Raw genomic sequence first — 56093 nt, forward strand, 5'->3', positions numbered from 1 at the left:
CGCACGAAACTCCTTTTGGGCCGGGGTGATTTCTGCAGTCGGCGCCGCGTGACCCGCATGGCTTCCATGCGCTTGCGGTTCCGCCGCGACGGCTACCGCGGACAGGGACAGGAGGCCGACAGCGGCCGAAAACTACGAGGGCGCTCGTGCGAGGTCTCCTACCTCGATCCTATGCAGTTCGTCCAGAACTGCCGCGACGCCGGCCGTGGTGCCCAGCAAGTCCAGCGGACGGGCGCCTAACACCGGACTGGAAGCAGCCAACCATCGCCAAGCCGCGTTCGCATCCTCGAAGACAGCGACGGCGCGTGTAGCCACCAGCTGGCCGGCCGCCGCCGATTCGGCCACCGCCTGAAACCGGGTAGCTTCGTCGGCCGCGCGTGAAGCGCGTAAGCGGTCGCGCTCGTGGATGGCCTCGCGTTTCAAGTACAGCCCGCCCCCCAACGCAACCGCCAGCAGCAGGGAAAGAATGATGTAGTCAGTCATTGCGTTGCGTTCCGACTTCTGTCCAATGGTGCCAGCGAACCTATGCCCGAATCGATATCGGCATAGACGTTGTTGCTCCCGGCTTCGATAATCATCGAAGCCGGAGGATAGCCGATCATCAAGGCCTGAAAACCGTAACCTTGTAATACAATTTGTAATACAAAGCCGAGGGAATCAGCGGTACCTCTTCGGCTCTGGGAGGCAAGCCCCAACGCGCCGGTGACCCCCCCCGCATAGAAGCAGGCCTGCAGCCTCTGACGGTGCCTAACGTACGCCCCTCACGTGTCGCCACAGCTCCCAGCTGGACATCTTTGTAATACATTTTGTAATACAAACCGAGGGAAGTAGCGGTAGCTCCACCGGTCCCGGCGCATAGGTGTACGTCTTTACTGATCGCCTACTGCGCGTCCGAGCGCGGCAACATCATAACGCCGTGACGACCCCACACTGATTACACCCGATAACTTGGGCTAATCGCTTATGGCACGGTCAGTGCCCCCTGCCACAGATGCTTACTGATGGGCAGGCCCCGTGCTCGCGCGGCAAAATAATTGACCTAAGGTCAATTATTTGGATGCCAGCTAGGCCCACTTTAACCTGAGCCGAAAAATACATTCGAACTTTTTAATTGGTTTGAACCAACCCAATAAAAGCTTTTAAATCAATAACTTGCAAGACGTTGACGTGAGGGGTAGAGTCGAAGACAAGGCATGACTTGGGAGCGGTATCGTGGCGCAGCAAGATGCGTTGAAAACAGATTACCTCCGCGCTTTTGGTGCGGTGTTGTCTGCAGCTCAGACCGCTCAGGTGCTGGGTTACCGGAGCACCGCGGCGCTAGCCAAAGCACGTTCTCGTGGCCAACTGCCGATAAAAATGTTCGCGCTGCCGCATCGACGCGGCCTATTCGCGAATACGGTAGATATCGCAGCCTGGATGACCTCCCAGCAGTCCAGCGTCGAAGGATAACCGCGCCCTCTTCACGGAGAGTCATTGCATGACCAGCTGAGATAAGCACTCCGAACTACGGAAATGAAAATGCCCCCGTTAGCGCGGGGGCATTTGCCTCTCGTCGGAGCGAGCGGCGGTGGAGCACTTGATGCGTAAGTAGGCTCCCGCATTTCTCCCATGAAGTCAAGCCGTCCGAGGTGGATGGCTGGGCAGGTGCGTCCTTTTTCAAGGTAATTCTTCCCTTGAATACGCTCCCTGTCTTGCCTTGCCTCACGGCGTTGCACACCAGCAGGTGTGTTTGGAGATTCAGGAGCCATCATGTCCCTCGTTTCCTACCTTTCAAGGGCGACTCTCGCGCCCTTGGTGTTGCCGCTACCCACTGACATCACCACTTCGCTGCACAGGCCTGGACCACGGCCGATCGTGGAATGCCAATTCGAACGACGCGAGTTCGAAGGCTGCGACGTTCATGGCTTCCTTTCGCTCAAAGAAGCACGTCACGTTGAGGTAGATGGCATCACCTCTATCGCGGTCGCGCGCTCACTGGAATGCAATCACAAAGTCGCCGCGTACACGGTATGTCCCGTGTCGGTGCCACAGGGGGTGGCTCATGCCGAGTAACCCGCTGCCCTTTGAGCCGCGCGTGCTGACCAAGTCGGAACGCCGCCGCGGCGACTTGTATGTGTTCAACTCCCCGAAGCTGGGTCGTCGCGTGGAGCTCATCGAGTGCGTGCGCATGGCCGTAGCACTACGCTTCGAGTTCAATCCGCTCACCTTGGCCTACGTCGAACGACCGCGCACCCTGGATGTGCAGGGCGATCCGGTGGAACTGGACTTCTGGACCCGCGAGCCGCGGGGCCGCGAGCGCTTCTGGTTGGTCGTGGCGATCGACGACACCTTGAGCCCGCGCTCTCCCCGGCGTGAGTACCGGCGTGCGCGCGCGCTGATGGAAGCGGCGCAGCTCGCGCAGCTGTCGTTGGAGTTCTGCTACGAGGAAGACCTCCAGAAGGACGCCGCTTCGCTGGGGACCTGGTATCGCCTCCTGCCGTACGCGCAAACCGCCCTGACCTTGCCCAACCGCGAGGCCTTGCGCACTCAGGTGATGGCGCAATTCGACACGCTCACGCGGGCGAGCTTCGACCAGATTGAGAGCGCGCTGCGGGGCTTCCATGCCGCGGATGTGCGCGCGATCACCGTTGACCTTGTGTGCACCGGCCAACTGGCACTGGTCGATTCGGCGCATCTGACGCGCTTTAGCGTGCTCGAACGGAGAAGCGCCCATGGCCAAGCATGATCTTACCGCGATCGTCGGTGTTGACTTACGCACGTGGCCGCGGCCTCCGGTGGACGGTATCAAAGAGGAATATCAGGCGTCCTACTTGTCACGTTGCAATGCATTGCAGGCGGTGGCCGGCGGCATGTCATTCCGGGCGGCCGCGGCCCGCTATGGCGTCGATCCGCGCACCGTCGCGAACGATGCGGAAAAAGCGCCGCAGCTGCATACCGACAAGAAACCGTTGGGCTTTCGAGCTTGTATTCCGTTCCGGCATCGTTTGTCCAAGCCGCTGTCCGACGAGGCGGTTCCGGTGGCGCCGCCGACCAAGGGCGTGGCCTACTCGTTCTCGCGCCTGCTCGACGCCTATTCGGACTTGAAGGATCTCGTGTTGGCCTACAACGGGCCGTTGCCATCCGGCAAGGCGAAGACGCGCGCCTTCGATCGGCACTTCGGCAGCTTCAAGGCGAAGGCCCGCACGCTGTTGGACAAGGGCACGTATCCACTGTGTGAACCCGACGAAGGACGCCGCGCGCTGCACAACTATCACAAGCGCGTGCGCAAGCAGCGTCGCGAGGCCGGCGGCGCTGAAGTTGACGCGACGCCGCCGACGACCAAGCGTTTCAATCAGCTGTTCACCCTCGCACCCTTGGACCGGTGCGAGTTCGATGCGCACAAGCAGGACGTCGACTGGGTGCTCGACATTCCGCATCCCGACGGCCAGCTTGTGCAGCGACGCATCACCAAGGTCACTTTGCTCGCACTGGTGTGTGCCGCCAGTCGCTACCTGCTCTCTCACCTGCTGGTACTAGGCGAATACAACCAGTTCCATGTCTTGCGGCTGTTTAGTAACGCGCTCAAACCATGGTCGCCAAGAGAGCTCATCGTCCCGAACATGCACTACGCCGAAGGGGCAGTGCTCGGCTTGCCTTTCGACGAGCACGACTGCTGTGGCCGTCCGATCGTGTCAGCAGGTGACAACGCGATGTCGCACCTGGCGAAGTTGCCCGTCGACAATCTGGTGGATCACTTCCGGGGGGTGTTCAACTTCGGTCGCGCACACGTTCCTGAGGGCCGGCCGATCATTGAAGCCTTCTTCCGCCGCTTGGAGCAAGGCGCGCTGCGAGGTATCGCTGGCGGCTTCCACCCGCAATCGCGAGCCAACGAAAAGAAGGTCCCCACCTCGTACCTGCGTTCGGAAGATCATCCGCTGCATTGGGAAGGCATGTTGGACTTGATGGACGTGATCGCATCCGGTCACAACGTAACCCCGCACAGCGGCCTGCACAATCGCTTGCCAAAGACGGTTCTGCACACGCACCTAGCTTCTGGCTGGACCTGGCAGGCGACTGAAGCGGCGCGCGATGCTCTTCGTGTGGCGACGATTCGTCTCAACGTCCGCATCCGCGGCGATGAAGCTGCACGTCGCCAACCCTTCGTCCAATACAAGGATGCGATCTATCGCAGCCAGCGGCTAAATGGACAGTGGGGTCGAATTGGCGAATCCTTCCCAGCCGAGGTGAGCATCGAGGACCTGCGGCACTTGGTCTTGCTCGACCCGACGGACCACACGCCTTGGTCAAGGCTGGCAGCATTGCCCCCATGGCAGCAAAGTCCCCATGACTTGCATCTGCGCCAGTTAATCAATAACGCGCGCCACCGCGGTCTGATCGAGATTGCCGGTGCCAGCGACGCGGTCAAGGCGTACCACGCCTTCGCCCACGAAGAGGCGCTCAAGGCCCGTACGGTCGCCGACCAATTCGCCCGTCTGCAGATCCAGCACGGCGTCGCGGTCAACGCCAACGGGAACGCTGGACCTGCCGACCCGCCGCCCGTCGTGCAACCGCGCGCGGGCAAAGCCTCTTTCGCTCTGCACAAGGACTGATGCCCATGAATGCGATTATCGACTTCCTGTTGCACCCGTTACTGCAGCTGTTTCGTCCACTGATCGCCACCCACTCGATCGAACGCGTCGCTGATGCGATCAACGCAGCTATCGACATGGGCTATCGGGGCTTGGGTGTGTTTGGCTTTGCTCGCTTCGGCAAGACCGAATCGATCACTTACCTCATCGATCATCCCTTCTGGCTCGCACAGCGCCCGGCAGCGATGTTGCGCGTGGATGCTCCCGACACGCACAAGCGCACAGACAGCAGCTTCTTCCGGAGCCTGCTGACACTGCTGGGCGTGCGTGTTCCCTCGCGAGCCAACCCGGACGAACTTTGCACGCAGCTGATGGGGCGCCTCATCGAAGTGGCTCAGAACTCAAGAACTCATTTGATCATCCTGTTTCTGGACGAAGCCCAGCGCCTGCTGCCGGCCGACTACGAGCACCTGGTCACGCTCGACAACCGCATGACGCGGGCTGGCTATTACTTCTTCGTAGTACTCTTCCACCAGCGAGACATCACCGGGTTCAGCAATGAAGTGCTGCCCAGCAACGATCATCCGCCGCACGTAACTGGCCGCTTCCTAGTGCGCAAGCACGAATTCACTGGTCTGGTCGGTGTGGATGAGGTTGCCTACGCTCTCACACGCTACGACGAAGGGACCGAGTGGCCGCCGGGCACCGGTATCAGCTATACGCAGCACTTCGCCCCGGATGCGTTCGCCAATGGCTTTCGTCTGGCCAATTACGCGCAGCGTTTGTGGGATTGCGCTAGCCACCTGCGCGCCGAAGCGAGGCTGCCGACCGAGTGGACTTGGCCCATGAAGAGCTTCGAAGCCACGGTCGTGTACCTCCTGACGGCAACCATTCCCTGCACACCGAGCTTCGAGTCCTTCGATGACGAGCAGCTCATCGCTGCGCTGAGGGCCGCCGGCCTGGTTGAACTGGAGAAGTCGCGCCACACCTACCAGCCGCAGGGGTGCCGATGAACACCGCGACGGTCCTGCCGATGCTTGACCCGCGCTTAGTCGGGGAGCATTGGGAAAACTACGAAGGCACTTCCAGCTTCGGCGTGTTCTGGCGCGCCACCCGACTCAATCATCTGCACCGACGCGACCTACGCAGCTTCCTTCACTTAAGCCTGCGCGCCGGCGATGATGCCTTCGCCCGGCTGACGCGCGGCATCCCCCAGCAGGCCGCGTTGCGTTTCAGCTTTCCAGAATCGGAGTTCATCGAGAAGAGCTATTGGCGGCCGGAAGAGTGGTGGCCATTCGGGGGACCGATGCCCTTCGAGCAGATGTCGTGGCGGCTGCGGGTGTGCCCTGTCTGTGCTCGCTCTTGCTACCATTGCCTGCTATTCCAGATGCCCGGCGTGGTTTGCTGCCCGTGGCACGGCGTGGCGTTGATCGATACCTGTCTCAAGTGCGAGAGACCCTTGGCGGTGGATATTCAGCGCGACCTGCCGGTGGGCCGGTGTCGTTGCGGACACGATTTGGTCCACTACGTGGCCAGCGTCGAGGGCGAGGCATCGGTGCGGGGACACAAACACACTGCGATCGAAGACTATCTGCGACGCGCGGCATCGAGTCGTGGCCGCACCTGGCTGATCGCTCCTGAAGAGTTCGACGATCGAGCGTGGACCGCCTTGCACTGGTTCGGCAATGGCGCTCCGAAGACCGGGGCCTTGTTGTCGGAACGGGTTGGGCTGGATCACAGCGTGCGGTTCACCTCGGGTCGAGTGGGACCTAAAAGTGGACTGGAAAGCGCTCAGCCGAGCTTGGCCGCCCTGCCGTTAGAGTGGTTTGTCGCTTTTCAGCGCATCGGCTCACAGCTACTCGCAATGGTGCCTCGCGAGCACCTGCCCACGTTGGTAGGGCCAGCCAGCGACATGCGGCGGGCTTTCGGCCAACTGCCCGCCTTCCCGGGCAGCCGCGAGATGTACTTGTCCACAGAGGTCCTGGATCGATCCGTGCTGAGGTGCGCAGGCCTGCTCGCGGCGATCGTGGCGAACTCCGCGGGGCGTCGCACCTTCGTCCAGCCCGGTCTCAGGCAGCGTATCTGGGACAACACCCACGGGCTTCGCTTGGTGGATGCGCTGGTACGCCGGATCTTGACGCGGGGCTACGCCGACGGGTTGCGGGTAGCCCTCGGGCGCCATGTCCCGGCGCTGTATGACGCTCAACATAACCGGCCGGTTCGGCGCCTGCCTTGGGTATTGTTGGACCTCCCGGAGGGCGAGCTGCCGTCCGCTCGAATTGGCTGGACGCGCCAGCGCGGAACCTTCTAAGCGGCCAGGGGCCGGCGCCCGGGTAGGAACAATCCCCTGATCAGCGAGGGTGCTGCATACTTTCCTGCCGGGTGCCGTTCCTGAGGCAGAGATTTCTGGGGCCGAGGCGCATGCGGCATGGATTTATGCGCCGGGAGGCGCACATACTTGACCTTGATGGGAGCTACCTTCCTAGGGTTTTCAGTTAGTTAGAATTTGCACCCTTCTGTGCGGCAGACAGTCGCTTGAACCGGGCGCAGCCCATGCATCCCGTCGGCCGCCGATCACAAGCCGATCCACGTGCGCGGGCGCTCAAGCTAGGACTGGATTGCTCTCGGTGCTGTTCGACGGACCATCCACCGTCGTCAGGCTTACGTCGCCGCGCTCATGGGCACTGCCCAGATCCGTGGTGATGCGGGCGGCGTCTGCGTCGGGCGATACGCCCACGACGCAAGTCGCACGGTTGCGGCCACCCGACTTGGACAGGTACAGCGCCAGGTCGGCGACGTGCATCGCATCATCCCAGCTTCCGCCGGGCAGAAGCGGATACACCGCGGCCCCGACGGAGACCGTCGCGCTGTGCCGCTGCCCACCGAGGTCGAACGGCACCGTACCAATCGCGTGCAGCACTCGCGATGCGAACGCCACCACGCCTTCCGCGTTCGCGCCCGGCAAGAGCACCGCGAACTCCTCGCCGCCCCAGCGCACCACAGTGTCGTGCGCACGGACCAACGCCGTCAGGCGCCGAGCAAGCTCGACGAGGAGTGCATCGCCCGCGGCATGGCCGTAGGTGTCGTTGACGCGCTTGAAAAAGTCGACATCCAGCATCACCACGCCGACCGGCAGCGCCTCTCCGTTCCGACCCGTATGGGGCGACGTCAGTAGCTGGAACTGGCGGCGATTCGCGACGCCGGTAAGTGGGTCATGCAAAGACTGCTCGGATAGCTCGGCGATGTCGCCATGCAGGCGGCGGTTCGCCGTGCCGAGACGCCGGATCCACTGCACGGCAGGCACGGCGGCCAAGGCAAGGACCAGCGCGAGTGCGGCCCACAGGCGCTGTTGCCATGTACGGACTGCAAGCTCAGCCTGCTTGGCCGCAATTTCGGCTTGCTTGATGCGGTTTGCCGCCGCGAGCCGCTCGATATCGCGTTGCCGACGCTGCGCGTCGTAGCGCTCCTGCATCTCCAGCAGGCTCTTGTCGCGTTCCTGGCTAGTCAGCTCGCGCTGGAGCGTCGCCACGCGTTCCAACGCCTCGAGTGCTTCCCGGTAGCGGCCGGCGAACTTGTAGACGCCCACCAGCTCGCCGGTGATGACGACAATGTCGTTGCGCGCCTCGAGCTGCTTGACCTTCTCGAGTGCCCCATCGAGCCGGCGCAGACCGCCATCGACGTCACCCAAGTGGGCTTGGGCAACGCCGGCGTTCGTCATCGCATACGCTTCGCTGCGCGAGTCGCCGGTGCTGCGGGCGAGGCGCTCGGCCTCTTCCGCGTAACCGAGTGCCCGGCGGAAGTTCTTTTGCTGGAGCCAATAGTCGGCGAGGTTGGCCAAACTGACCGCCTCGAACTCCTCCATGCCTGCCTCACCCCGCGAGAGGCGCAGCGCGTCCTCGAGCGCCATCTGCTCCAAGCCTGTCTCGCCGCTCGCGGCCTGTGCGACTGCCTCGTTGATGCGCAGTGACGCCATTGCGTACTTGAAGCCCATTTCGCGCGCGTCCTCATACGCGCGACGCATGATCGACTTCGCCCGACCGTAATCGGACAAAGCGGTGGTCATGGCCACCAGCTGAGATTGGGTCATCACACGGCCGGCTTCGTCACCGGCTCGGCGCGCGAGTTCGCCAGCCTGCAGGACTTCAGCGATGCCGGCGGCGAAGTTGCCCCGGATGTTATGCAGTCGTCCGCGCGTTGCGTGGATCCGGTACCCATCAGGAGTTTGACCTGCTCATGCGAGGGTGCGGCCAAGTTCTGGCCCGGGGGTACGCCGAGGGACTGCGGTCAACGCTCGCGGTCCACGTGCCAGAACTTTATGCCCGACGGCGTCTCGCCCCGCGCTTGCGCCAGCCTTGGGCCCTCGTGGGCCGAACGAACGGCCGGCTCGCCCGCATCCGCGTGGCTTGGGTGCCCCTGTCCTGCGCGAGTCGCGGCGAGGCGGCGCTGCTCGAGGCTGAGGACCATGCCAACCAGCGCCGCCAGAGGTCGAGGGGGCGGCGGCAGAAATAGGGCCACACGGGACTGCGTGGCCCGGACAGGCGCACCCGAAACAGTGGTGGGGTCAGATCGCTGGACCCACCACTCTGCATAGCCGGGAAAAGGGCACCCGCAAGAGTGCGGTGGCCAGCGCAGAAACATGTGTGCAGGGGCACACCGCGAGCCTGTAAAATCAATCAGTTATTTTGGGCATTCGAGAGTGCGCTGCCCAGCTGCTGCCAAAGCCGCCGCGCAGGCACTAGACTCGTGGCAGGACGTTGAATTCATGATCAGGGGATGCAATGACTGCCATCCGTTCGATTCCCGCCTCCAGTCTGCGCACGGGGATGTTCCTGCACAAAATCGGGGGGTCGTGGCTCAAGCACCCTTTCCTGCGCAACAAATTCCTGCTGACGGACCCCGAGGACGTGCGACGGATCATCGAGGCCGGCATCGATGAAGTCTGGATCGACGAATCGCGCGGCGACCCGCTGGAGATGCCGGAGTTGGTGGGCACGGACGAGGATGCCCGCGAGCCCTTCGTCGATACGCTGGCCGAGAGCCCCCAGTTGCGGGCGGCGGCCGATGCGCCGCGCGAGTCGCGCCGCATCGTGACCGGCCCGGTGCCGCTGGCGGCGGAGCTTGAGCGGGCGCGCTCCATTTGCCTGACGGGGAAAGCGCAGGTCCAGTCGATGTTCGAGGAATTGCGGCTGGGCAATTCCGTCAGGCAGAGCGATGTGCTGCCGCTGGTGGAAGAGATTGCGTCGTCGGTGTGGCGCAACCCCACGGCGCTGATCAGCGTGGCCAGGCTGAAGACGCACGACGATTACAGCTACCTGCATTCGGTGGCGGTTTCGGCATTGATGCTGGCGCTGGCCAAGCAAATGGGCCTGGACGAGTACCACACGCACTTGGCCGGCGTGGGGGGGCTGATGCACGATCTCGGCAAGGCGTTCATACCGCTGGATGTGCTGAACAAGCCGGGCAAGCTCACCGACGCCGAATTCACCATCATGAAGTCGCACCCGGCCGCCGGGGCGCAGGCCTTGCAGGACGGCGGCGCCGAGGCCGGGGTGGTCGATATCGCCCTGCACCACCATGAAAAAATGAACGGGTACGGCTACCCGCACGGCTTGAAGGATTTCGAAATCACCTTGCTGGCCAGAATGGGGGCGATCTGCGACGTGTACGACGCGGTGACCTCCATCCGCGCCTACAAGGCGGCCTGGGACCCCGCCATGGCGATGCGCGAGATGGCGCGCTGGGACGGACATTTCGACAAACAGGTCTTCAATGCGTTCGTGAAGTCCGTCGGCATCTACCCGGTGGGTGCGTTGGTTCGACTGTCGTCACAGCGGCTTGCCGTGGTCGCGGAACCGGGCGAGGAATCCCTGCTCAAGCCGAAGGTGCGGGTGTTCTACTCGCTGCGCACGAAGGAAAAAATCCTCGTGCAGACCATCGATCTGGCGGCTCCCGGCTGCAATGACAGCATCATCGGGCCGGAAGACCCCGAGGCGTGGGACCTGTCCAACCTCGAGGTGCTCTGGCTTTGAGCCCTTCCTCGCACGATGACAGGACCGGCGGCGAGCAGCCGTCAGGCACCGAAATCTTCCGTTTGGGGGCCAGCGGGCCCAGCCTGAGTTCGGTGTTGGCATCCGTGGATGGCGCGCACCGCAGACTGGCCCTGCTCCACGTCGATGTCGATGGCATCGGTGCGATCAATGCCACGCTGGGCGAAAGCATCGTCGAGCAGGCCTTGCGGGTGGTGGCGCGGCGGTTGTTGCAGGCCGTGCCGAACGATGCCTGGCTGTGGCGATTCGGCAGCGAGGAATTCGTCGCCGCAGTGGCCTACCGCGAGGGCGAGCCGGACGGCGAATCGCTGGCGGAGCACTTGCGCGAGGCCTTCGATGCCCCGGTGCAGGTGCCGCCCTTCGTGCTGGATGTCACCCTGTCGATCGGCATCGCGCTGTATCCGGAACATGCCCACGATGCGTCCGGATTGCTGGTGGCCGCCGAGCAGGCGATGCGCCGTGCCAAGCGCAGCGGCCCCGGGGGGCAGGCGGTGCACGCACCGGAACCGGTGGCGGACGCAGCCGCCGAGGCCGCGCGCGAGAACCTGGGCCACCGTTTCGTCGATGCGATCGCGCAGAGCGAATTCCGCCTCTATTACCAGCCGGTGGTCAGTGCGCAGGATGGCAGCATCGTGGCGTGCAGTTCGCTGTTGCGCTGGCACAACACGCAGGAGGGCGTATTGCGCGCCAACCGCATCCTGCCGGCGGTGGAGCGCGCCGGGCTGGCCGGGCCGGTGGGGTTGTGGACCATCGAAACCGCGATGCAGCAGGTGCATCGCTGGCGCGACATGGGCATCGACTACCTCACCGCATCGGTGCCGCTGGAGGGTGCGTTGCTGACGCGCATGGAGTGCCTCGACCTGGTGGGCGAGATGCTGCATCGCAATGACGTTCCCGGCGGCACGCTGGAGTTCGAGATTTCCGAAACCGTGCTGTCGCTGGACGCCCCGCATGTCGGCGAAAACCTCGCCGGCCTGCACGCACTGGGGGCCACCCTGACCCTGGCCGACTTCGGCATGCGCGGCCTGAGCCTGGCCGCGCTGGCACAGCACCCGTTGGACCGCATCAAGATCGACCGCAGCTTCCTGCGCAACATCACCAGCAACCCGCGCAGCGCGGCGCTGGTGCGCGGGATCATCGCCATGGGCCATCGCCTGGGCATGACCGTGGTGGCCAAGGGCGTGGAAACGGATGCCGAACTGGCGTTCCTGCGGCGCAGTCATTGCGATTTCTTCCAGGGCTACCTGTTCAGCCCGCCCCTGCCCGGCTCCGACATCGACGAGCTGCTGCGGCGTCGTTACCTGTTGACGCAGGTGTTCCAGGAGAGCGCCCAGCAGCAGCCCGCGCGCACCCTGTTGCTGCTGGACGACGAGGAGAACGTGCTGCGCTCGCTGGTACGCCTGTTGCGGCGCGACGGTTACCGCCTGCTGGCCGCCAGCAGCGTCAGCGAAGCGTTCGACCTGCTGGCCCGCAACGACGTGCAGGTGGTGTTGTCGGACCAGCGCATGCCGGACATGAACGGCACCGAGTTCCTCGGCCGCGTGCGCGACATGTACCCGGATACCGTGCGCCTGGCGCTGTCCGGCTATACCGACGTGAGCACGATCAGCGAGGCCATCAACCAGGGGGCCGCCTACCGGTTCCTGATCAAGCCGTGGGACGACGCCGAATTGCGCGGACACATCCGCGCCGCGTTCCGGCTGGCCGAACAGCGCCGTGGCGCCGTTGCGGCGGAGGCGTGATCAGCCGGCCCCGTCCGCGCCCGTGTCCGCCTCTTTGCCGGGCTGCCGGATGGGCAACACCACGCGGAAGGTACTGCCCTGCCCCACTCGGCTGGTGACGTCGATGCGGCCGTGGTGCTTGGCCACGATGCCGTAGGAAATCGCCAGGCCCAGCCCGGTACCGCGCCCGATCGGCTTGGTGGTGAAGAACGGGTCGAACAGGTACTGCATCGACTCCGGCGGGATGCCGCAGCCGCTGTCGGTGATGCTGATCCACACGTCCTGCTCGTCGCAGCCGCTGGCCAGGACAATCGTGCCGCGCTGCTCGATCGCCTGTCCGGCATTGAGCAGCAGGTTGAGGAAGACCTGGTTGATTTCGGACGGCAGGCATTCCACCTGCGGCAGGCTGGTGTAGTGCTTTTCCAGCCGCACCTTGTACTTGAGGTCGTTCCAGACGATGTTGAGGGTGGAATCCAGCCCTTGCAGCAAGTCGGCGGGCAGCATTTTCTGGTCGCGGCCGACCCGGGAGAAATCCTTGAGGTCCTGCACGATCTTGGTGACGCGCTCGATGCCCTCGCGCGATTCGCTGAGCAGGTTGGGCAGGTCGCCGATGATGTAGTCCACGTCCAGCCGCTGGCGGGCCTGCTGCACGTCCTCGCGATGGGCGGCAGGATCGTCCGAGAACAATGCCTCGTGGTATTTCTCGACCAGCGCCAGCAGTGCACTGCTGTAGTCCTGCAATGTGCCGAGATTGGAGCCGACATAGCCGATGGGGTTGTTGATCTCGTGCGCCACCCCGGCGGCCAGCTGGCCGATGGAGGCCATCTTTTCCGACTGCAGCAATTGTTCCTGGGTGCTGGCAAGCCGATCGACCGTGCGTTGCAGCTCCTCGTATTGCCGCTGACGCTCGCCGCGTTCGCTGATGTCCACCATCACCATGAAGCAGCGTGCGCTGTCGGGGGCACGCCCGCAGTGGATTTCCAGTGCCATGGCAGCCGTCGGCGACGGCCGCACGATGCCACGCCAGTGCCCGTGCAGCAGCAGATTGGCCCAGTCCGAGTCCGGCACCATCGCCACCAGCGCGGCGGGGTCCCCCGAATGCCCCAGCTTTTCAGCCAGCGCACACGCGGCGGCATTGGCACCGTGCACCTTGCGATCCGCGTCGAGGAAGAGAACGGGGAAATGGACGGTGCTGGCAGCCCAGATGGCGTCGGCACTCCAGAGCGGGGCCGGCGCGGTCGGACCGGGGCTCACCCGCAGCCCAGCCAGCGTGACTGCACCCGCGCCCCGGCGCTGTAGCCGGAGCCGGTGTAAACCGCGCCGGAATCGGTGCGGCCGAGGTGGCGCAGCGTCCACGCCACTTCCCGGCGGCGGCGTGCCAGCAATACCGCGTTGGCGCGATTCATTTCGTGCAATTCCTCCACCCTTGCCATGTCGTCCGGGCCGGCCACGCGCTCGGCGGCGGTCAGGGCGTCCAGTTTGGCCTGGGTGGAGCGTAGCAGCGCATCCACGTCATGCTCCAGCAGCGCGCGCCGCTCGGCCTGCAGGGCCGATTCCAGCGCATCCAGCGGGTGCATGGTCTCGATCATTTCAGTAGTTCGCGTTCCAGCGCCAGCAGGCGGCTGGCGATTTCCTGCGGGTTGATCTGGTAGCTGCCGGAATCAATGGCACTGCGGATTTCCTTGATGCGCGCCATGTCCAGCTTGGACGGTTGGGCCATGTCTTTGGCCATGGTCTTGATGCCCACGGCTTCGCCCGTCAGACGCAGGCTGTCCACCGGCGGCGTGGGGGAAACCGCGGAATCCCGGGTGGCGGCACTGGCGCGGGCCTGCGTGGCATCGGCAACCACCGGTGCTTCCACGGGCTTCGCCGGCAGGCCGCCTTCGATTTTCGTGGTCATGTCAGGACTCCGGATCAGGTTGGCTCGAAGGCAGTAACGGCCAGCCGCGGGGGGACTTTAGGGGGCATTGCCGGAAATCTTCAATTGACCACTTCCACCGTGCCGTCGGCGGACAATCGGCCGCGAATGACCCGGTGGGAACTGTCGTTTTCCACGTTCAGGATACCGCCGGACGTGGCCGGGCCCAAGGCCTTGCCGCCCATCCGCACCTCGGTGCCGCCGATGCTGGCCCGCAGCACGACGGGATCGCCGCGCTTGACGCTGACCGTCGGGGCCTCCGCCGCCACCGTGTCCGGCGGTGGGCGCACGCTGCGGGTGCCGGGCTTGCGGACCGGTACATACAGCCGCCAGCCGGGGGTGTCCGGACAGCGGACTTCCGCGGTCGCGGTTCCATACGCCGCCGCCGCCAACGGCTGGCGGCAAGCGGCCAGCCGCAAGCCGGGTGCCAGCATGGCCACCATCCCGGGCTCCGCTTGCAGGGCGGTCAGCGCGGCATCGCGAATCGCTTGCAGGTCCTGCAACGCCTGGCCACGACCAGGCCCGGGGATGGCGGCCAGCAGCAGGCAGATCGGAAGCAGGGTCAGCGGGCGCATGGGCAGGCGAATCAATGGAATGGGGTCTTTCAAGCAAATTGCATGCCGCCCTCAAGCCGGCGTCGTGGCTGCCGACAATGACGACATGGCCCGCAACCAACTGCTCGACCGCATCGACCAACGCATCCGCCTGGCCGGCCACAACCGGCTGGCCCTGCTGCTGTTCCGGCTGGGGGGGCGTCAGGTTTTTGGCGTGAACGTCTTCAAAGTGCAGGAAGTGCTGCCGCGCCCGGCGCTGTTCACCATGCCGCAGCTTCCCGCCGGCTTCCTGGGGGCCGCCGACATCCGCGGCCGCAGCGTGCCGGTGCTGGACTTGGCCAGTGCCATCGGCCAGCCCGCCGACGGCCCGGCCAACTACCTGGTGGTGACCGAATTCAACCGCACCGTGCAGGGCTTCCTGGTATCGGCGGTGGACCGCATCGTCAACATCGCGGTGGAAGACGTGTTGCCGCCCCCGGAACTGGGCAACGACCCGCACTATCTCACCGGTGTCACCCGCTACCACGACGAGCTGATCCAGTTGGTGGACGTGGAAAGCGTGTTGGCCGAAGCGCTGCCGCAGCAGACCGGCAACGCGTCCATTGTCCCGGTGGCGAATGCGATCGGGCGCGAGGTGCTGGTGGTGGACGATTCGCGGGTGGCCCGCAACCAGATCCGCCAGGTGCTGGACATGCTGGGGCTGACCTGCACCCAGCTGTCCGACGGCAGGCAGGCACTGGAGCACCTCAAGCAGATCGCCGCAGGCGGGCAACGTCCCTCTTCCCGCTACGCCATGGTGATATCGGACATCGAAATGCCATCGATGGACGGCTACACGCTGACGTCGGAAATCCGACGGGACCCCGCGTTGAACGATCTTTACGTGTTGCTGCATACCTCGCTGTCGGGTGTTTTCAACCAGGCGATGGTCGAACGCGTGGGGGCCGACGATTTCGTGCCGAAGTATTCGCAGCAGGAATTGGCGGATCGCATCACCGCACGTGTTTCACTGGCAACATGAACTTTCTGATGCAACATGCCGATATATATGTAATTTGATGAGAATTTGCCGGCCCGCCGATTGACCGGCAGCTCGCCTCGAAAAGCCCGCCGGCAGACGCCGCTGCGGCCACTGGCACATTGTTTGCATTAGCCCATGCGACCTACCCCCTCTGGAGGGGCGCATGAGCGATTTTCTTGGCATCCACGGCACCGCGCTGATCCTGCGGGAACAGCGGCTGCAAGTGCTGTCTTCCAATCTGGCCAACGCCGACACCCCCGGGTTCCAGGCGCAGGACATGGATTTCAATACCGCCTTGCAGGCGGCGCTGTCGCCTGCGGCGGGTGCCGACGGCAGCGACCCCTATCAGGGCTCGGCCAATCTGGCCCGGTATGCCCGGCCAAGCGCGCAGCCCAGCCTCGATGGCAATACCGTGGACACCGCCCGTGAACAGGCCACCTTCTCGCAGGCGGCGCTGGAATACCGGGCGTCGATGTCGTTCATCGAGTCGAAGGTGAAAACCATGCTCACCGCGATCACCGGCGAGTAACGAGGAGAACGCCCATGAGCAATCTTCCGATTTTCGACGTGGCGGGCTCGGCGATGCAGGCGCAAGCCGTTCGCCTGAACACGGTGGCCAGCAACCTGGCCAACGCCAATACCGTGGCCGGCACCCCCGAGGGGGCCTACCGGGCCAAGCAGCCGGTGTTCCGTGCCGAGGCCGTCCAGGGCGACCCCACGCTGGCCGGCGTGCAGGTCACCGAGGTGCGCGACAACGCCGCCGCACCGGTGAAACGCTACGAACCCGGGCATCCGCTGGCGGATGCACAGGGCTATGTCTATGCCCCCGACGTCGACCCGGTGGCGCAGATGGTGGACATGATTTCCGCCTCGCGCAGCTACCAGGCCAACGTGGAGGTCTTCAACAGCGCCAAGGAATTGGCCGTCGCCACCCTCAACATGGGCCGCTGATCATGAGTACGGTTGCTTCCACCGGCAATGCGTCCGACAACGTGTATTCCCGATACGCACTGGACGATGCCTCCAAAAAATCCACCGGCAGCATGGGACAGGCCGATTTCCTGCGCCTGATGACCGAGCAGATGAAGAACCAGGACCCGCTGAATCCGTTGAAGGGGGCGGAGTTCCTTGGCCAGCTGGCGCAGTTCTCCACCGTGCAGGGCATCGAGAACATGCAGCAGGCGATGGGCGCGATGGCCACGGTGATGGAAAACGACCAGTCGCTGCGCGCCGCCGCGCTGGTGGGGCACGACGCACTGGTTGAAGTGGACAAGGTGCAACTGGGCGCGGGGGCGGGCGTCAGCGGCGAAATCACCGCCAATCGCGGCGGACCGGTGCAGTTGCAGGTGCTGGACGCCAGCGGCGCCGTGGTGCGCCACATCACCGTCAACGCCACCCAGGCGGGTGCCACCAAGTTCGCCTGGGATGGCCTGGACGACGCCGGCAACCCGACGCCGGCCGGCCAGTACACCTTCAAGGCCAGCAGCGGCAGCGACCAGAGCACCGAGGCGTTGGCGGTGCAGCTGGCGGCCCATATCGACAGTGTTTCCATCGGGGCCCAGGGATTGGTCCTGAACCTCGCCGGGCTCGGCGGCTACCCCCTCTCTTCCATCCGGCGCATCGGCTGACCGCGGCCGGGCCATTTTCCCAAGGAGCGCACCATGAGCTTTCGCATCTCCGTCAGCGGCATGAACGCCGCCAGTTCCGACCTCGACATCACCGCCCACAACATCGCCAACGTGAACACATCGGGCTTCAAGAGCTCCCGCGCGGAGTTTTCCGACGTGTTCGCCGTGAGCGCCTACGGCTTGTCGCAAACCCAGATCGGCGCCGGCGTGCGCCTGGAGGCGGTGGCCCAGCAGTTCAGCCAGGGCAACATCGACTTCACCGGCCGCGCGCTGGACATGGCGATTTCCGGGCAGGGCTTCTTCACCCTGTCCGACAACGGCAACACGGTGTATTCACGCGCCGGCAATTTCGGCACCAGCCGGGATGGTTACGTGGTCAATCCCGCCGGCCAGCGCCTGCAGGTGTATCCGCCCAACGTGGCGGGTGGCTTCGATACCGGCCGCATGGGTGATTTGCGGATCCCGAACGGGGATGCCCCGCCGTCGGCCACCACCAAGGTCACCATCCAGACCAACCTGCCGGCAGATGCGGCTCCACCCACGGTGACGCCGTTCGACCCGAACGACCCGACGACCTACAACCAGACCACGTCGATGACGATCTACGACTCGCTGGGCGCGGCACATACCCAGTCGCAGTACTACGTGAAAACCGCCACCGCCAACCAGTGGCAGTTGTACACCTATGTCGATGGCACCGCCGTGGGGGCAGCGCAGACCTTGCAGTACTCCACTTCGGGGGCCCTGACCTCGCCGTCACCGGGTTCGATCACCCTGCCCGCCTACACCCCCACCAACGGTTCGGCACCGCTGAACATCACCATCGACCTGGGGTTGTCCACCCAGTACGGCAATGCCTTCAGCATCCAGACCCAGACCCAGGATGGCTATGCCACCGGGCGCATCACCGGCATCGACATCTCGTCGGAAGGCGTGGTGTCGGCGCGCTACACCAATGGCGTGGCCAAGCCGCTGGGCCAGGTGGCGCTGACCAACTTCGCCAATCCGCAGGGGTTGCAGTCGCTGGGCAACAACGCGTGGGCGGAAACCTTCAGCTCCGGGCAGCCGCTGCATGGGCAGGCCGGGTCTGCGGATTTCGGCATGGTGCAGGGTGGTGGGCTGGAAGCCTCCAACGTCGACCTCACCGAGCAGCTGGTCAACATGATCACTGCCCAGCGCAACTTCCAGGCCAACGCGCAGATGATCCAGACCCAGGACCAGATCGCGCAGACGGTGATCAACATCCGCTGATGATCCTGGCCGCGCCTGTGCAGGCAGGCGCGGCGGGAGGCCCCCATGACCGACCGTTCCCTCTATGTCGCGATGTCCGGTGCCAGCGCCATGCTGCGCGAACAGGCCACCGTGGCGCACAACCTGGCCAATGCCGACAGTACCGGCTTCCAGGCCACGCTGGATGCCACCGTGGCCGCGCCCGTCACCGGCGCCGGGCTGCCCACGCGGGTGGCCACCGTCGCCCGCACGCTGGGCGTGGATGCCCGCGCCGGCGCCATCCACAACACCGGCAACCCGCTGGACGTGGCGATGAAGCCGGAGCGCTGGCTGGCGGTGCAGGATGCCGCCGGCGCCACCGCCTACACCCGTGCCGGCGATCTCACCGTGAATGCCAATGGCATGTTGATGACCATGCGCGGGCAACCGGTGCTGGGCGCGGATGGCGCGCCGCTGTCCATTCCCGCCTACCAGAGCATCGAGGTGGGACAGGACGGCACCATTTCCATCATTCCGCAGGGGCAGCCGGCGTCCACCTTGTCCGAAGCCGGCCGCTTGCAGATCGTGGCAGCCAAGACCACCGAATTGCAGCGTGGCGACGACGGCCTGATGCGCGCGCCGCCGGGCAGCCCGCCGCCACCGGCAGCCACCGGTGCCGCCCTGGCCAGCGGCACGCTGGAAGACAGCAACGTCAATCCCGCCGACGCACTGGTATCGATGATCGAACTTTCGCGCCAGTTCGAAATGCAGGTACAGCTCTTGCATCGTACCGACGAGAACGCGCGCGTCACCAGTTCGATCGTGTCGCTGACCTGATCGTGCGCCGCGCACCCGCTGAAAGAGGAACCCCGCCATGACCCAGTCCCTGTGGATCGCCAAGACCGGGCTCGATGCCCAGCAGACCAAGATGGGGGTGATCTCCAACAACCTCGCCAACGTCAACACCACGGCATTCAAGCGCGACCGCGCCAGTTTCGAAGATCTGCTCTACCAGACCCTGCGCCAACCGGGCGGTGCCACGTCGGAGCAGACCCAGCTGCCCACCGGCCTGCAGATCGGCACCGGCGTGCGGGTGGCGGCCACCGCCAAGCAATTCGCGCAAGGCAATCTCAACCAGACCGGCAACGCGCTGGATGCCGCCATCAATGGCCGTGGTTTCTTCGAAGTGCTGATGCCCGACGGCAGTTCCGCCTACACCCGCGATGGCAGCTTCCAGATCAACGCGCAGGGCGAAGTCGTCACCAACGAAGGCTACCCGGTGCAACCGGGCTTGCAACTGCCGGAAGGCGCGCAGAGCGTGACCATCGGGGCCGACGGTACGGTGAGCGTGCAATTGGCCGGGCAGGCGCAACCGGTGCAGATCGGTGCATTGACCCTGGCCGATTTCGTCAACCCCGCCGGCCTGCAAGCGCTGGGCGAGAACCTGTACGCCGAAACCGGTGCCAGCGGCCCGGCACAGACCGGCGCCCCCGGCACCGGCGGCCTGGGCCGGTTGATCCAGGGCTCGCTGGAATCGTCCAACGTCAACGTGGTGGAAGAGCTGGTGTCGATGATCGAGACCCAGCGCGCCTACGAAACCAATGCCAAGGCGATTTCCACCGCCGACCAGATGCTGGGCTACCTGAACAACAACGTGTGAGCCTCGCCATGCGCATCGTCCCTCCCCTCGCCCATCTGGCCGCATGGCTGGCCGCCGCCTCGACGCTGGCGGCCTGCGCCAGCGTCAACCGCCTGCAAGGCGATGTGCGTCCGTTCGACGCCCCCGTCGCCCAGGCGGCTGTCCAGCCGCCCCCGCCGATGGCTGCGCAAGGTCCGCAAGCGGGCGATGGCGGCGGCTCGATCTACGGCGCACGCGAGGGCAAGGGCTTGCGCCTGTTCCAGGACAACAAGGCCAGCGATATCGGCGACCTGCTGACCATCACGCTGGTGGAAAGCACCACCGCCACCACCCAAGCCAAGACAGCGGTCACCAAGAAGACCGGCGCAACCATCTCCGCACCGGTGTTGGGCGGGCACGCCGTCAACGACTTGTCGGCTTCACTGAATGGCGGCCGCGACTTCCAGGGCAACGGCAACAGCGCGCAAAGCAACAAGCTGGACGGCCAGCTGACCGTGCGGGTGGTGCAGGACCTGGGCAACGGCAACCTGCTGGTGCGCGGCGACAAGCAATTGCGCCTGAACCAGGGCGATGAACTCGTTCAGATTCAAGGCATCGTGCGGCGTGCCGATATCAGTCCCGACAACCGGGTGACTTCCGACCGCGTCGCCGATGCCCGCATCGTCTACGGTGGCCGCGGCACCTTGGCGCGTTCCAATGCGATGGGTTGGCTCGGGCGCTTCTTCAACTCCGCGCTGTTCCCGTTCTGAGGCCGCGACGATGAAACGCACCCTGACAGCCCTTGCCGCCATGCTTTGCACCCTCCTGCTCGCCCCGGCCCACGCCGAGCGCGTCAAGGATTTGGCGCAGGTGGCAGGTGTGCGCGGCAACCCGTTGATCGGCTACGGCCTGGTGGTCGGCCTGGATGGCAGCGGTGACCGCACCAGCCAGACCCCGTTCACCGTGCAAAGCCTGAAGACGATGCTGGAGCAACTGGGCACCACCCTCCCGCCGGGGGTGAACCCGCAGCTCAAGAACGTGGCCGCAGTGGCCGTGCATGCGGAACTGCCCGCCTTCGCCAAGCCCGGCCAGCCGATCGATGTCACCGTGTCGTCGATCGGCAACGCCGGTTCCCTGCGCGGCGGCAGCCTGCTGATGACCCAGCTCAAGGGCGTCGATGGCCAGGTGTACGCCATCGCGCAGGGCAACCTGATCGTCAGCGGGTTCGGTGCTGCCGGCCGCGACGGTTCGAAGATTTCGGTGAATGCCCCCAATGGCGGGCGCATTCCCTCCGGCGCGATCGTCGAACGCCCGGCACCGGCAGCCGCGAGCTCCGGCAATGTCACCCTGAACCTGCATGACGCCGACTTCACCACCGCCGCACGCATCGTCACCGCCGTGGATCGCGCCTTCGGCAGCGGTCGCGCGCACGCCCTGGACGGCGTGACCATCGAAATCACCCCGCCGCCGGGCGACCGCATCGCCTTCCTGGCCGCGCTGGAGGCACTGGACGTGGATCCGGGCACGGCGTCGGCCAAGGTCATCGTCAATGCCCGCTCCGGTACCGTGGTGATGGGGGGCCAGGTCACGGTACTGCCGGCGGCGGTGGCACACGGCTCGCTCACCGTCACCATCAGCGAGGCCACCCAGGTCAGCCAGCCCGGGGCATTCAGCCCGAAGGGTGAAACCGTGGCGGTGGCGCAATCCACCGTCACCGCCACCACCGAAGGCAACCACATGGTGTTGTTCAAGGGTGGCACCTCACTGGAAGACATCGTGCGCGCGGTGAATGCCGTGGGCGCTGCCCCGGGCGACATCGTCGCCATCCTCGAAGCACTCAAGCAGGCCGGTGCCTTGCGCGCCGAACTGGAAGTCATCTGACCCCTCCAATGGCACACCCCTTGCATCCTGACTGACATGCGCCTGCCTGCCGCCACCGCCATTTCGCTCCAGCGTCCGCAGACGCCGGAGCGTGCGCGTGTGGAGGAAGCGGCTCGCGGGCTGGAAAGCCAATTCGCGCAGATGCTCATCAAAAGCATGCGCAGCGCCACCCCGGGCGATCCGTTCGGCGGCGACAGTACCTACCGCGACATGTACGACCAGGCGCTGGCACGGGAACTGACCAAGGGTCGCGGCCTGGGCCTGCAACCGATGATCGTGCGCCAGCTGGGTGGCCGCAGTGCCGAGCCCGCCCTGCCCAGCGGCCCGCTGCCGCTGCGGCAACCCGCCGCCCCGCTGCCGTTGGCACCGGCGGATACGCCCTCGGGCCTGCCCCTGCCGGCAGGCCTGCGCGGCGGCGCATTGGCGCTGGCACCGGCCAGCAGCGGTGCGTCGATGGCCGCGTTGCCCGTCCCGCAGCCTCCCCTGCTGGCGGCGCAAAACATCTGCGACGAGAACACGCCGCTGGACTGCAGCAGCCCGGAAGCCTTTGCGCGCTCGATCTGGCCCCACGCCAAAAAAGCGGCGGCCGAACTGGGCGTGCCGGCCAAGGCGCTGGTGGCTCAGGCGGCACTGGAAACCGGCTGGGGCCGTCGGCTGGCCGGCCAGAACGGCCACGTGACTTCCCACAACCTGTTCGGCATCAAGGCCGGCGGCAGTTGGCGCGGCCAGCAGGTCAGTTCTGCCACCCACGAATACGTGGATGGCACGCGCGTCACCACCCGCGCAGCCTTCCGCAGCTACGACAACGCCGCCGACAGTTTCGCCGACTACACCCGCGTGCTGCAGAACCCGCGCTATGCGGAAGCGCGCGGCAGCGGCGGCGACGTGCACCACTTCGCCCGCGCGCTGCAACGCGCCGGCTACGCCACCGACCCGGCCTATGCCGCCAAGATCGTGGCCATCGCCGGTGGCGCCACCCTGCAACGTGCCTTGGCCGGGCTGGAGGGATAACCCATGTCATCCGGCATTCTCGGCACCGGCACCTCGGCACTGCTCGCCTTCCAGCGGGCGCTGTCCACCGTCAGCCACAACGTGGCCAACGCGGCCACCCCGGGCTATACCCGCGAGCGGGTGGAGTTGCAGGCGCGCCCCGGGCAAAGCGCGATGCTCAGCATCGGCCAGGGCGTGGATGTCAAACAATTGACCCGGTTGGCCGACGGGCTGGTGTTCGCACGCCAGAACGACAGCGCCGGTGAGCTGGGACGGCTGGACCAACTCTCGCAACTGGCCTCGCGCATGGATGGCCTGATGTCCGATTCGGCGACGTCGCTGGTGACACCGTGGTCCAGCTTCTTCAATGCCGCCAAGGGCGTCGTCGCCGACCCGGCCTCGGTGCCCGCGCGCAACCAGTTGCTGGCATCCAGCGACCAGATCGCCACCCGCTTCCGCACGCTGGATGCGCAGATGGCGAAGATGGACGATGACGTCAACCGCAGCATGACCAGCAAGATCGGGGACGCCAACCGCCTGGCGGGGGAAATTGCCGACCTCAACCGCAACATCATTTCCGCAGGCGGCAATGTCTCTTCCGACCTGCTGGATGCGCGCGACCAGCGCGTGCGCGACCTGTCGAAACTGGTGGGTGCCAACACCGTCATCCAGGACGATGGCTCGATGAACGTGTTCACCGCCGGCGGGCAACCGCTGGTGCTGGGCGTGCGCGCGTCCAACATGACCACCATGGCCGACCCCTACCAGCCCAACCGGCTGCAACTGGCGTTGAACACCCCCACTGGCGCGATGCGCCTGCCGGAAGGTACCGTCAGCGGCGAATTGGGCGGGCAGATGGAGTTCCGCAGCCGCGTGCTGGACCCGATGCGCGCGGAACTGGGGCGCATGGCCACCGCGTTCGCGCAATCGGCCAATGCCATCCAGAACCAGGGCATCGATTACAACGGCAACCCGGGTGCCGACCTGTTCGCCATTTCCGCCCCGCAGGTGGCTGCCCATGCCGCCAACACCGGCAGTGCCGCCGTCACCGCCGCACTGGACGACGTGGGCGCACTGACCGGCCAGAACCTGGTGCTGCGCTTCGATGGCAGCAACTGGGGAGCGATGCGCGCCGACACCGGCGAAGCCGTGGCGATGACGGGTACCGGCACCCTCGCCGATCCGTTCAAGGTGGGGGGCATGGCGATCAGCGTGGGGGGCAGCGCCGCCGCCGGCGACCGCTTCCTGCTCACCCCCACCGCCGGCAGCGCCGGCAACCTGCAAGTGGCGATCCACGATTCCACCGGGATTGCGGCGGCCGGCCCGCTGACCAGCAAGCCCGACACCGGCAACCTCGGCGACGCCAAGGTGGCCAGTTCGGCCATCACCGACGGCAGCCTGTTCTCGTCGTTCACGGGGGCCAGTCTCGATTTCATCGACGCCACCCACTACACCATCGACGGCAACGGCCCCTACACCTATACCCCGGGTGCGGCGATCAGCAACGGCGGCTGGACGCTGACCCTGCAAGGCACGCCGGTGGCCGGCGACTCCTTCACCCTGGGGCGCACCCCGCCGCGTTCATCCGACAATTCCAATGCGCGCCAACTGGCATCGCTGGACAGCAAGCGCGTGCTGGATGGCGCCACCACCGACCTGACCACCGGCATGACCCGCATGGCCAGCCGTGCTGGCGGCGAGGCCAACCATGCGCAGATGACGTTGGACGCACAGCAGGCCATCGACGACCAGGTCAACGCCGAGCGCGAATCGCTCAGCGGCGTGAACCTCGACGAAGAAGCCGCCGACATGATGCGCTACCAGCAGGCCTACCAGGCCGCAGCGCAAGTCATCGCCACCGCCGACACCATGTTCCAGACGCTGCTTTCGGTCGTGCGTCGCTGAGGCCCGCCATGACACTGCGCATCTCCACTGCCCAAATGCACTACAACGCGCTGGCCACCATGCGCGAACGGCAAAACGAAATCGGCAAGCTGCAACAGCAGATCGCCTCCGGGGTGAAGCTCACCCGTGGTGCCGACAACCCCACCGGCATCGCCGATGCGCAGCAGATCCAGCACGTACTGGCCAGCCTCGACCAGTTCGGCAGCAACAGCACCTTGCTGGGCGACCGCCTGCGGCAGCAGGAAAGTGCGCTCGCCGATGCCGGCGACCAGTTGCAACGCGCCCGCGACCTTGCCATCCAGGCCACCAACGGCACCCTCAACGACAAGGACCGCCACGCCATCGCGGTGGAGTTGCGTGGCCTGCGCGCAAGCATGTTGCAGGTGGCCAACCGCGACGACGGCCGCGGCCGGCAGTTGTTCGCCGGCACCCAGGACGGCGTGAAGCCGTTCTCGGATGCGTCCGGCAGCGTCAGCTACCTTGGCAACGACGGCCAGAACACGGTGGACGTGGCCCCGGACGTGGCCTTGGCCGATACCGACGCCGGCAGTCGCGTGTTCATGGACGTGACCACTGGCGATGGCATCAGCCGCGCCCGCGCCGCCGCCGGCAACACCGGCAGCGGCGTGCTGGATTCCACCCAGATCCTCAACTCCTCCACGTGGAACGGCGCCACCCTGCAACTGCGCTTCACTTCGTCCAGCAACTATGACGTGGTGGATGGCAGCGGCAACCCGCTGTCCCCGCCGGTCAGCGGCACGTGGACATCGGGCCAGGCGATCACCGCCCAGGGCGTGCAATTCGTGGTCACTGGCAACCCCGCCGCCGGCGACAGCTTCAAGCTGGAGCGCGCACCGAACCAGGATGTCTTCGCCACCCTGAAGCAACTGGCCGACGTGCTGGACACCCCCGGCAGCACCCCTGCCGATGTCGCCCGCCGCAGCAACGGCCTGCGGGCCGGGCTGGAAGACATCACCAGCGCCCAGCAACACCTGCTGGACGTGCGCTCGGAAACCGGCATCCGCAGCGCCAACCTCGACAGTGCCGACGCCATGCGCGGTGCCAATACCGTGGCCATGACCGACATCCTCTCCGGCCTGCGCGACACCGACCTCGCCGACGCGGTCAGCCGCCTGCAATACAACATGACCGCCCTCGACGCCGCCCAGCGGATGATGGCCAGGCTGCAAAGCAGCTCGCTGTTCGACAAGCTTTGATTCGGTGCCACAGCGCGAACCGCATCCCGCAGGATGCGGTTCGTCCACATCAGGCAGCCGCCAGCCGGAGCTTGCCGACCCCCTGCAAATCAACATGCTGCCGGGCCATCCAAAGATCATGCGCGTCCTGCATGGCCAACCAGCTCTCGGGGGAGCGACCGATCGCCTTGGAAAGGCGCAACGCCATCTCCGGGGTTACCCGGCTGGAGCCGTTGAGCACCCGGCTCAACGTGGAAGCGGCAACGCCAAGCTTCTCGGCAAGCTCCCGGCCGCTGATGTTGCTGGGTTCCAGATAGATGCCGGAAATGAATTCGCCCGGATGGGGAGGACTGTGCATGTTCATCAGTGATGGCCCTCGTAATCCAGCACGTACGTGTTTCCATCCTTGAACTCGAACGTGATGCGCCAGTTGCCATTGACGGTGATCGACCAACGCCCCTTCATTTCGCCTTTCAACGGATGCAGCCGAAAGCCGGGGATGTCCATGTCATCAATTGCCCGGGCCGTATCCAGCGCGGACAGTTGCAGCCTGATGCGTTTGACATGGTTCGCCTGAACACCAGAGGCATTGCCGGTCTCGAACAGCCGGCGCAGCCCTTTGTGGCGAAAGAATTTGATCATTTCACGACCGCATCATGTTGCGCATCACGCAACAACCGACCGGCCGCGCCGCCGTGAAGCTTACAGTGCAAACCGCTCCCGCAGGATGCGGTTCACCCGCGTCTGCCAGCCATCGCCGGTGGCTCGCAGCACCGCCAGCAGATCGGGGTCGAGGCGCAGTTTCACGGCCACTTTCGCGGCTTCGGACTTTGGCCGCCCACGCCCACGCTTGGCGAGTTCGGCGCGGGCTTCCTCGCGCGTCACCAACTGGTCGCCGATGCGCCACTCACCCTTTGGATCGGAAAACTCCTTTTCCGTCCAAACCGGCACGTCATCGGGATCAATCCATTCCGAATGCTTGAGCTTCGTGTTCATGCGCATACCTCATGCTGATGATGCGGCGAGCGTCGCCGCGTGGCGTCCATGCAATGAAGACCGCGCGACCGTACAGGATTCCAATGGTCTGGAAACGCGGCTCGCCATAATCCTTGCGGCTGTCTGACCGGGTGTAGTGCGTATTCGAGAACAACGCCCCGGCATCGGCAAAATCCAGCCCGCGCTCCAGCAGGGTCATGGCACGTTTCGCCGGGTCGAACTCGATATCCATGCAAATTAACGTACCCCCATTAATTTGCGTAGTCAAGGTGCGTACCATCGCCTGCTACGCTATTTTGCGGGCAAGTGGAACGATATTTGCTTGTCTGACGCATTGCCCGCGAAGCGAGATGCCATGGCCAGCCATCAGTCGATTGATATCCAACCCGAAGAAACGATCACGGTTTCCGAGCTGGGCACCGTCCTTGATCGTTTTTCGCGTATCAAGCTGCTGTCATTGGACTGTTTCGACACCATCCTTTGGCGCAAGGTGGCGCATCCAGCCGATGTGTTCTACACCTTGCAGGCATCGCCCGCATGGCAGGCGATCGGTCTGGATGCCCAGATGCGGGCGCTGTCGGAAACGATGGCGCGCAAATTGGCCACCGTCCGACGCGGCAGTTCCGAAGTGTCGCTGGAAGAAATCTGCAAGGCCACCGCCGACGGGTTGACGCCCGAGGCCATCGCGGCGTTGCAGGAAGCCGAGCTGCAGGCGGAAATCGATGCCTGCCGCGCACTGCCCGAGGCGGTGGCCTTGATTCGTGATGCCGCGCGTCGCGGGATCAAGGTGATGATCGTTTCCGACATGTACCTGCGCGAACCACAATTGCGCCGGTTGCTGCAAGCCTGCCTGCCCGAAGATGCCTACGCCGCCATCGGGCGGGTCGCGGTGTCATGTGATTACGACATGACCAAGGGCGGCGGGTTGATCAAACACCTCATCCAACGCTTCAACCTGCCGGCGGCCGGCATGTTGCACATCGGGGACAACCCGACCTCCGATTGGTTTGCCGCCCGCGCCGCCGGAATCCGGGGCCTGCACCTGCGGCACCTTCCCGCCGCGCTGGAATCCAGGCTTCAACACCAATCCACCGTGCTTCGCCTGCTCGAGCCGGATGTGCGCTCGCGCCGCCCGATGCCGGCCGGATACCACACCGTGCAAGCAGCGGTGGGTGCCCCTGTGGGCATCGATCAGGAAGTCGGCTACACCACGCTGGGGCCGATGATGCATGCCTTTGCCAGTTGGCTGCGCGATTGCAAACAGGCCAGCCTGGCGCAGGGCCGCAAGGTCAAAATGGCGTTCCTGCTGCGCGACGGCTACATGCCATGCGAGGCATACCGGGCACTCACCGGCGACATGGACGGCAAGCCGGTCTACATCTCCCGCTTCGCGGCATTCGCAGCATCTTTCCGCAATGCCGAGGACGTGGAGCGTTACCTGGCCATCTTCTCCAATACCAACATGTACGCGGCGCTGCTGAAACAGCTTGGCATCTGCGGTGACGAAGCCAAACGCATCATCGAGGCCGTCAAGAAGCACAAGCGACCGCAACAGGAACTCATTCGCCAAGTCCTGCTGCCCAAGCACCTGGAAATGATCACCACGCATTCGGCCGCATACCGCGCACGCCTGAAGACCTATCTGGAGAGCGAACTCGGCCTTGCCCGTGGCGATACGCTGGTATTCGTCGACCTGGGATATGTCGGCAACGCGCAGCGGGTGCTGGCCCCCATGATGCACGCCGAATGGGGAGTGGACCTGCATGGCTGGTATTTCATGTGCACCCCGATGGCCGGCACGGGTGCCACGCGGCTGGGCATGATCGATTCCACCCGCTACGACCCGCGCACCATTGCCACGCTGCTTCCGTTCGTGTCGCTGCTGGAAAGCCTCAGCACCACCAGCGCCGGCTCCGTTGTCGACTATGGCGAAGACGGCAGCCCGATCCTGTCGGAAAACGCCACCGGCAAGAAGCAGACCGAGAAGGTGGTTCGCATCCAGCAGCATGCCCTGGATTTCATCCGCCAGGCCGAAGCACGCTATGTCGCCGGCGACAAGCGCCCTTGCACCGATGATTTGCGCGATGCTGCGCTGGCGGAGTTCGCGCGCATGGTGTTCTTCCCCGACCGTGAAGAACTTGCGCATTACGACCAATTCGCGCTCGAACTCAACATGGGAACCGACCGCGTGGTGCGCCTGCATGACACCGATCGCAGCCTGGCCGAACTGCGCCGCCACGGCTTGTTCTATGCGGCACGCAACAATCTTGACCAACGCATCAACACCCCGCACGAACTGCGTCATGCCGGCCTGGAGATGACCCTGTCGATGCTGGCCTCCTATCGGTACGGGCTGCTGTTCCGTGCCGGCGACTGGACATTGCGCGCCGAGCCACTCACCGCATTGCTGCTGCGTGGGGAAAATGTGGCCCGCCTTCCGGTCAAGGCGGTCGCCACCTATGACGGTTGCTATCGCGTGCAGATCCCGCTGGGTACCGGCGACACCGACGTGGGCCTGCTGTTCGGGGATCGCCACCAATGGCTGCAACTGGTGGAGGCGCGGGTCCTGCGGCTGGGAGAGCTGGTGCTGGACAGCGACTTCGATGCCGGCACCGACGTGCGCAACGCATTGATCCTGGATGGCATGCAGGATCACGGCAACGGCCTGCTGGAATGCACCTCGAACTCCGCGTTGGTCATGTTGCCGGCGGGTACGGCCACGGCCGGACCGATCAAATTGGCGTTGGATATCGTGTTTCGGCCATTGGTGGGGTTGCCTTGATCATTTTCGGAAGCAATAACAACTGCCATCGCGTTCGACGCCGTGCAGAACTGCTGCATCCTGACAACAGGCCGCACTGCCGGTCACGGCATGGTGGGTGATGACAATCGACAGGATATTCCTTGCAAGCTGCTTTGCCTTTGCGGATCAGCGGTGCGCCGGCTTTTTCCGGAGATTGGGTGACGCACTGGAATCCCGCGGTATCCGGCTGGTCATGCTGGCGACACAAAAGGTCGCCGGCTTTCCATATCCCGTCCTCGACATTCCGTACTCCTTGTATGGCTTCAACGACCGCATCACCGAAGAATGCAGTGCGCCGTTCCATCCGGTTGCCCCCCTGCTGGCCGCAGAATATGCATGGTCAGGCTACTTGGGAACCACGGAACTTTGCTCCATGGCGACAGCCAGATGCGAATGGTTTTATCGCGGGGTAATCCATGATCTGAAACCTTTTGCGGCAATGCTGTGGAATACCACCCACCCGCACAGTCGGGTGGCGCGCAATGTCCTGCAGGTGCATGGCGTACCGGCATGGTGCATCGAGCGAGGGCAACTCGCCGGCTCCTACCAAGTGCAAATGGGTGAAGTGAATGCCTGGGATGACACCTTGGCCACATTTTCCCTGCATGCGGGATTGCAGGGCGACATGGAATATCAGGGCAAGGGGGCTTTCGAAGCCGCACGCGCACTGTCTACCAAAAACCCGGTCGACAGGTACCCTGTCGATGCTGCATCCCTAGCTGCATGGCCGCTTGCAGGGCACCGGTCGGTGCTGCTGCTTTCCAGCGCGATTGGATCATCCATCGAGCCCAGAGGGCAGCACTCCATTGATTTGAGTCAACCGATCTGGCGGTCGTTTCAGGATGCCATCGATGCGCTGGACGCACATCTTCCCGATAATTGCACCATCCTCTTTCGTGATCACCCCATCAATCGCCTGATTCTCGCGGAAAATCCTTTGCGAAAGCCCTCCCGGTTCATGGAGGCGGACAAGATTCCCATTGGCGATCTGATCAGTAGCGTTGATCGCGTGATCTGCGTCGGCACGACGACCTTGCAATACGAGGTCTTGCTGAGAGACAAACCATTGCTGGTTTTCGGGAACAGTCTTGCCGCTCGCGCAGGTGCGGCATACTCGTGCTTGAGCTCTGCCACCCTTAAGTCTGACATCGATTCCTGGCTGAATGATGTGGATGCGGCCAGCAAGCGCAGGAATGCACGTCATTTGATCGGCATCCTCTGCAACCGCCATCTCGTCCGGGAAGATGACCGCCACTCCCATATCCGCCACGGCATCGATCAACTGGCCGATTTCATCGCCGCACAAGCTCCGGCGATGTCCTCCTCCACCTAGGAGCGCCTGTCGTTTGCGTCGAACAACCTTCCAAGATGGCTCATCAGGAAACCTGCCACATGAAAGTCGTCGCTTTTCTCCCAGCCAAAGGCAGCAGTGACCGCATCGGCAACAAGAACGTCCGCCTGCTCGATGGCAAGCCCCTGTTCCTGCATGGCATCGACAAGCTACTTGCTTGCGACTTCATCGACGAGGTCTGCCTGGATACCGAGTCCGAGGACATTGCCGCGATGGTGGCCGACCGCGGCTGCAAGGTGCTGATGCGCGACCCCGCGCTTGCCAGCAACGCCACCGATGGCAACCGGCTGTTCATGAATCAGGTACGCCAGGTCGAGGCCGACATCTGCATCCAGATGCTTTGCACCAGCCCGTTCATTGAACCATCCACCATCCGCAAGGGCGTGGAAGAACTTTCCAAACCGGACTCACGACATGACTCTGCCGTCCTCGTGCGCAAGGACCGGCTCTATACATGGAAGGACGGGCGCCCGGTTTACGACATCGCCAACATCCCCAACAGCTTCACGCTGGAAGAAACCATCATCGAAACGATGGGGTTGTACATGGTGCGGCGCGATGCCGCCATGCAGCTGGAACGCCGGATCGGCGATTCCCCGTTCCTGCTTGAGGCAAGCCCGCTGGAAGCCATCGACGTGAACTGGCCAGAGGACTTCGCGCTTGCGGAGCTGATCGAGGCGGGCCGCCGCGAGCGTGACCGGGCGTTGCTGAACAACCTCAAGGGCCTGCTGTCCAGCCCGATGCTGTCCGACATCCTCGACGACCACGGCTACCCGAACCAGGTCATCCGCGGGCTGGCCCCCAATCTCCCCGATGTGCACATGCTGGGTCGCGCCAAGACGCTGCGCCTGCGCAAGCTTGCCGAGGGCGAGGATTTCCGTGGCATCTACAAGGCGCTGGACAGCTACGCCACCGTGGTTCCGAACGACGTCATCGTGGTCGAGAACGAAATCGGCGAATACGCATATTTCGGGGAATTGAACGCCAACCTCGCCATTCGCCGGGGTGCGGCAGGTGTCGTCGTCGGCGGGATGACGCGTGACAGCGCGGATGTCATCCGCCTGGGGTTGCCGGTTTTCGCACGCGGGTACTCCTGCCAGGACGTGCGCAAGCGCGCGACGCTGGACCACGTCAACAGGCCCATCGTCGTGGGCGGGGTGAAGGTGTGCCCCGAGGACCTGGTGTTCGGCGATCGGGAAGGTCTGGTGGTCATCCCGCGGCGGATCGAGCAGGCCGTCCTGGAGGACGCACTGCGCATCGCCACCAACGAAAAGCGCATCATCATCGACATCTCGGAAGGTGCCGACGTGGAAAAACTCACGCGCGAATACGGGTTCTTCTGAGCACGCGGAATCAGGGTCGGACGCCGCCGCAAGGCGGCGTTTTCGCATGTGGCGCGCACGTCGTCACACTTCGCACGTGGTCGGCGTCGGATTCGGCAGCTGCCAGCCTGGCCGTCCGCCGCCTTGACGGTTTCTTTAGGGGATGCACAGAAAAAATTTTATTTCTGCGCCATTGATCGCACTTCCGGATATTTCCCTCAAGGGCGCGCAGCCAGCGCCGTTACCTAGTCCAGCAGAGGAAAGGGCCACACAACGGCAACTTCTGCGGTAACCCCCGGCAGTGGCCCAGCCCGCCGGCCCCACTCCAGGAGAACGATCATGGCTAATAGCGTCAACACCAACATCATGTCGCTGAATGCTCAGCGCAACCTGTACACCAGCAGCCTGTCGCAGGCCACCACCATCCAGCGCCTGTCCTCGGGTCTGCGTGTCAACAGCGCCAAGGACGACGCCGCCGGCCTGGCCATCGCCGAGCGCATGAACGCGCAGATCCGCGGCAACAACGTGGCCATCCGCAATGCCAACGACGGCATTTCGCTGGCGCAGACCGCGGAAGGCGCGCTGGGCAAGATCGGCGATTCGTTGCAGCGCATGCGCGAGCTGGCCGTGCAGTCCGCCAACGCCACCAACAGCTCCGACGACCGCACCAACCTGCAGTCCGAGTTCACGCAGTTGCAGGAGGAAATTTCCCGCGTGGTCGGCGGCACCACCTTCAACGGCACCTCGTTGTTCACGGGTTCCACGTCGTTCTCCTTCCAGGTTGGTGCCGGCACCACCAGCAATGATGTGGTCTCCGTGGCCCGCAACCAGCTTTCCGGCGGTACTGCCGGCAGCACGGGCGGCCTCACCAGCAGCGATTCTGCCCAGGACGTGATCGCCACCGTAACCGCTTCCAGTGGTTCGAAAATCACCGGTACCGATGGCACCAACGCCACCAATGCCATCAAGGACATCGACGTGGCCCTGGACAAGCTGAATGCGGAGCGCGCCACTTACGGTGCGGCCCAGAACCGCTTCGACTCGGTGATCGGCAACCTGCAGATCACGGTGGAGAACGCATCGGCCGCCCGCAGTCGAATCATGGATACCGACTTCGCTGCCGAAACCGCATCGCTGACTCGTACGCAGATCCTGACCCAGGCCGGCACCGCCATGCTGGCCCAGGCCAACCAGGCTCCGCAGAGCGTCCTCAGCCTGCTGCGTTGATCCTCACGCTCCACCCGTCGGGGAGGCCGCACGCACGGCCTCCCTGCACGGCTTTCAAATGATGTGCCGCCATGTCCAGCATCGCGTCCGTCCATGCCTCGCCCGTCGAGGCCCGCCCCGCCCCGACCAGCGTTGCCGGGGCTTCGTCGCGGGCGGCGGTTGCCCTGTCCCAGGCCGCACCGGAACCAGCGAAACCCCCGGTCGAGGTTGCGCGCAACGATGCCGGCAAGGCCGCCGCCGAGGCCGCCATTGCAGCCAACCAGGCGCGCAGCGAACTGGCTGCCAAAGAGCTGCAAAAGCAGCTGGACGAAGCCATGGCCCAGTCCCGCACCCAGACATCCTTGCGGTTCCGCGTGGACGAAGATGTGAAGCGCATCGTGGTGTCGGTGGTCGACGAGAACGGCAAGACCATCATGCAGATTCCCGATGCCGCCGCCTTGGCGCTGGCCAAACGGCTGGCCGAGACCGGCAGCGGGTTGCTTGACCAGCACGCCTGAGCGGCGCAGGGTAGGCACGCTAACGGTATCGTTGACTCAAGCCACGGCCTGGGCTGCCGATAACCTTCACGAAGTCATTGGCGCCAAAGGCACGGCGACCAGAGGGAGGCAACATGGCCATCACCGCAACCGGCATCGGCTCCGGCCTGGATGTCAACAGCATCGTCTCGCAGCTGATGACGGCCGAGCGGGCCCCTGCGGACAAGCGACTGGATGCGGTCGACAAGGACATCAAGGCCCAGGTGTCCGCATTCGGCAGCCTGAGTTCCGCGTTGTCGGCGCTGGAAACCGCAATCAAGAAATTCGATGGCACCGGGTCACAGGCCGGCCGCAAGGCCACGATGGCCGATGGTGCCGGGTTTTCCGCCAGCGCCAGCAGCAGCGCCGCCCCCGGCCGCTACATGATCAGCGTCGAGAGCCTGGCCCAGGCGCATCGCCTGCAATCGGCCACGCTGGCCCGCAATGGCGACGGCAGCGCCGCCCAGTTGGGGTATGGCACGCTGGCCATCAGCGTGGGGGCAGGCACCCCCATCAACGTCAGCATCGGATCCGGAAGCGGCACCCTGGCCGACATCCGCAATGCCATCAACGCACAGGCCGGCGACAAGGTCGCGGCCACCGTGGTCAGTGGTGATGCCGGCGACGTGCTGTTCGTGACGTCCCGCATCAGCGGCACCGCCGGTGCCGTCACGATCGCCGCCAGCGGTGGCGATGGCGGACTGGCGGCACTGAACACCAGCGGTGGCACCATCACCACCAAGGACGCCGCACAGGATGCGCAGGTCGTCATCGATGGCATCACCCGCACCGCCAAGGGCAATACCATCAGCGATGCCATCAGCGGCATCACCCTGAACCTGTCCACGGCCAAGCCGGGCACCGCGTTCGCACTGGATGTGGCCGAAGACCCGGCTTCCCTGAAAACCACGCTCAATGGGTTCGTCACCGCCTACAACGCCGCCATCACCCAGATCCGCACGCTTTCCGCTGCGGGCGGGCAGGATGCGGTGGCCGGCCCGCTGAGTGGCGACGCCGCCCCGCGCTCGATCATGCAGACCTTGCGCAACACGATCGGCAATGGCTACCAGGGCTTGAGCACGTTGGGGCTGAAAACCGCCGTGGACGGCACCTTGACGCTGGATTCCAGCAAGCTCGACGCCGCGCTGGCGTCCGACCCCAACGCCGTGAAAAAGCTGTTCGGCGAAACCACCGATTTCGGCAAGGGTATGCGCGATGTGCTGCACAACTTCCTGGGGGACCAAGGCCTGTTGCCCAGTCGCCAGCAGGGCCTGACCGCCCGCAGCAAGGTGCTTGCCCGGCAGCGTACGGACCTTGATGCCCGCATGGATCGCCTGGAGGCGACCTATCGCCGCCAGTTCACCGCACTGGACACGATGATGTCGAAGTTGCAAGGCACTCAGAATTACGTCTCCCAACAACTGAGCCAGCTCAACAACAGCCGCTGAGACCGCCATGAACGCACGTGCCTCCGCCCAGCACTACCGCCAGACCGCCGTCCACAGCGCCGTGCTCGACGCCAGCCCGCACCGGCTGGTGGCCCTGATGCTGGCCGGCATCCGCGAACGCCTGCAACTGGCCGGTGCCTGCATGGCCGCCGGCGACATCCCGCGCAAGGGTCAGGCCATCAGCGAAGCCAGCATGATCATTGGGGAGTTGGATGGTTCATTGGACCACAAGGCGGGCGGTGACATCGCCGCCGGTTTGGCCTCCCTGTACGACTACGCCCAGCGTCGGCTGGTGGAAGCCAATCTTCATAACGATGCCGGGAAATTGCGCGAAATTGATGGCCTGATCGCCGAAATCCAGAGCGCCTGGCAAGCCATCGAGCCGGCCGCCACCCCATGACCGACTACGCCCCCGACGCCGTTCCCCAACTGCCGGCTGACGCCCTGCGGGAAGCGTTGGGCAAGGCCGACCTGGACGCGGCGCAGGCATTGCTGGATGCCCATGACCGCGCCGTGCGGCAGGCGCTGGGGCCGGACGCCCTGCCCGACCCCCGCCAGATGCAGGAATGGCAGCATCTGGCCGATGCCCACCAGGCCTTGCTGGATGAGCTGAGCGCATTGCGCGACCACGCCGCCGACCAGATCCGGATGCTGCAACGCCACCAGCGCGGGGCGCACGCCTACCTGCAGGCCATGGGATGAACCGCGACCAGGCCGACGCCGTGCTGTTCGGCGACGCGCTGGCCTGCGAGGAAACCCAGCGCAGTGCATTTTCCGCCCAGCCGGTGGATGCCGTGGCAGCGGAGGCTGCTTGCGCGCGCGCCGAGGCCTGCCTGCACGCCATCGCGGTAATCGAAGACAGCGGCAACGAGGATGACGAAAGCCCGCAGTCCCCGGCCTTGCGGCGCATCGAGGCCCGGCTGGAACTGCTGATGGCACTGGTGGGCGCATTGCGCCACCAAGGGCATGCCGATGCCGTGGTGCCGTTGCGCTGGTCGGCGGTGGGCGCGCGGATGCCGGTGGAAACGGCGTTGGCGGAAGGCAGCACCGGGATGTTCCGCACCCAGGCCGCCCCTTGGCTGGCCGAGCCCTTGGAATTGCCTGCCACCGTGATGGCCTGCCAGCCCGGCACCAATGGTGCGCTGCACCTGTGGCTGCGGTTCGGCCCGCTGACCGAAGGGGCGGTATCGGCACTGGAACGCCACCTGTTCCGCCAGCACCGGCGTGCCATTGCCGAACGCAGGCGTCACGCTTGAGGCGTCGGTCACGCTCCGAATCCACCGGTTCCCTGCTGGCGCGTCGGAAACTCGACATTTCCTGTTTTTTTCCCGATAGTGGCTGCGCGCAACTTGAAACGTTCCATCCGGGGGCACGGGATCTGACACGAGGGCAAGGATGAAGGCGAGCTTGCAGGCAAAGATGGGGCAGCAGATGACGCTGACCCCGCAACTGCTGCAGTCCATCCGCCTGCTGCAGGTCACCTCGTTGCAGCTCGGGCAGGAACTGCAGCAGGTCCTGGAGCGCAATCCGTTGCTGGAACAGGTGCCGGAGGACGATGCCCCCCCCGCACCGGATCCGTCCGAGGCCGCCACGCTGGAATCCGCCGCCTGGGACGAATTGCCGGAACCGATGTTTCTCTCGGGCGGCAGCTACGCGGGCGATGCCGACGACGACCCCACCGCCCGGATTGCCGCTGGCGAATCCAGCGACCCGCGCCAGCGCCTGCTGCAGCAGATGCAATTGCGCTGCACGCCGGAAGAGCTGGCGATGGCGGCGTGGTGGCTGGATGCCTGCGACGACCGCGGCTACCTGGAAGATGCCCCCGGGCCGCTGGCACGCCAGGGGGAGCAGGCGCTGGGCATCCCCGCCGCCACCCTGCTGGCCGCGCGCGAACGCCTGCTGCTGGCGGGGGAATGGCCGGGGATGGCCGCCGCCGACCCCGGCGAATGCCTGCACGCGCAGCTGCGGGCCCTGCCCGCCAGCCCTGCCCGCACGCTGGCGCTGGACATCGTGGCCCACCACCTCGACATGCTGGCACGCCATGACCTGGGGGCATTGGCTGCACGCCTGTCGGCCCCGGCGGAGGCCGTGGCGGCCGCCATCACCCTGATCCTGTCGCTGCAACCGCACCCGGTGGAACAGCCGCCGGAGCCGGAGCCGGCCTTCATCGTCCCCGATGTCATCGCCTGGCGCGCCGCCGGTGGCTGGCAAGTGCGACTGAATCATCGCAGCACCCCGCGCCTGCGGCTGTGCGCCTATGCCGAGCAGGCCGCCGGCCATGCCGGCATGCGTGAACTGCTGGACGAGGCGCGCTGGATGCTGCGCAGCCTGGGCATGCGCAACGACACCCTGCTGAAGACCGCGCGGGTGCTGGTGGCGCGCCAGCAGGGGTTCCTGGAGCGCGGCGAGGAGGCCATCGCCCCGCTGACCCTGAAAGAAGTGGCCGAGGAGATCGGCGTGCACGAATCCACCGTTTCGCGCATCACCACCGGCAAGTACATCCAGACCCCGCGCGGCACGCTGGAGCTCAAGCGGCTGTTCGCGGTGCGGCTGGAAGGCGCGGAGGTCTCGGGTGCGGCGATCAAGGCGATGGTGCGGCGCCTGATCGACGATGAACCCGCGCACGCGCCGCTGGCCGACGACGTGATCGCCGCGATGCTGGCCAGGCAGGGCATCCGCGTGGCGCGCCGTACCGTGGCCAAGTATCGTGAGCAGTTGGCCATCGCACCGGCACGGCAACGCCGCCGTGAACAGGGACAACGGCTGCGGCTGGGATGATTTTCGTATGGGGCTGGACATGCTGAACACGATCAAGGTGCTGTTGGTGGACGACCACGAGGGCTTCATCAACGCGGTGCTGCGCCACATGCGCAAGCACCCGTGGATCGACATCGTCGGCACCGCCGGCAACGGCATCGAGGCGGTGTCCCGCTCCGAAACCCTGCGCCCCGACGTGGTGCTGATGGACCTGGCCATGCCGGAAATGGGCGGCCTGCAGGCCACCCGCCTGATCAAGGCGCAGGACGCCCCGCCATTCGTGGCCATCGTCAGCCATTTCGATGACAGCGAGCATCGCGAACACGCACTGCGCGCCGGCAGCGATGCCTTCGTCAGCAAGCTCAACTACATGCAGGAAGTGCTGCCGCTGCTGGAGCGGCTGGCCGCGTCGGGCGGCACGCACGAGGGCGACGCATGAGCGAATCGCGCATCCTGCTGGTCGACGCCGACGAAGCCCGCACCGAGCGGTTGGCCACCCTGCTCGATTTCATGGATTTCACGCCGCGCATCGTGGTGGATGCGGCCGACATCGACGTCGGCAAGTCGCGCGCCAGCGACTGGGTGGCGGTGATCGCCGGCGACGTCGGCGATGCCAAGGCCTGGGATGCCTTCACCCATTGGCTGTCGCGGCAACCGCTGCACCCGCCGGTGATCATGCTGCCGGACCAGTCCGGCGACGCCGGCTGGCGCAAGCACCTGCACCCGGAAATGGTCTGGGCGCTGGGCTACCCGATCCGCCGCAATGAGCTGCAGGACGTGCTGCGTCGGGCCAGCATCAAGCGGATGGACGACGATGCCCGCCGCGAACTCCCGCAGATCGGTCCCACCGGCCGCAGCGCGGCGGTGCTGCGGCTGAACCGGATGATCGACCAGGTGGCCCGCTTCGACACCACCGTGCTGGTGCTGGGCGAATCGGGCACTGGCAAGGAAGTGGCTGCGCGCGCCATCCACGCGCGCTCGCCGCGCAAGGACAAGCCGTTCGTTGCCATCAACTGCGGCGCGATCCCGCCCGACCTGCTGGAAAGCGAGCTGTTCGGCCACGAGAAGGGCGCGTTCACCGGCGCGCTGACCCAGCGCAAGGGGCGCTTCGAGATGGCCGAGGGCGGTACCCTGCTGCTGGACGAGATCGGCGACATGCCGATGGCGATGCAGGTCAAGCTGCTGCGGGTGCTGCAGGAGCGCGTGTTCGAACGGGTGGGCGGCGGTGCGCCGATCCAGTGCGACGTGCGCGTGGTGGCGGCCACCCACCGCAACCTCGAAAACCATATCGCCGAAGGCAAGTTCCGCGAAGACCTGTTCTACCGGCTCAACGTCTTCCCCATCGAAATGCCCGCGCTGCGCGAGCGCAGCGACGACCTGCCCGACCTGGTGACCGCCATCACCCGCCAGCTGGCCGACGCCGGACGCGGCCGGGTGACGTTGACCGACGACGCCATCGCCGCGCTCCAGCATTACAGCTGGCCCGGAAACGTGCGCGAATTGAGCAACCTGCTGGAACGCCTGGCGGTGCTCAACCCCGACGGCCGGGTGGGCGTCGCCGAGCTGCCGGCCCGCTACCGTGCCGCACTGCCCGAGGACTTCCACGTCGAGCCGCCGCTGCCGCCCCCCAGCCTGCCGGCCCCGGCCCCGCGTGCGCCGGTCGATCCCGCCAACCTGTCGCCGCTGGTTTCCCTGCCTGCCGGCGGGCTGGACCTGCGCCAGCACATTGCCGACATCGAAAACGAACTGATCCGCCAGGCCCTGCAGCAGGCCGGCGGGGTGGTGGCCCATGCGGCTCCCCTGCTGGGCCTGCGCCGCACCACGTTGCTGGAAAAGCTGCGCAAGTACGGCATCGAGCGCGGTACCGAAACCGCGACCGAAGAAGGCAGCGGGACGCCCTGACACGGAATTTTGACGCGGCATCGGCACGGAACTTGCCTATAGGACGGCAGGCCCTTTCCCTCCGATGCCGAGATGACCGACGCCATCAGCTCGATCCTCTCCCAGATCCGCGCCCACGAGCTGCGGACGCAGGGCAGCCTTGGCCCGGCGTCGGCAGCCGGTGACGCCCGTCCTTCCAATGCCATCGGCACCGCACAACCGGCGGCCCCCAGTTTCCAGCAAACCTTGAGCAACGCCATCGATGGCGTCAGCAAGGCCCAGAACGACGCCGGAGCCCTGCAACAGGCCTTCGAAGTCGGCGATCCGCGCGCCGACCTGGCCCGGGTGATGGTGGCCATGCAGCACTCGCAGGTGGCCTTCAAGGCCGCGGTGGAGGTGCGCAACCGCCTGGTCCAGGCTTACCAAGAGGTCATGAACATGCCGATCTGACGGGCCGCGCCCGCCGCTGCACCACGTTCCACCTGATGCCAGAAACCTCCCGCCAGACCCCACGCACAACCGGCCAAGATCTACGTCATGAGCGTCATCGCCCTCCCCAAGACCCCCAACGACCTGAAGAAGCTGGGCCGCCTGCAGGACATCCCGCTGGTGCGCCAATTGCTGACCCTGGGCACGGTGGCCGCCGCCATCGCCCTGGGCCTGTGGCTGTTCTTCTGGACGCAGAAACCGGCCTACACGCCGCTGCCGGGGCTGGATGCCAAGACCTCGGCCGAGGCCCGCGACCTGCTGCGCACGGCCCAGGTGCCGTTCAAGATCGACCCCGCCAGCGGCCTGCTCACCGTGCCGGAAGACAAGTTGGGCGAGGCGCGCATGGCCTTGGCCGGTGCCGGCTTGGGCGGTGGTGACGGCAAGGGATTCGAATCGATGGAGGGCGACCAGGGCTTTGGCACCAGCCAGTTCGTGGAAACCGCCCGCTACCAGCACGCGCTGGAAACCGAGCTGGGCCGCACGATCGCCAACCTGCGCCCGGTGCGCGAGGCGCGCGTGCACTTGGCCCTGCCGCGGCCCTCGGCCTTCACCCGCCAGCGCGAGCCGGCCACCGCCTCGGTGGTGCTGATGCTGCAAAGCGGTGCCAGCCTCGAATCCGGCCAGGTCGATGCCATCGTGCACCTGGTTTCCTCGTCCATCCCCGACTTGCCGGCCGACAAAGTCACCGTGGTCGACCAGTTCGGTCGCCTGCTCTCCACCTCGGACCCGGACAGCGACGCCGCCATCAGCGCCAAGCAATACGAGCAACAGCGCCGCCAGGAAACCGCCTTCGCGCAGCGCATCCAGTCCCTGCTGGAACCGATCACCGGCCCCGGCAAAGTGCGCGCGCAAGTCAGCGTGGACATGGATTTCGCCCAGACCGAGGAAGCGCGCGAGGTGTACGGCCCGCAGGCCGGCCTGGTGCGCAGCGAACAGGTGTCCGAATCCGGCAATTCACTGGCCGCCACCAACACCACCGATGCCACCGGCACCGGCGGCGCCGCGCAGGGCGTGCCGGGCAGCGCCAGCAATACGCCGCCGGCCAATGCCACGCCTGCCGCCGGCAATGCCTCCGCCGCCAATACCTCCAACACCGCCAATACCCGCAATGCGGTGCGCAATTACGAAATCGACCGCACCCTCACCCACACCCGCCAGGCGCCCTCGCGCATCCGCCGCGTCACCGCCGCCGTGCTGGTGGACAACATCGCCGGCGCACCGGGCAAGAACGGCAAGGTGACCGAGCGCGCCCTCAGTGCGCAGGAAATCCAGCGCATGCAGGCACTGGTGGAGCAGGCCATCGGCTTCGATGCCAAGCGCGGCGATGCGGTCAGCGTGGTCAACTCCCCGTTCGCCCGCCAGCCGGTGGAGCCCGAGGCGTCCACTCCGTTCTGGGAAGACCCGCGCGCCCGCGACCTGCTGCGCACCTTGATGGGCGGATTGGCGGTGCTGCTGGTGGTGTGGTTCGTGCTGCGGCCGGCGTTCCGTTCGATCACCACCCCGCGCGTGGCAGTTCAGGCGCACGAGGATGTACCGGAGGCGCAGATCCTGGCGCAGGATGGCCACTCGCCCCTGCCGGCGGCACTGACCCAGGAACACCACCCGGGCCGGGTGTCACTGGACGACAAACTGCAAACGGCACGGGCCGCCGTGAGCAGCGATTCCAAGCGGGTGGCCGCCGTGGTTCGTGACCTGGTGAATTCCGATGGCTGAAGTCTATGCCCTGTCCGGTGTGCAACGCGCCGCCGTGGTGTTGCTCTCGCTGGGTGAGCAGCAGGCCGCCGAAGTGCTCAAGCACATGGGCGCGAAGGAAGTGCAGAAGCTGGGCGTGGCGATGACCTCGGTCGGCAGTGTGTCGCGCGACGAGGTGGAAAAGGTGATCGACGAGTTCGTCGACACGCTGGAGCGCCCCAGCCTGGGCAGCGGTGCCGACGAGTACGTGCGTGCGGTGCTGGTGCAGGCGCTGGGCGAAGACCGTGCCAGCAGCCTGATCGACCGCATCCTGATGGGCAGGAACACCACCGGCCTGGACACCCTGAAGTGGATGGAGCCGCGCGCCATCGCCGACCTGGTCCGCAACGAGCACCCGCAGATCATCGCCATCGTGCTGTCGCACCTGGATGGCGATCAGGCCGCCGAAGCGATGAAATTCCTGCCCGACCGCACCCGCGCCGACGTGCTGGTACGCATCGCCACCCTCGACGGCATCCCGCCGCACGCGCTCAACGAGCTCAACGACGTGATGGCCAAGCAGTTCGCCGGCAACCAGAACCTGAAATCGTCCTCCATCGGCGGCGTGAAGGTGGCGGCCAATATCCTCAACTTCATGGATGGCGGGATGGATGAAACCATCCTCGGCGACATCGCGCAGATCGACGAGGCGCTGACCGGCAAGATCCGCGACTTGATGTTCGTGTTCGACAACCTCGCCGAGATCGACGATCGCGCCATGCAGACGGTGTTGCGCGAAGTGGCCGCCGACAAGCTGGCACTGGCATTGCGCGGTGCCGACAGCAAGGTCAAGGACAAGATCATCGGCAACATGTCGCAGCGCGCCGCCGAGATGCTGGTGGAAGACATGGAGGCACGCGGCCCGGTGCGACTGGCGGAAGTGGAAGCCGCGCAGAAGGAAATCCTGGCCATCGTGCGCAAGCTGTCCGAAGACGGCACCATCCAGTTGGCCGCCAAGGCCGAGGTCTTCGTATGAGCACCACCGTGCGCTGGGCCGCCCCGGAACTGGCGCCCCCGCCGCCGGCGGAGGCCCTGCGCGGCCTGCCCAGCGTGGAGGAGTTGGAGGCCATCGAGGAGGCCGCGCGCGCCGAAGGCCTTGCACGCGGACATGCCGAGGGGGTCGCCACCGGGCAAGCCGAAATCCGCCGCATCATCGCCCAGATGGAGGGCATCCTCGACGCCTTCACCCGCCCGCTGGCGCGGCTGGATGCCGAGGTCGGCGATGCGCTGGGGGACCTGGCCGTACGCATCGCCGGTGCCCTGCTGGGGCAAAGCTACGCCGCCGACCCGCAACTGCTGGAAGCGCTGGTGCGTGAAGCATTGGAGATCGCCGGCAACGACAGCCGGCTGGTGGAACTGCGCCTGCACCCGGACGATCTGGGGCTGCTCGCGCCGCAACTGTCCAACCTCGAAGGCGTGCGGCTGGTGGCCGACACCAACCTGGCCCGTGGCGACCTGCGCGTGCATGCCGACAGCGTGCGCATCGACGGCAGTCTGTCGGCGCGCCTGAACGCCGCTTTGCAGGCGATTGCATCGGGAAAAAAGAAATGAACCGCGGCCCGTTCCTTCCCTTGCACTTTGCCCGGAAAAGGCGCTGGATAGGCAGCGCGAAGCGTGATTCCCGTCACGTGCCGCAGTTCGATTCCGCACCTCACCCGTCGGGAGCACGCGCATGAGTGTCGCCGCCGCGCAATGGGATGCTGCCCGCAGCCTGCGGCTGGCTTCACGCCTGCGTGCGGTGGAACCACGCCCGGAGGCCATGGGCATGGTGCGCGAGGGCATCCTGCGCCGCGCGGTGGGGCTGACCCTGGAGGCCACCGGTTGCAGTGCCCCGCTGGGTGCGCGCTGCAGCGTGGAAAGCGCTGACGGGCGCTGGGTGGACGCCGAAGTGGTGGGGTTCGCCGGTGACCGCACCTTCCTGATGCCCACCTCCGACCTGTCCGGTCTGCTGCCCAATGCCCGCGTGTTGACCCGGCCACGGCGCGGCGAAGTGGCGGTGGGCGAAGGCCTGCTGGGCCGCGTGATCGACAGCGACGGCATTCCGCTGGATGGCCGCCCGGTGCCGCGGGTGGAGGATTACACCGGCCTCACCGGCATCCAGATCAACCCGCTGATGCGTGAACCCATCACCCGGTCACTGGACGTGGGCGTGCGCGCGATCAACGCATTGCTGCCGATCGGCCGCGGCCAGCGCGTAGGCCTGTTCGCCGGCTCCGGCGTCGGCAAATCGACACTGCTCGGCATGATGACCCGCTACACCGCGGCCGACGTGATTGTCGTCGGCCTGATCGGCGAACGCGGCCGTGAAGTGCGCGATTTCGTGGAAAGCACGCTGGGGCCGGAAGGCCTGCGCCGCGCGGTGGTAGTGGCCGCCCCTGCCGACCGACCGCCGCTGGCCCGCCTGCATGGCGCACTGCGCGCCACCGCGATCGCCGAATGGTTCCGGGACCAGGGCTTGCATGTGCTCCTGCTCATGGACTCCCTGACCCGCTTTGCCCATGCCCAGCGTGAAATCGGCCTGTCGGTGGGCGAGCCGCCCACTACCCGTGGCTACCCGCCGTCGGTGTTCGCGCGCATGCCGGCCCTGGTGGAGCGTGCCGGCAACGGTGCCGACGGGCGCGGCTCGATCACCGCGTTCTACACCGTGCTGACCGAAGGCGACGACCAGCAGGAACCCATCGCCGATGCCGCCCGCGCCATCCTCGACGGCCACATCGTGCTGACCCGACGGATTGCCGACGCCGGCCTGTACCCGGCGATCGACGTGGAAGTCTCGGTCAGCCGCGTGATGCAGGACATCACCGACCCGGCCTGGCGCGCCCGCATCCGTCGCCTCAAGCAGCTGATGTCCGCCTACAACGCACAACGCGACCTCATCGCCATCGGCGCCTACCAGCGCGGCAACGACCCGCTGGTGGACGACGCATTGGCCTTGTGGCCGCAGATCCTGCAGTTCCTCGGGCAGGATGTCACCGAATCATCCGACGTGGCCGCCAGCCGTGAGGCCTTGGCCCGCTTGCTGGATGGCCAGATGGAGGCCGCATGACCCGTTCGCAACGCCTTGATCCCCTGCTGCGCGTCACCCAGCAACGCCAGGACAGCGTGGCCAAGCAACTGGCCGAACGCGACAAGGCGCTGACCGAGCAGCAGCAACGCCTCGACCTGCTGCAGCAATATGCCGACACCTATACCCCGGCGCCGGCCGGCAGCACGCTGGCGCCGGCGATGCTGGCCAACCACCTGGCCTTCCGCGCCAAGCTCGACGTGGCCTTGCAGCAACAGTCGCGGGCGGTGGATACCAGCCGCCAAGCCTGTGATGTGGAGCGCGCCCGCCTGATGCTGGCCAGCCGCGACAACAAGGTGCTGGAGCAACTGGCGGCGGCCTACCGCAGCGAAGAAACCCGCGTGGCGGGCCAGCGCGAGCAACGCGAACTGGATGACCTGGGCGGTCGGCGTGCACGTGCCGCCCGGGAAGAAGGTGAATCATGATGGGCCAGTCCGCCGCCCTGCCGCGCCCCGCCGGTCTGCCCGGCGTGTCGGCAGTCGCCCCCCAGGCGGCCGCCCAGGCCGCCCCCCAAGGTGACGCCGAGCCCGGCACCGCACCTGCCGATGCGGCGAGCTTCGATCTGCTGCTGGGCTTGGATCTGGCCGCGTCCACCAGTGGCGAACCCGGCCAGCCGGCAACCCCGGGTACGACCAAATTCCGCCCTGCCGGCACGCGCCTCCCACCGTCCGAAGCGGCCACGGCCGATGCCCCGTTGCTGCCCGCGCTGGCTCATCTGCCACCGTCCTTGTCGCCTACGCCCATCCCGGTGGCCGTTACCCCGCAGCCCGCGGCGGCACCGGTGGTCACCACCACGGCGGGCGGCGTGACTTCCACCGGTGCAGCGGCATCCCCGCAACCGGCGGTGCCGGCCGCAGCCGCACCCATGCAGGGTGTTGTCCCTGCCATCGCCGCCCCTGCCACGCCCGCCCCTGCCACGCCCGCCCCTGCCACGACCGCCCCTGTCGCAACTGCACCCGTCACGACTGCACCGGAAACGACAACCACTGCCTTCGGCTTCCCGGCAGGCAGCCCTGCCGTGCCGGACATCGATGCCGATGCAATCGGCCCGGCGAATGCCGCCCCCGCTGTCTTCGATGCACGGGACAACCAGCGTCCGGTTGCACCTGCACCGGCCCGGTTGGTGCCCTCGGCGTTTGTCGCGCAGCCTGCGGCCGCGCTGCCCCACCTGCCCACTCAGCCGGCCGTGCCCACCGTTGGGTTGCCCGCCAACGCCGGCATCGGCACACCCGCGCCCCCGCCCGTTTCCACCGTCGACATCCCGGCCGAACGCATGCCGGCAGCCGGCACGGCAAGCATGGTGACGGTGGCCTTTGCCGGCATGCCGGCGATGGCGGACGGACTGCGCAATGCCGATCCACCGGCTTCGCCGCTGCCACCGGCACACACCGACAACCGGCTGGCCGAATGGGCCACCCCGCTGGATTCCACGACCGCCATCACCTCCGGGGCCACCGCATCGAGAGGCACCGGTACGCCGGTCATGCGCGCCACGCCCGCCCACCCCGCGATCACTCCGCTTCCGGCCCCGGTGATGCCGGGGGGCGCGCCGATGGCGACAGCGGTACCCGTGCCGGCGGTGACGCTGACGCCCACCCCGGTGCCGGCAACCGCCCCGCCCTCGGCACCTGCCATCGGCTTGCCCACGCCTATGCCGCTGTCGGTGGCGGCATGGCCTCCCGGCCCTGCCGCACCCACCCCCTCGCCAGTGACCGCCGACACGGCGCCGCCACTGTTCGCCACGGCACTGGCGTTTGCCGCCGATGCGGGGACGCGCGGCAATGCCGCCGCCACCCCGGGCAACGAATTCGCCAGCACGGTCGCTGCCATCAGCGAGGCGTTGGGCGTGACGGCAGCGCCGCATGCCGGCCCGTCTGCGAGTGAACCTCCTCCGCATGCATTGCTGGCCACCGGCACCCCGCCACCGCCCGCCGTCCCGCTGACCCACGGCTTGTTGCCGGCGACGCCCGTGATGCAGGCCGCAGTGACGGCAGCCCCCGTGTTGGCACAACCGGCCGACCCGTCCGCCGGCTACGACGATCGCTTTGCCAACCATGTGTCGATGCTGGCCGGCCAGCGCATCACCCAGGCCACGATCCGGGTCAGCCCGGAGCACATGGGCACGATCGACATCCGCCTGCAAGTGGATGGCACGCAGGTGCGCGCCGAATTCCACAGCGCCCGCGCCGACGTGCGACAGACCCTGGAAGCCAGCCTGCCGCGCCTGCGCGACATGCTGGATCAGCATGGCCTGCAACTGGCGCATGCGGGGGTGGGCCAAGGCCGCGGCCAGGGCCAGGGCCAGCCGCAGGGACACACGCATCCCACCCAGCCGGCCGGCCATGACGAGGCGGGCATCCTGGTGTTGCCAGGCCAAGCCCCCAGCCCGTTGCCGCCGGATTTCCGTCACCCCCATCGGTTGCTCGACGTCTACGCCTGATCCGGCCACGGCAACGCGCGCCATTCAGCTTTGGCACATGGTTTGCATGACAGGGGCAAGACCTGATCCAGGATGGAGTGCCACGTGGCTGCAGCCCCCGCCAAACCCGCCCAATCCGCCGCACCGGCCGCCGTAGCCGTCGCCCCGCCGGCCCGGAAATCGCGCAAGCTGTTGTGGCTGATCCTGATTATCGTGCTGCTGGGGGGGGGGGCGCGGCGGCGTTCTTCCTGCTGCGCCCCAGCCACGCCGAGCCCAAGGTGCTGCCGCCAGCCCAATACATCGCGCTGGAGCCCGCCTTCATCGTCAATCTGGCGGATACCGATGGTGTCCGCTACCTGCAAGCCGATGTGCAGCTGCAGACGCGCGATCCCGACACCGTAGCCGCAATCGGCCTGCACACCCCGATCATCCGCAACCGCCTGCTGCTGCTGTTCGGGCAGCAAACATCGCAACAGCTCACCGGCCGTACCGGCAAGGAACGCCTGCAAGCACAGGCACTTGCGGAGGTGCGGGCGGTACTGAAGGCGCAACACGCCGCCAACAAGGTGGATGCGCTGCTGTTCACCAGCGTCGTGATCCAGTAACGGGACGCCGCGATGAGTACCGACCTGCTCAGCCAGGACGAGATCGATGCCCTCCTCCACGGCGTGGACTCCGGCGCGGTCGATACCGAACCGCCACCGGCGCCCGGCGAGGTGCGCCAGTACGATTTCGCCACCCAGGAACGCATCATCCGTGGCCGCCTGCCGACCCTGGAGATGATCAACGAACGCTTCGCCCGCACCTGGCGCATCGGCCTGTTCAACCTGCTGCGGCGCTCGGCCGACCTGTCGGTGCGCGGCATCGACATGATCCGCTTCGGCGAATACATGCATTCGCTGCACGTGCCCACCAACCTCAACCTGGTGAAGATGAAGCCGCTGCGGGGCACCGGCATCGTGATGTTCGAGCCGCGCCTGGTATTCACCGTGGTCGACAATTTCTTCGGCGGCAACGGCAAGTACCACACCCGCATCGAGGGTCGCGAGTTCACCCCCACCGAGATGCGGGTGATCCAGCTGCTGCTGAAGCAGACCTTCGCCGATTTCGCCGAAGCCTGGGCACCGGTGATGCACGTGGAGTTCGAATACATGAACTCCGAGGTCAATCCGCACTTCGCCAACATCATCAGCCCGCGCGAATACATCGTGGTGTGCCGCTTCCACGTCGACCTGGAAGGCGGCGGCGGCGAACTGCACCTGGCGCTACCGTGGTCGATGCTGGAGCCGATCCGCGAGCAGCTGGATGCCGGCGTGCAGAGCGACCGCATCGAGAAGGACGAAAACTGGATCCGCGCGATGCGCACCCAATTGCTGGATGCCGACATCGAATTGAGCAGCACGCTGGCCACGCGCCAGATCAGCCTGCGCGAACTCAGCCGGCTCAAGGTGGGCGATGTCATCCCCCTGGAGCTGCGGCCGACGGTGCCGATGCAGGTGGAGCACCTGCCCCTGTTCACCGGCGAGTTCGGCATCCACAACGGGCGTAATGCCGTGAAGATCACCGCCATCAATTCCCCCCGCACCCATCAGGACCCCGTATCCACGCCATGAACACCACCAGCAGCGATACCGATGCCTCACGCGCCGCATTCGACGCGTTGACCGCCGAGGCGACCACCGGCGGGAATGATCTCAATCTGGAAGTGATCCTCGACGTCCCGGTGACGTTGTCGCTGGAAGTGGGGCGCACGCGCATCCCCATCCGCAACCTGCTGCAATTGAACCAGGGCTCGGTGGTGGAACTGGAACGCGGTGCCGGCGAGCCGCTGGACGTGTTCGTCAACGGCACCCTGATCGCGCAGGGCGAGGTGGTGGTGGTGAACGACCGCTTCGGTGTGCGCCTGACCGACGTGGTCAGCCCGGCCGAACGCATCAAGCGCCTGCGCTGAGGACCGATGCAAACCGCCCCCGCCCCCGCCCCCACCCCCGCCCCCGCGAATGCGCCGGTTGCCAGTGCGCCCGCCGTGCCGCTGGCCACGCCGGCAGCCCCGCCGGCCGTGGTCGGCCTGCCGGCTCCCGTACGTCCCACCCATGCGCAGGCCTGGACGGCGCAACCGGTGCATCCTGCCTCGCCCAGCGCCGCCGGGTCGATTGGCGGCACCCTGTTCGCCCTGACGCTGGTGATCGGCCTGATCTTCGCATTGGCCTGGTTGGCACGGCGCATGCCGGGCGTGGCCGGACAGCGCGGCAACAATTTGAAAGTGGTCGCCTCGCTGGCGCTGGGTGCGCGCGAACGCCTGCTGGTGGTGGACGTGGGGGGCGCCCAGTTGTTGCTGGGCAGCGGCACCTCGGGCACCCGCCTGCTGCACCGGCTGGATGCGCCGCTGCCGGCCGCCGAGCCGCCGGCCCCGCTGCCGTTCGCGCAAGTGCTGGCACGCCAGTTGGGGAGGAAGGCATGAGCACGCGCCTGCATTCGATCCTGCTGGTCCTGCTGGCCGTGTGCCTGCTGGCCTGTGCCACGCCGGCGTTCGCGCAGGCTGCCGCACCCGCCGCCAGCCCCGCCACCACGCCGCTGGCACCGCCTGCCAACGCCACGCCGCTGCCGAACCTGCCGGCGGTGAACGTGGGCCAGATCGGCAAGGAGCCGGTGAGCATGCCGATGCAGGTGCTGTTGCTGATGACCAGCATCACCCTGCTGCCGGCATTGCTGCTGGGCGTCACCGCGTTCACCCGCATCATCATCGTGCTCAGCCTGCTGCGGCAGGCGCTGGGGACCGGGCAAACCCCTTCCAACCAGATCCTGCTGGCGCTGGCACTGTTCCTGACCGTCATGGTGATGCAGCCGGTGTTGAACCAGGCCTGGGCGGCGGGCATCGCCCCCTACCTGGACCACCAGATCGATTTCCGCACGGCGTGGGAAGCGGCCTCCACCCCGTTCCGCAGCTTCATGCTGGCGCAGGTGCGCGAATCGGATCTGATGACTTTCGCCGGCATGGCCGGCAGCGGCCCCTATGCCAGCCCGCAGGACGTGCCGTTCGGGGTGCTGGCCGCCTCCTTCCTGACCAGCGAGCTGAAGACCGCGTTCGAAATCGCGTTCCTGATCTACATCCCGTTCGTGATCATCGACCTGGTGGTGGCCAGCGTGCTGATGTCGATGGGCATGATGATGCTGTCGCCGATGCTGATCTCCGCACCGTTCAAGATCCTGCTGTTCGTGCTGGTGGATGGCTGGGTGCTGGTGGTCGGCTCGCTCGCGGCCAGCTTCAATCCCATTTAGCCCTACACTGCGGAGCCCCGCCATGACCCCCGAAGTCGCGCTGTCGCAAATCTCCCAGGGCCTGTACCTGGCCATGCTGCTGGGTGCGCCGCTGCTGCTGGCGGTGCTGGCCACCGGCGTGGTGGTGGGCATCCTGCAGGCCGCCACCTCGATCAACGAGCCCACCGTGGCCTTCGTCTGCAAGGTGGGGGCGCTGGTGGCCGCGCTGTCGCTGACCGGCAACTACCTGCTGGGCCGGCTGGTGTCGTTCACCACCGAACTGTTCCACCAGATCCCGCACCTGATCGGCTGACGCCGGCACGCCATGGACACCGTCACCCTCACCACGGCGGACGGACTGAACCTGTTTGCCCTGTTGTCGATGGTGCTGTGGCACTCAATCCGCATCGGCGCCGCCATCCAGGTCATGCCGATGATCGGTGCCCGCGGCGTGCCGCGACGGGTGCGGATGGTGTTCGTGCTGGCCTTGTCGGCCGCCTTGTCCGGGGTGCTGCCGCCACCGCCGCCTGCGGCGGTGGATGCCGCCACCGTGCTGAACGTGGTGCGCGAATTCGCCATCGGGGTGAGCATCGGGCTGGTGTTCAAGCTCGCCTTCGAAGCCGGCGCGCTGGCCGGCCAGTTCGCCTCGCAAGGCATGGCGCTGTCGTTCGCCACCATGACCGACCCCGCCAACCAGACCTCATCTCCGGTGCTGTCGATCTGGTTCTACCTGATCTTCGGGCTGGTGTTTTTCACCCTGAACGCGCACCTGGCCATGTTCCAGCTGCTGGTGGAAAGCTACCGTGCGCAGCCCATCGGCCAGCCACTGGCGGATCTGCAGGCGTTCCTCGGGGTGGTGCCGGCGTTTTTCCCGCTGGTGCTGAAGGCGGCGGTGACGTTGTCGCTGCCGGTCACGGTGGCGATGCTGGCGGTCAACATGGTGATGGGCGTGCTCTCGCGCGCGGCACCGCAGTTCAACCCGATCCAGATCGGCATGCCGGTGGCGCTGCTGGCGGGGCTGGCGCTGCTGGTGGTTCTGGCACGTGACTTGCTAGGGCCTGTGCAGGCGTTGTTTGGGCAGGCTTTCGAGGCCGCCCGCGCCGTCACGGGCTGAGACTGATGAGTGAAACCGCCGACCGCGAAGACCGCACCGAATCCCCTACCGGCAAACGCCTGAAACAGGCCCGGGACCGTGGCGACGTCCCGCGTTCGCGCGAGTTGGCCAATGTGGCGGTGATGGGTGCTTCGGTCATCGGCTTGCTGGTCCTGGGGCCGGGCGTGTCCACCGCCGCGCTGGACTGGATGCGCGACGCCCTGGTCTTCGATCCCGCCTTGCTCGACCAGCAGGACAGGCTGCTGCCGCATGCCGCAGTACAACTGGGCAAGCTGGCATTGTCCACGCTGCCGCTGGTGGCGATTGCCCTGGCGGCCTGCTTCATCTCCCCGCTGGTGATGAGTGGCCTGCATTTCAGCACTGAAGCGCTGGAGCCCAATTTCGGCCGCATGAACCCGCTGAAAGGCCTGGCCCGGATGTACAACCGCGAAGGTCGGGTGGAACTGCTGCGGGCGTTGCTGCGGGTGCTGCTGGTGGGGGCGGTGGGGTATTGGGTGCTGCACCGCGCGATGCTGTCGATGCCGCAGTTGCAGCAGGCACCGATCGAGCGGGCCATCGCCGACGGACTGGGCTTCATGCTGCACGCGCTGGCCTGGATGGTGGGCTCGATGGCGCTGCTGGCGGCGGTGGACGTGCCCTACCAGCGCTGGTCGCACCACGAAAAACTGAAGATGACCCGGCAGGAAGTGCGCGACGAGTTCAAGGAGAACGAAGGCAACCCGCAGGTCAAGAGCAAGATCCGCCAATTGGCCCTGCGTGCCGCGCAGCAGCAGATGATGGAAGCGGTGCCCACCGCCGACGTGGTGGTGGTCAACCCCACCCACTACGCGGTGGCGCTGAAATACGAGGCCGGCAAGATGCGCGCACCGAAGGTGGTGGCCACCGGCGTGGACGAAATCGCCCTGCGCATCCGCGAACTGGCCAAGGCCCACAAGGTCAGCATGGTGGAAGCGCCGCCATTGGCACGCGCCTTGTATCGGCATGCCAAGCTCGACCAGGAAATCCCCGTGCAGCTCTACGCCGCCGTCGCCCAGGTGCTCTCCTACGTGTTCCAACTGCGCCGCTGGCACCCTTCGCACGGGCCGATGCCCAGCTTGGCCTCGATTGCCGTGGACCCGGCCTTCGATGACGGGAAGACGCCGCGATGAGCACCCTGCCCGGCAATACCCCGCAAGGCGGCGCGATGGCGTCGCTCACCCGCGCGCTGCGCTCCGGGGCCGCCGCGCCGGTGGTGGTGCTGGCGATGCTGTCGATGGTGGTGGTGCCGCTGCCGCCGTTCCTGCTGGACATCCTGTTCACCGTCAACATCGCGCTGTCGCTGATGGTGCTGCTGGGCGTGGTGTACGTGCGCCGGCCGCTGGAGTTCTCCATCTTCCCCAGCGTGCTGTTGATGGTGACGCTGCTGCGGTTGTCGCTGAACGTGGCCTCCACCCGCGTGGTGTTGCTGCATGGCCACCAGGGCGGCGCGGCGGCTGGCCACGTCATCGAATCGTTCGGCAACTTCGTGGTCGGCGGCAGCTATGCGGTGGGCATCGTGGTGTTCGCCATCCTCACCATCGTCAACTTCGTGGTGGTGACCAAGGGCTCCGGGCGCATCTCGGAAGTGTCGGCGCGCTTCATCCTCGACGCCCTGCCCGGCAAGCAGATGGCGATCGACGCCGACCTCAACGCCGGCCTGCTGTCACGCGAGGAAGCCAAGCTGCGCCGCGAGGAAGTGCGCAACGAAGCCGATTTCTACGGCTCGATGGACGGTGCCAGCAAGTTCGTCCGCGGCGATGCCGTGGCCGGCCTGCTGATCCTGGCCATCAACATGGTCGGCGGCGTGCTGATCGGTATCCTGCAACACGGGTTGGGCTTCGGCGAGGCGATGCAGACCTACACCCTGCTGGCCATCGGCGACGGTCTGGTGGCGCAGCTGCCGGCGCTGCTGGTGTCCACCGCGGTGGCCATGCTGGTGACGCGTGCCACCCGCGAACAGGAAATGGGCGAAGCCGTCAGTACGCAGATGTTCGGCCATCGTCGCGCCCTGGTCGTGGCCGCGTCCCTGCTGGGCATGATCGGGCTGGTGCCGGGCATGCCCAACGTCCCGTTCCTGCTGCTGGCCGGCGTGCTGGGTTATGCGGCGTGGCGGATGAAGGAACCGGAGGAAGGCACGGCCGCCGCCGAGGCCGGTGCCGAAGCCGCCGCCGGCGGCTCGCCGCTGGCGGAGTTGAGCTGGGATGAAGTCGCCCCGGTCGAACCGCTGGGGCTGGAAGTGGGCTACAAGCTGATCGCATTGGTCGACAAGACCCAGGGCGGCGAATTGCTGACCCGGCTCAAGGGCGTGCGCCGCAAGCTGACCCAGGACCTCGGCTTCCTGATCCCGGCGGTGCATGTGCGCGACAACCTGGAGCTGGCCGCCAGCCAGTACCGCATCCTGGTCCACGGGGTGCCGGTGGCCACCGGCGAACTGCATCCGGAGCGCATGCTGGCGCTGGACCCCGGGCGCGTGTTCGGGCCGCTGGAAGGCATTCCCGGCAAGGACCCGGCGTTCGGGCTGGACGCCGTGTGGATCTTGCCCAGCCAGCGCGCCCATGCCGAATCGCTGGGCTATACCGTGGTGGATGCCGGCACCGTCATCGCCACCCATCTGTCGCACCTGGTGCGTGAGCGCGCCGCCGAACTGCTGGGCCATGACGAAGTGCAGCAATTGCTGAACAGCGTCGGCAAGACGTCGCCCAAGCTCGTCGAAGACCTGACGCCGAAACTGCTGCCGATGTCGGTGGTGGTGCGGGTGCTGCAATCGCTGCTGGCCGAGCACGTGCCGCTGCGGCAGGTGCGGCGCATCCTTGAAGCCATGCTGGAGCACGGCATCCACACCCAGGACCCGTCGGCACTGACGGCCGCGGTACGGGTGGCGCTGGGCTCGTTCATCGTCCAGGAACTCAACGGCATGGCGCCTGAACTGCCGGTGTTCACCCTGGCCCCGCAATTGGAACGCATCTTGCAGGACTCTGTCAGCGGACAAGGTGCCGCGATGGAACCCGGGCTCGCTGAACGGTTGCACCAGAACCTCAGCGAGTGCGTGACCCGGCAGGAGCAACGCGGCGAGCCCGCGATCCTGCTGGTTCCCGGCGGGATCCGCGCGGCGATTTCGCGGCTGGTGCGCCACAGCGTGCCGCAACTGGCGGTCCTGGCATATGCCGAGGTACCGGAGGACAAGCGGTTGCGGTTGCTGGGGGCGGTTGGCTGAGGTGATCGGTCCGCGTCCGCAGGCAGCTTTCCTTCCACATCCGGATCACGACCATGAGAATCAAGCGTTTCACCGCCCCCGACATGCGCACCGCGCTGCGGCTGGTGCGCGAAGAACAAGGGCCGGATGCCGTCATCCTGTCGAACCGCCCGTCGTCCGATGGCGTTGAAGTGGTGGCCGCCACCGATTACGACGAAGCACTGGTGCACCAGGCCCTGCGCAACATGGCC

General features: G+C 66.1%; 58 protein-coding genes (1 of these 58 running past the window's edge). 48 read left to right on the plus strand and 10 right to left on the minus strand.

Going from position 1 to position 56093, the window contains the following annotated elements; all coding sequences use genetic code 11:
- Window positions 1-132: 132 nt before the first annotated feature.
- On the minus strand, window positions 133-483 hold the full coding sequence (locus ACE3OK_RS10830; RefSeq protein ID WP_374249557.1) for an antitoxin Xre/MbcA/ParS toxin-binding domain-containing protein: 351 nt from the start codon (window positions 481-483) through the stop codon (window positions 133-135).
- A gap of 729 nt (window positions 484-1212) precedes the next feature.
- Between ACE3OK_RS10830 and ACE3OK_RS10835 the strand changes: the two genes are divergently transcribed.
- The 5 genes from ACE3OK_RS10835 to ACE3OK_RS10855 all read left to right on the plus strand — a co-directional run bounded on the left by ACE3OK_RS10835 (window position 1213) and on the right by ACE3OK_RS10855 (window position 6879).
- On the plus strand, window positions 1213-1449 hold the full coding sequence (locus ACE3OK_RS10835; protein ID WP_374249558.1) for a hypothetical protein: 237 nt from the start codon (window positions 1213-1215) through the stop codon (window positions 1447-1449).
- Window positions 1450-2041: 592 nt separating this feature from the next.
- Complete coding sequence (locus tag ACE3OK_RS10840) at window positions 2042-2725, plus strand: hypothetical protein (RefSeq protein WP_297833531.1); 684 nt, start codon at window positions 2042-2044, stop codon at window positions 2723-2725.
- Window positions 2712-4589 carry a hypothetical protein gene (locus ACE3OK_RS10845; RefSeq protein WP_374249559.1) on the plus strand — a complete coding sequence of 626 codons (1878 nt, stop codon included), beginning with the start codon at window positions 2712-2714 and terminating at the stop codon, window positions 4587-4589. Before ACE3OK_RS10840 ends, ACE3OK_RS10845 begins: the two co-directional genes overlap by 14 nt.
- A 5-nt stretch (window positions 4590-4594) precedes the next feature.
- On the plus strand, window positions 4595-5581 hold the full coding sequence (locus tag ACE3OK_RS10850; protein ID WP_256647083.1) for an ATP-binding protein: 987 nt from the start codon (window positions 4595-4597) through the stop codon (window positions 5579-5581).
- The gene (locus ACE3OK_RS10855) at window positions 5578-6879 is read left to right on the plus strand and encodes a hypothetical protein (RefSeq protein WP_374249560.1); all 1302 of its coding nucleotides are present in this window, start codon (window positions 5578-5580) and stop codon (window positions 6877-6879) included. Before ACE3OK_RS10850 ends, ACE3OK_RS10855 begins: the two co-directional genes overlap by 4 nt.
- Window positions 6880-7170: 291 nt before the next feature.
- Here the strand turns inward: ACE3OK_RS10855 and ACE3OK_RS10860 are convergent, their stop codons facing one another.
- The gene (locus ACE3OK_RS10860) at window positions 7171-8631 is read right to left on the minus strand and encodes a diguanylate cyclase (RefSeq protein ID WP_374249616.1); all 1461 of its coding nucleotides are present in this window, start codon (window positions 8629-8631) and stop codon (window positions 7171-7173) included.
- Window positions 8632-9346: 715 nt separating this feature from the next.
- Between ACE3OK_RS10860 and ACE3OK_RS10865 the strand changes: the two genes are divergently transcribed.
- Both ACE3OK_RS10865 and ACE3OK_RS10870 read left to right on the plus strand, forming a co-directional pair.
- Window positions 9347-10597 carry an HD-GYP domain-containing protein gene (locus ACE3OK_RS10865; protein WP_374249561.1) on the plus strand — a complete coding sequence of 417 codons (1251 nt, stop codon included), beginning with the start codon at window positions 9347-9349 and terminating at the stop codon, window positions 10595-10597.
- Complete coding sequence (locus tag ACE3OK_RS10870) at window positions 10594-12357, plus strand: EAL domain-containing protein (protein WP_374249562.1); 1764 nt, start codon at window positions 10594-10596, stop codon at window positions 12355-12357. The genes ACE3OK_RS10865 and ACE3OK_RS10870 overlap by 4 nt, the downstream gene beginning before the upstream one ends.
- Here ACE3OK_RS10870 and ACE3OK_RS10875 read toward each other — a convergent pair whose 3' ends face one another.
- From ACE3OK_RS10875 to ACE3OK_RS10890, 4 genes are all read right to left on the minus strand, one after another.
- A complete protein-coding gene (locus ACE3OK_RS10875; RefSeq protein ID WP_374249563.1) occupies window positions 12358-13590 on the minus strand; it encodes an ATP-binding protein in 1233 nt (410 codons plus the stop codon).
- Window positions 13587-13925, minus strand: a complete 339-nt coding sequence (locus tag ACE3OK_RS10880; protein ID WP_374249564.1) for a flagellar protein FlgN — start codon at window positions 13923-13925, stop codon at window positions 13587-13589. Before ACE3OK_RS10880 ends, ACE3OK_RS10875 begins: the two co-directional genes overlap by 4 nt.
- On the minus strand, window positions 13922-14236 hold the full coding sequence (gene flgM, locus ACE3OK_RS10885) for a flagellar biosynthesis anti-sigma factor FlgM (protein WP_374249565.1): 315 nt from the start codon (window positions 14234-14236) through the stop codon (window positions 13922-13924). The genes ACE3OK_RS10880 and flgM overlap by 4 nt, the downstream gene beginning before the upstream one ends.
- Window positions 14237-14316: 80 nt before the next feature.
- The gene (locus tag ACE3OK_RS10890) at window positions 14317-14829 is read right to left on the minus strand and encodes a flagella basal body P-ring formation protein FlgA (RefSeq protein ID WP_374249566.1); all 513 of its coding nucleotides are present in this window, start codon (window positions 14827-14829) and stop codon (window positions 14317-14319) included.
- 85 nt (window positions 14830-14914) lie between these two features.
- On the opposite strand from ACE3OK_RS10890, the gene ACE3OK_RS10895 reads away from it, so the two are divergent.
- The 12 genes from ACE3OK_RS10895 to flgL all read left to right on the plus strand — a co-directional run bounded on the left by ACE3OK_RS10895 (window position 14915) and on the right by flgL (window position 26277).
- On the plus strand, window positions 14915-15829 hold the full coding sequence (locus ACE3OK_RS10895; protein ID WP_374249567.1) for a chemotaxis protein: 915 nt from the start codon (window positions 14915-14917) through the stop codon (window positions 15827-15829).
- 151 nt (window positions 15830-15980) lie between these two features.
- Window positions 15981-16358: a flagellar basal body rod protein FlgB gene (gene flgB / locus ACE3OK_RS10900; protein ID WP_374249617.1), complete on the plus strand. Its 378-nt coding sequence runs from the start codon at window positions 15981-15983 to the stop codon at window positions 16356-16358.
- A 14-nt stretch (window positions 16359-16372) separates the two neighbouring features.
- Window positions 16373-16780 (plus strand): flagellar basal body rod protein FlgC, encoded by a 408-nt coding sequence (flgC, locus tag ACE3OK_RS10905; RefSeq protein ID WP_374249568.1) that lies wholly within the window; start codon window positions 16373-16375, stop codon window positions 16778-16780.
- Between the two features lie 2 nt (window positions 16781-16782).
- Window positions 16783-17457, plus strand: a complete 675-nt coding sequence (locus ACE3OK_RS10910; RefSeq protein WP_374249569.1) for a flagellar hook assembly protein FlgD — start codon at window positions 16783-16785, stop codon at window positions 17455-17457.
- 33 nt (window positions 17458-17490) lie between these two features.
- Window positions 17491-18708, plus strand: coding sequence for a flagellar hook protein FlgE (gene flgE / locus ACE3OK_RS10915; RefSeq protein WP_374249570.1), 1218 nt, complete (start codon window positions 17491-17493; stop codon window positions 18706-18708).
- A 45-nt stretch (window positions 18709-18753) separates the two neighbouring features.
- Window positions 18754-19503: a flagellar basal body rod protein FlgF gene (locus tag ACE3OK_RS10920; protein WP_374249571.1), complete on the plus strand. Its 750-nt coding sequence runs from the start codon at window positions 18754-18756 to the stop codon at window positions 19501-19503.
- 37 nt (window positions 19504-19540) lie between these two features.
- Window positions 19541-20326, plus strand: a complete 786-nt coding sequence (flgG, locus tag ACE3OK_RS10925) for a flagellar basal-body rod protein FlgG (RefSeq protein ID WP_374249572.1) — start codon at window positions 19541-19543, stop codon at window positions 20324-20326.
- Between the two features lie 8 nt (window positions 20327-20334).
- Complete coding sequence (locus tag ACE3OK_RS10930; RefSeq protein ID WP_374249618.1) at window positions 20335-21054, plus strand: flagellar basal body L-ring protein FlgH; 720 nt, start codon at window positions 20335-20337, stop codon at window positions 21052-21054.
- 10 nt (window positions 21055-21064) lie between these two features.
- On the plus strand, window positions 21065-22165 hold the full coding sequence (locus ACE3OK_RS10935; protein WP_374249573.1) for a flagellar basal body P-ring protein FlgI: 1101 nt from the start codon (window positions 21065-21067) through the stop codon (window positions 22163-22165).
- Window positions 22166-22201: 36 nt separating this feature from the next.
- On the plus strand, window positions 22202-23176 hold the full coding sequence (gene flgJ / locus ACE3OK_RS10940) for a flagellar assembly peptidoglycan hydrolase FlgJ (protein ID WP_374249574.1): 975 nt from the start codon (window positions 22202-22204) through the stop codon (window positions 23174-23176).
- 3 nt (window positions 23177-23179) lie between these two features.
- The gene (gene flgK, locus ACE3OK_RS10945) at window positions 23180-25060 is read left to right on the plus strand and encodes a flagellar hook-associated protein FlgK (protein WP_374249575.1); all 1881 of its coding nucleotides are present in this window, start codon (window positions 23180-23182) and stop codon (window positions 25058-25060) included.
- 8 nt (window positions 25061-25068) lie between these two features.
- On the plus strand, window positions 25069-26277 hold the full coding sequence (flgL, locus tag ACE3OK_RS10950; protein ID WP_374249576.1) for a flagellar hook-associated protein FlgL: 1209 nt from the start codon (window positions 25069-25071) through the stop codon (window positions 26275-26277).
- 49 nt (window positions 26278-26326) lie between these two features.
- On the opposite strand, the gene ACE3OK_RS10955 is transcribed toward flgL, so the two are convergent.
- The 4 genes from ACE3OK_RS10955 to ACE3OK_RS10970 are packed head-to-tail and all read right to left on the minus strand — an operon-like array spanning window position 26327 to window position 27484.
- Window positions 26327-26620 (minus strand): HigA family addiction module antitoxin, encoded by a 294-nt coding sequence (locus ACE3OK_RS10955; RefSeq protein WP_374249577.1) that lies wholly within the window; start codon window positions 26618-26620, stop codon window positions 26327-26329.
- Window positions 26620-26898: a type II toxin-antitoxin system RelE/ParE family toxin gene (locus ACE3OK_RS10960; RefSeq protein ID WP_374249578.1), complete on the minus strand. Its 279-nt coding sequence runs from the start codon at window positions 26896-26898 to the stop codon at window positions 26620-26622. Before ACE3OK_RS10960 ends, ACE3OK_RS10955 begins: the two co-directional genes overlap by 1 nt.
- Before the next feature lie 60 nt (window positions 26899-26958).
- Window positions 26959-27252, minus strand: a complete 294-nt coding sequence (locus ACE3OK_RS10965) for a BrnA antitoxin family protein (protein WP_374249579.1) — start codon at window positions 27250-27252, stop codon at window positions 26959-26961.
- Window positions 27218-27484 carry a BrnT family toxin gene (locus ACE3OK_RS10970; protein ID WP_374249580.1) on the minus strand — a complete coding sequence of 89 codons (267 nt, stop codon included), beginning with the start codon at window positions 27482-27484 and terminating at the stop codon, window positions 27218-27220. Before ACE3OK_RS10970 ends, ACE3OK_RS10965 begins: the two co-directional genes overlap by 35 nt.
- Before the next feature lie 123 nt (window positions 27485-27607).
- Between ACE3OK_RS10970 and ACE3OK_RS10975 the strand changes: the two genes are divergently transcribed.
- From ACE3OK_RS10975 to flhF, 29 genes are all read left to right on the plus strand, one after another.
- Window positions 27608-30034, plus strand: a complete 2427-nt coding sequence (locus ACE3OK_RS10975; protein WP_374249581.1) for an HAD family hydrolase — start codon at window positions 27608-27610, stop codon at window positions 30032-30034.
- A gap of 100 nt (window positions 30035-30134) precedes the next feature.
- A complete protein-coding gene (locus tag ACE3OK_RS10980; RefSeq protein ID WP_374249582.1) occupies window positions 30135-31388 on the plus strand; it encodes a hypothetical protein in 1254 nt (417 codons plus the stop codon).
- 59 nt (window positions 31389-31447) lie between these two features.
- Window positions 31448-32749: a cytidylyltransferase domain-containing protein gene (locus tag ACE3OK_RS10985; protein WP_374249583.1), complete on the plus strand. Its 1302-nt coding sequence runs from the start codon at window positions 31448-31450 to the stop codon at window positions 32747-32749.
- A gap of 318 nt (window positions 32750-33067) precedes the next feature.
- Window positions 33068-33955 (plus strand): flagellin, encoded by an 888-nt coding sequence (locus ACE3OK_RS10990; RefSeq protein ID WP_374249584.1) that lies wholly within the window; start codon window positions 33068-33070, stop codon window positions 33953-33955.
- A 71-nt stretch (window positions 33956-34026) separates the two neighbouring features.
- Window positions 34027-34452, plus strand: a complete 426-nt coding sequence (locus tag ACE3OK_RS10995) for a flagellar protein FlaG (protein WP_374249585.1) — start codon at window positions 34027-34029, stop codon at window positions 34450-34452.
- A 113-nt stretch (window positions 34453-34565) separates the two neighbouring features.
- Window positions 34566-35918: a flagellar filament capping protein FliD gene (gene fliD, locus ACE3OK_RS11000; RefSeq protein ID WP_374249586.1), complete on the plus strand. Its 1353-nt coding sequence runs from the start codon at window positions 34566-34568 to the stop codon at window positions 35916-35918.
- 7 nt (window positions 35919-35925) lie between these two features.
- Window positions 35926-36318: a flagellar export chaperone FliS gene (gene fliS / locus ACE3OK_RS11005; RefSeq protein ID WP_374249587.1), complete on the plus strand. Its 393-nt coding sequence runs from the start codon at window positions 35926-35928 to the stop codon at window positions 36316-36318.
- The gene (locus tag ACE3OK_RS11010) at window positions 36315-36620 is read left to right on the plus strand and encodes a hypothetical protein (protein WP_374249588.1); all 306 of its coding nucleotides are present in this window, start codon (window positions 36315-36317) and stop codon (window positions 36618-36620) included. Before fliS ends, ACE3OK_RS11010 begins: the two co-directional genes overlap by 4 nt.
- Window positions 36617-37174, plus strand: a complete 558-nt coding sequence (locus ACE3OK_RS11015) for a PilZ domain-containing protein (RefSeq protein WP_374249589.1) — start codon at window positions 36617-36619, stop codon at window positions 37172-37174. Before ACE3OK_RS11010 ends, ACE3OK_RS11015 begins: the two co-directional genes overlap by 4 nt.
- A 139-nt stretch (window positions 37175-37313) precedes the next feature.
- Window positions 37314-38696 carry an RNA polymerase factor sigma-54 gene (gene rpoN, locus ACE3OK_RS11020; protein ID WP_374249590.1) on the plus strand — a complete coding sequence of 461 codons (1383 nt, stop codon included), beginning with the start codon at window positions 37314-37316 and terminating at the stop codon, window positions 38694-38696.
- Window positions 38697-38715: 19 nt separating this feature from the next.
- Window positions 38716-39114 (plus strand): response regulator transcription factor, encoded by a 399-nt coding sequence (locus ACE3OK_RS11025; RefSeq protein ID WP_374249591.1) that lies wholly within the window; start codon window positions 38716-38718, stop codon window positions 39112-39114.
- On the plus strand, window positions 39111-40577 hold the full coding sequence (locus tag ACE3OK_RS11030; RefSeq protein ID WP_374249592.1) for a sigma-54 dependent transcriptional regulator: 1467 nt from the start codon (window positions 39111-39113) through the stop codon (window positions 40575-40577). The genes ACE3OK_RS11025 and ACE3OK_RS11030 overlap by 4 nt, the downstream gene beginning before the upstream one ends.
- 72 nt (window positions 40578-40649) lie before the next feature.
- Window positions 40650-41006 (plus strand): flagellar hook-basal body complex protein FliE, encoded by a 357-nt coding sequence (gene fliE, locus ACE3OK_RS11035; RefSeq protein WP_374249593.1) that lies wholly within the window; start codon window positions 40650-40652, stop codon window positions 41004-41006.
- A gap of 87 nt (window positions 41007-41093) precedes the next feature.
- Window positions 41094-42758, plus strand: a complete 1665-nt coding sequence (fliF, locus tag ACE3OK_RS11040) for a flagellar basal-body MS-ring/collar protein FliF (protein WP_374249594.1) — start codon at window positions 41094-41096, stop codon at window positions 42756-42758.
- Window positions 42759-42768: 10 nt separating this feature from the next.
- Complete coding sequence (gene fliG, locus ACE3OK_RS11045; RefSeq protein WP_374249619.1) at window positions 42769-43752, plus strand: flagellar motor switch protein FliG; 984 nt, start codon at window positions 42769-42771, stop codon at window positions 43750-43752.
- Entirely contained in the window at window positions 43749-44327 is a 579-nt protein-coding gene (locus ACE3OK_RS11050) for a FliH/SctL family protein (RefSeq protein WP_374249595.1), read from the plus strand. Before fliG ends, ACE3OK_RS11050 begins: the two co-directional genes overlap by 4 nt.
- Before the next feature lie 121 nt (window positions 44328-44448).
- Entirely contained in the window at window positions 44449-45822 is a 1374-nt protein-coding gene (locus tag ACE3OK_RS11055) for a FliI/YscN family ATPase (RefSeq protein WP_374249596.1), read from the plus strand.
- Window positions 45819-46265 (plus strand): flagellar export protein FliJ, encoded by a 447-nt coding sequence (gene fliJ / locus ACE3OK_RS11060; RefSeq protein WP_374249597.1) that lies wholly within the window; start codon window positions 45819-45821, stop codon window positions 46263-46265. Before ACE3OK_RS11055 ends, fliJ begins: the two co-directional genes overlap by 4 nt.
- A complete protein-coding gene (locus ACE3OK_RS11065) occupies window positions 46262-48280 on the plus strand; it encodes a flagellar hook-length control protein FliK (protein WP_374249598.1) in 2019 nt (672 codons plus the stop codon). The genes fliJ and ACE3OK_RS11065 overlap by 4 nt, the downstream gene beginning before the upstream one ends.
- A gap of 173 nt (window positions 48281-48453) precedes the next feature.
- Window positions 48454-48864 (plus strand): flagellar basal body-associated protein FliL, encoded by a 411-nt coding sequence (gene fliL, locus ACE3OK_RS11070; RefSeq protein ID WP_374249599.1) that lies wholly within the window; start codon window positions 48454-48456, stop codon window positions 48862-48864.
- 12 nt (window positions 48865-48876) lie between these two features.
- Window positions 48877-49872 (plus strand): flagellar motor switch protein FliM, encoded by a 996-nt coding sequence (gene fliM, locus ACE3OK_RS11075; protein WP_374249600.1) that lies wholly within the window; start codon window positions 48877-48879, stop codon window positions 49870-49872.
- Window positions 49869-50210, plus strand: a complete 342-nt coding sequence (gene fliN / locus ACE3OK_RS11080; RefSeq protein ID WP_374249601.1) for a flagellar motor switch protein FliN — start codon at window positions 49869-49871, stop codon at window positions 50208-50210. The genes fliM and fliN overlap by 4 nt, the downstream gene beginning before the upstream one ends.
- Window positions 50211-50216: 6 nt before the next feature.
- Entirely contained in the window at window positions 50217-50720 is a 504-nt protein-coding gene (gene fliO, locus ACE3OK_RS11085) for a flagellar biosynthetic protein FliO (RefSeq protein ID WP_374249602.1), read from the plus strand.
- Window positions 50717-51538 (plus strand): flagellar type III secretion system pore protein FliP, encoded by an 822-nt coding sequence (gene fliP, locus ACE3OK_RS11090; protein ID WP_374249603.1) that lies wholly within the window; start codon window positions 50717-50719, stop codon window positions 51536-51538. Before fliO ends, fliP begins: the two co-directional genes overlap by 4 nt.
- 22 nt (window positions 51539-51560) lie before the next feature.
- Complete coding sequence (locus ACE3OK_RS11095; RefSeq protein WP_374249604.1) at window positions 51561-51830, plus strand: flagellar biosynthetic protein FliQ; 270 nt, start codon at window positions 51561-51563, stop codon at window positions 51828-51830.
- Window positions 51831-51842: 12 nt separating this feature from the next.
- Window positions 51843-52631 carry a flagellar biosynthetic protein FliR gene (fliR, locus tag ACE3OK_RS11100; protein ID WP_374249605.1) on the plus strand — a complete coding sequence of 263 codons (789 nt, stop codon included), beginning with the start codon at window positions 51843-51845 and terminating at the stop codon, window positions 52629-52631.
- Between the two features lie 5 nt (window positions 52632-52636).
- Window positions 52637-53779 (plus strand): flagellar biosynthesis protein FlhB, encoded by a 1143-nt coding sequence (flhB, locus tag ACE3OK_RS11105; RefSeq protein WP_374249606.1) that lies wholly within the window; start codon window positions 52637-52639, stop codon window positions 53777-53779.
- A gap of 35 nt (window positions 53780-53814) precedes the next feature.
- Window positions 53815-55863: a flagellar biosynthesis protein FlhA gene (flhA, locus tag ACE3OK_RS11110; protein ID WP_374249620.1), complete on the plus strand. Its 2049-nt coding sequence runs from the start codon at window positions 53815-53817 to the stop codon at window positions 55861-55863.
- Between the two features lie 53 nt (window positions 55864-55916).
- Window positions 55917-56093 carry the 5' end (the start) of a flagellar biosynthesis protein FlhF gene (flhF, locus tag ACE3OK_RS11115; protein ID WP_374249607.1) on the plus strand. The gene runs 1374 nt beyond the window's last position, so the window shows 177 of its 1551 coding nt (coding positions 1-177); its start codon is at window positions 55917-55919; its stop codon lies off the right edge, out of view.

It is taken from the genome of Thermomonas sp. (assembly GCF_041905325.1).
Taxonomy (GTDB): domain Bacteria; phylum Pseudomonadota; class Gammaproteobacteria; order Xanthomonadales; family Xanthomonadaceae; genus Thermomonas.

Bases quoted from the DNA above. Each gene is read 5' to 3' on its own strand.
- ACE3OK_RS10830 (WP_374249557.1), bottom strand. From the start codon at position 483: ATGACTGACTACATCATTCTTTCCCTGCTGCTGGCGGTTGCGTTGGGG.
- ACE3OK_RS10840 (WP_297833531.1), top strand. From the start codon at position 2,042: ATGCCGAGTAACCCGCTGCCCTTTGAGCCGCGCGTGCTGACCAAGTCG.
- ACE3OK_RS10845 (WP_374249559.1), top strand. From the start codon at position 2,712: ATGGCCAAGCATGATCTTACCGCGATCGTCGGTGTTGACTTACGCACG.
- ACE3OK_RS10850 (WP_256647083.1), top strand. From the start codon at position 4,595: ATGAATGCGATTATCGACTTCCTGTTGCACCCGTTACTGCAGCTGTTT.
- ACE3OK_RS10855 (WP_374249560.1), top strand. From the start codon at position 5,578: ATGAACACCGCGACGGTCCTGCCGATGCTTGACCCGCGCTTAGTCGGG.
- ACE3OK_RS10860 (WP_374249616.1), bottom strand. From the start codon at position 8,631: ATGACCACCGCTTTGTCCGATTACGGTCGGGCGAAGTCGATCATGCGT.
- ACE3OK_RS10865 (WP_374249561.1), top strand. From the start codon at position 9,347: ATGACTGCCATCCGTTCGATTCCCGCCTCCAGTCTGCGCACGGGGATG.
- ACE3OK_RS10880 (WP_374249564.1), bottom strand. From the start codon at position 13,925: ATGATCGAGACCATGCACCCGCTGGATGCGCTGGAATCGGCCCTGCAG.
- flgM (WP_374249565.1), bottom strand. From the start codon at position 14,236: ATGACCACGAAAATCGAAGGCGGCCTGCCGGCGAAGCCCGTGGAAGCA.
- ACE3OK_RS10890 (WP_374249566.1), bottom strand. From the start codon at position 14,829: ATGCGCCCGCTGACCCTGCTTCCGATCTGCCTGCTGCTGGCCGCCATC.
- ACE3OK_RS10895 (WP_374249567.1), top strand. From the start codon at position 14,915: ATGGCCCGCAACCAACTGCTCGACCGCATCGACCAACGCATCCGCCTG.
- flgC (WP_374249568.1), top strand. From the start codon at position 16,373: ATGAGCAATCTTCCGATTTTCGACGTGGCGGGCTCGGCGATGCAGGCG.
- ACE3OK_RS10910 (WP_374249569.1), top strand. From the start codon at position 16,783: ATGAGTACGGTTGCTTCCACCGGCAATGCGTCCGACAACGTGTATTCC.
- flgE (WP_374249570.1), top strand. From the start codon at position 17,491: ATGAGCTTTCGCATCTCCGTCAGCGGCATGAACGCCGCCAGTTCCGAC.
- ACE3OK_RS10920 (WP_374249571.1), top strand. From the start codon at position 18,754: ATGACCGACCGTTCCCTCTATGTCGCGATGTCCGGTGCCAGCGCCATG.
- flgG (WP_374249572.1), top strand. From the start codon at position 19,541: ATGACCCAGTCCCTGTGGATCGCCAAGACCGGGCTCGATGCCCAGCAG.
- ACE3OK_RS10930 (WP_374249618.1), top strand. From the start codon at position 20,335: ATGCGCATCGTCCCTCCCCTCGCCCATCTGGCCGCATGGCTGGCCGCC.
- ACE3OK_RS10935 (WP_374249573.1), top strand. From the start codon at position 21,065: ATGAAACGCACCCTGACAGCCCTTGCCGCCATGCTTTGCACCCTCCTG.
- flgJ (WP_374249574.1), top strand. From the start codon at position 22,202: ATGCGCCTGCCTGCCGCCACCGCCATTTCGCTCCAGCGTCCGCAGACG.
- flgK (WP_374249575.1), top strand. From the start codon at position 23,180: ATGTCATCCGGCATTCTCGGCACCGGCACCTCGGCACTGCTCGCCTTC.
- flgL (WP_374249576.1), top strand. From the start codon at position 25,069: ATGACACTGCGCATCTCCACTGCCCAAATGCACTACAACGCGCTGGCC.
- ACE3OK_RS10955 (WP_374249577.1), bottom strand. From the start codon at position 26,620: ATGAACATGCACAGTCCTCCCCATCCGGGCGAATTCATTTCCGGCATC.
- ACE3OK_RS10960 (WP_374249578.1), bottom strand. From the start codon at position 26,898: ATGATCAAATTCTTTCGCCACAAAGGGCTGCGCCGGCTGTTCGAGACC.
- ACE3OK_RS10965 (WP_374249579.1), bottom strand. From the start codon at position 27,252: ATGAACACGAAGCTCAAGCATTCGGAATGGATTGATCCCGATGACGTG.
- ACE3OK_RS10970 (WP_374249580.1), bottom strand. From the start codon at position 27,484: ATGGATATCGAGTTCGACCCGGCGAAACGTGCCATGACCCTGCTGGAG.
- ACE3OK_RS10975 (WP_374249581.1), top strand. From the start codon at position 27,608: ATGGCCAGCCATCAGTCGATTGATATCCAACCCGAAGAAACGATCACG.
- ACE3OK_RS10980 (WP_374249582.1), top strand. From the start codon at position 30,135: ATGACAATCGACAGGATATTCCTTGCAAGCTGCTTTGCCTTTGCGGAT.
- ACE3OK_RS10985 (WP_374249583.1), top strand. From the start codon at position 31,448: ATGAAAGTCGTCGCTTTTCTCCCAGCCAAAGGCAGCAGTGACCGCATC.
- ACE3OK_RS10990 (WP_374249584.1), top strand. From the start codon at position 33,068: ATGGCTAATAGCGTCAACACCAACATCATGTCGCTGAATGCTCAGCGC.
- ACE3OK_RS10995 (WP_374249585.1), top strand. From the start codon at position 34,027: ATGTCCAGCATCGCGTCCGTCCATGCCTCGCCCGTCGAGGCCCGCCCC.
- fliD (WP_374249586.1), top strand. From the start codon at position 34,566: ATGGCCATCACCGCAACCGGCATCGGCTCCGGCCTGGATGTCAACAGC.
- fliS (WP_374249587.1), top strand. From the start codon at position 35,926: ATGAACGCACGTGCCTCCGCCCAGCACTACCGCCAGACCGCCGTCCAC.
- ACE3OK_RS11010 (WP_374249588.1), top strand. From the start codon at position 36,315: ATGACCGACTACGCCCCCGACGCCGTTCCCCAACTGCCGGCTGACGCC.
- ACE3OK_RS11015 (WP_374249589.1), top strand. From the start codon at position 36,617: ATGAACCGCGACCAGGCCGACGCCGTGCTGTTCGGCGACGCGCTGGCC.
- rpoN (WP_374249590.1), top strand. From the start codon at position 37,314: ATGAAGGCGAGCTTGCAGGCAAAGATGGGGCAGCAGATGACGCTGACC.
- ACE3OK_RS11025 (WP_374249591.1), top strand. From the start codon at position 38,716: ATGCTGAACACGATCAAGGTGCTGTTGGTGGACGACCACGAGGGCTTC.
- ACE3OK_RS11030 (WP_374249592.1), top strand. From the start codon at position 39,111: ATGAGCGAATCGCGCATCCTGCTGGTCGACGCCGACGAAGCCCGCACC.
- fliE (WP_374249593.1), top strand. From the start codon at position 40,650: ATGACCGACGCCATCAGCTCGATCCTCTCCCAGATCCGCGCCCACGAG.
- fliF (WP_374249594.1), top strand. From the start codon at position 41,094: ATGAGCGTCATCGCCCTCCCCAAGACCCCCAACGACCTGAAGAAGCTG.
- ACE3OK_RS11050 (WP_374249595.1), top strand. From the start codon at position 43,749: ATGAGCACCACCGTGCGCTGGGCCGCCCCGGAACTGGCGCCCCCGCCG.
- ACE3OK_RS11055 (WP_374249596.1), top strand. From the start codon at position 44,449: ATGAGTGTCGCCGCCGCGCAATGGGATGCTGCCCGCAGCCTGCGGCTG.
- fliJ (WP_374249597.1), top strand. From the start codon at position 45,819: ATGACCCGTTCGCAACGCCTTGATCCCCTGCTGCGCGTCACCCAGCAA.
- ACE3OK_RS11065 (WP_374249598.1), top strand. From the start codon at position 46,262: ATGATGGGCCAGTCCGCCGCCCTGCCGCGCCCCGCCGGTCTGCCCGGC.
- fliM (WP_374249600.1), top strand. From the start codon at position 48,877: ATGAGTACCGACCTGCTCAGCCAGGACGAGATCGATGCCCTCCTCCAC.
- fliN (WP_374249601.1), top strand. From the start codon at position 49,869: ATGAACACCACCAGCAGCGATACCGATGCCTCACGCGCCGCATTCGAC.
- fliO (WP_374249602.1), top strand. From the start codon at position 50,217: ATGCAAACCGCCCCCGCCCCCGCCCCCACCCCCGCCCCCGCGAATGCG.
- fliP (WP_374249603.1), top strand. From the start codon at position 50,717: ATGAGCACGCGCCTGCATTCGATCCTGCTGGTCCTGCTGGCCGTGTGC.
- ACE3OK_RS11095 (WP_374249604.1), top strand. From the start codon at position 51,561: ATGACCCCCGAAGTCGCGCTGTCGCAAATCTCCCAGGGCCTGTACCTG.
- fliR (WP_374249605.1), top strand. From the start codon at position 51,843: ATGGACACCGTCACCCTCACCACGGCGGACGGACTGAACCTGTTTGCC.
- flhB (WP_374249606.1), top strand. From the start codon at position 52,637: ATGAGTGAAACCGCCGACCGCGAAGACCGCACCGAATCCCCTACCGGC.
- flhA (WP_374249620.1), top strand. From the start codon at position 53,815: ATGGCGTCGCTCACCCGCGCGCTGCGCTCCGGGGCCGCCGCGCCGGTG.